Annotated in this window: 53 protein-coding genes and 1 tRNA gene; 27 read left to right on the forward strand and 27 right to left on the reverse strand. The window is 34.7% G+C overall.

Features of this window, described 5'->3' with window-relative positions; all coding sequences use genetic code 11:
• Positions 1 to 111: 111 nt before the first annotated feature.
• Together WKI77_RS00650 and WKI77_RS00655 are read right to left on the reverse strand one after the other, a co-directional pair.
• On the reverse strand, positions 112 to 1,605 hold the full coding sequence (locus tag WKI77_RS00650) for an NADH-quinone oxidoreductase subunit M (protein ID WP_337859907.1): 1,494 nt from the start codon (positions 1,603 to 1,605) through the stop codon (positions 112 to 114).
• A gap of 249 nt (positions 1,606 to 1,854) precedes the next feature.
• Positions 1,855 to 1,939, reverse strand: a tRNA-Leu gene (locus WKI77_RS00655).
• 89 nt (positions 1,940 to 2,028) lie between these two features.
• On the opposite strand from WKI77_RS00655, the gene WKI77_RS00660 reads away from it, so the two are divergent.
• The 6 genes from WKI77_RS00660 (at position 2,029) to WKI77_RS00685 (ending at position 5,477) form a co-directional block, all read left to right on the forward strand.
• A complete protein-coding gene (locus WKI77_RS00660; protein WP_337859908.1) occupies positions 2,029 to 2,280 on the forward strand; it encodes a hypothetical protein in 252 nt (83 codons plus the stop codon).
• Positions 2,281 to 2,329: 49 nt separating this feature from the next.
• On the forward strand, positions 2,330 to 2,719 hold the full coding sequence (locus tag WKI77_RS00665; RefSeq protein ID WP_337859909.1) for an Lrp/AsnC family transcriptional regulator: 390 nt from the start codon (positions 2,330 to 2,332) through the stop codon (positions 2,717 to 2,719).
• A gap of 54 nt (positions 2,720 to 2,773) precedes the next feature.
• Positions 2,774 to 3,046, forward strand: coding sequence for a DNA-binding protein Alba (gene albA / locus WKI77_RS00670; protein ID WP_337859910.1), 273 nt, complete (start codon positions 2,774 to 2,776; stop codon positions 3,044 to 3,046).
• An 82-nt stretch (positions 3,047 to 3,128) separates the two neighbouring features.
• Positions 3,129 to 4,121: a polyprenyl synthetase family protein gene (locus WKI77_RS00675; protein ID WP_337859911.1), complete on the forward strand. Its 993-nt coding sequence runs from the start codon at positions 3,129 to 3,131 to the stop codon at positions 4,119 to 4,121.
• A complete protein-coding gene (locus WKI77_RS00680; RefSeq protein ID WP_337859912.1) occupies positions 4,122 to 5,282 on the forward strand; it encodes an ArsA family ATPase in 1,161 nt (386 codons plus the stop codon).
• A 9-nt stretch (positions 5,283 to 5,291) separates the two neighbouring features.
• Entirely contained in the window at positions 5,292 to 5,477 is a 186-nt protein-coding gene (locus tag WKI77_RS00685; protein WP_337859913.1) for a hypothetical protein, read from the forward strand.
• On the opposite strand, the gene twy1 is transcribed toward WKI77_RS00685, so the two are convergent.
• Positions 5,478 to 6,455 carry a 4-demethylwyosine synthase TYW1 gene (gene twy1 / locus WKI77_RS00690; RefSeq protein WP_337859914.1) on the reverse strand — a complete coding sequence of 326 codons (978 nt, stop codon included), beginning with the start codon at positions 6,453 to 6,455 and terminating at the stop codon, positions 5,478 to 5,480.
• Positions 6,456 to 6,721: 266 nt separating this feature from the next.
• Here twy1 and WKI77_RS00695 point away from each other — a divergent pair, with 266 nt between their 5' ends.
• Complete coding sequence (locus tag WKI77_RS00695) at positions 6,722 to 7,036, forward strand: rhodanese-like domain-containing protein (RefSeq protein WP_337859915.1); 315 nt, start codon at positions 6,722 to 6,724, stop codon at positions 7,034 to 7,036.
• 137 nt (positions 7,037 to 7,173) lie between these two features.
• Here WKI77_RS00695 and WKI77_RS00700 read toward each other — a convergent pair whose 3' ends face one another.
• From WKI77_RS00700 to WKI77_RS00725, 6 genes are read right to left on the reverse strand one after another with little or no spacing between them, the layout of a single operon-like run.
• Entirely contained in the window at positions 7,174 to 8,019 is an 846-nt protein-coding gene (locus WKI77_RS00700) for a hypothetical protein (RefSeq protein WP_337859916.1), read from the reverse strand.
• Between the two features lies 1 nt (position 8,020).
• Complete coding sequence (locus WKI77_RS00705; RefSeq protein ID WP_337859917.1) at positions 8,021 to 9,376, reverse strand: DUF58 domain-containing protein; 1,356 nt, start codon at positions 9,374 to 9,376, stop codon at positions 8,021 to 8,023.
• Positions 9,373 to 10,326 (reverse strand): MoxR family ATPase, encoded by a 954-nt coding sequence (locus WKI77_RS00710; RefSeq protein ID WP_337859918.1) that lies wholly within the window; start codon positions 10,324 to 10,326, stop codon positions 9,373 to 9,375. Before WKI77_RS00710 ends, WKI77_RS00705 begins: the two co-directional genes overlap by 4 nt.
• Positions 10,296 to 10,778, reverse strand: coding sequence for a hypothetical protein (locus WKI77_RS00715; protein WP_337859919.1), 483 nt, complete (start codon positions 10,776 to 10,778; stop codon positions 10,296 to 10,298). Before WKI77_RS00715 ends, WKI77_RS00710 begins: the two co-directional genes overlap by 31 nt.
• The gene (locus WKI77_RS00720) at positions 10,768 to 11,334 is read right to left on the reverse strand and encodes a hypothetical protein (protein ID WP_337859920.1); all 567 of its coding nucleotides are present in this window, start codon (positions 11,332 to 11,334) and stop codon (positions 10,768 to 10,770) included. Before WKI77_RS00720 ends, WKI77_RS00715 begins: the two co-directional genes overlap by 11 nt.
• A 7-nt stretch (positions 11,335 to 11,341) precedes the next feature.
• Entirely contained in the window at positions 11,342 to 13,006 is a 1,665-nt protein-coding gene (locus tag WKI77_RS00725; protein ID WP_337859921.1) for a carboxypeptidase-like regulatory domain-containing protein, read from the reverse strand.
• A gap of 127 nt (positions 13,007 to 13,133) precedes the next feature.
• On the opposite strand from WKI77_RS00725, the gene WKI77_RS00730 reads away from it, so the two are divergent.
• Entirely contained in the window at positions 13,134 to 14,024 is an 891-nt protein-coding gene (locus tag WKI77_RS00730; RefSeq protein ID WP_337859922.1) for a carbohydrate kinase family protein, read from the forward strand.
• On the opposite strand, the gene cgi121 is transcribed toward WKI77_RS00730, so the two are convergent.
• The 3 genes from cgi121 to WKI77_RS00745 all read right to left on the reverse strand — a co-directional run bounded on the left by cgi121 (position 14,014) and on the right by WKI77_RS00745 (position 17,232).
• Entirely contained in the window at positions 14,014 to 14,433 is a 420-nt protein-coding gene (gene cgi121 / locus WKI77_RS00735; protein WP_337859923.1) for a KEOPS complex subunit Cgi121, read from the reverse strand. The genes WKI77_RS00730 and cgi121 overlap by 11 nt on opposite strands.
• A complete protein-coding gene (gene lonB, locus WKI77_RS00740) occupies positions 14,426 to 16,399 on the reverse strand; it encodes an ATP-dependent protease LonB (RefSeq protein WP_337859924.1) in 1,974 nt (657 codons plus the stop codon). The genes cgi121 and lonB overlap by 8 nt, the downstream gene beginning before the upstream one ends.
• Positions 16,400 to 16,572: 173 nt before the next feature.
• On the reverse strand, positions 16,573 to 17,232 hold the full coding sequence (locus WKI77_RS00745; RefSeq protein ID WP_337859925.1) for a TIGR00266 family protein: 660 nt from the start codon (positions 17,230 to 17,232) through the stop codon (positions 16,573 to 16,575).
• Positions 17,233 to 17,397: 165 nt separating this feature from the next.
• On the opposite strand from WKI77_RS00745, the gene WKI77_RS00750 reads away from it, so the two are divergent.
• From WKI77_RS00750 to WKI77_RS00775, 6 genes are read left to right on the forward strand one after another with little or no spacing between them, the layout of a single operon-like run.
• Complete coding sequence (locus WKI77_RS00750) at positions 17,398 to 18,603, forward strand: enolase (protein WP_337859926.1); 1,206 nt, start codon at positions 17,398 to 17,400, stop codon at positions 18,601 to 18,603.
• 2 nt (positions 18,604 to 18,605) lie between these two features.
• Complete coding sequence (dph5, locus tag WKI77_RS00755) at positions 18,606 to 19,370, forward strand: diphthine synthase (protein ID WP_337859927.1); 765 nt, start codon at positions 18,606 to 18,608, stop codon at positions 19,368 to 19,370.
• A 53-nt stretch (positions 19,371 to 19,423) separates the two neighbouring features.
• Positions 19,424 to 20,755 (forward strand): serine--tRNA ligase, encoded by a 1,332-nt coding sequence (serS, locus tag WKI77_RS00760; protein ID WP_337859928.1) that lies wholly within the window; start codon positions 19,424 to 19,426, stop codon positions 20,753 to 20,755.
• Entirely contained in the window at positions 20,755 to 21,945 is a 1,191-nt protein-coding gene (locus tag WKI77_RS00765) for a mechanosensitive ion channel domain-containing protein (RefSeq protein ID WP_337859929.1), read from the forward strand. The genes serS and WKI77_RS00765 overlap by 1 nt, the downstream gene beginning before the upstream one ends.
• Positions 21,946 to 21,997: 52 nt before the next feature.
• Positions 21,998 to 23,164 carry an AAA family ATPase gene (locus WKI77_RS00770; protein WP_337859930.1) on the forward strand — a complete coding sequence of 389 codons (1,167 nt, stop codon included), beginning with the start codon at positions 21,998 to 22,000 and terminating at the stop codon, positions 23,162 to 23,164.
• A gap of 2 nt (positions 23,165 to 23,166) precedes the next feature.
• Complete coding sequence (locus WKI77_RS00775) at positions 23,167 to 24,423, forward strand: hypothetical protein (protein ID WP_337859931.1); 1,257 nt, start codon at positions 23,167 to 23,169, stop codon at positions 24,421 to 24,423.
• Here the strand turns inward: WKI77_RS00775 and WKI77_RS00780 are convergent.
• On the reverse strand, positions 24,415 to 24,879 hold the full coding sequence (locus WKI77_RS00780; RefSeq protein WP_337859932.1) for a DUF1641 domain-containing protein: 465 nt from the start codon (positions 24,877 to 24,879) through the stop codon (positions 24,415 to 24,417). The genes WKI77_RS00775 and WKI77_RS00780 overlap by 9 nt on opposite strands.
• The gene (locus WKI77_RS00785) at positions 24,880 to 26,010 is read right to left on the reverse strand and encodes an FAD/NAD(P)-binding oxidoreductase (RefSeq protein WP_337859933.1); all 1,131 of its coding nucleotides are present in this window, start codon (positions 26,008 to 26,010) and stop codon (positions 24,880 to 24,882) included.
• 215 nt (positions 26,011 to 26,225) lie between these two features.
• Here WKI77_RS00785 and cobA point away from each other — a divergent pair, with 215 nt between their 5' ends.
• Genes cobA through WKI77_RS00805 form a run of 4 tightly spaced genes read left to right on the forward strand, consistent with a single transcriptional unit; the run spans position 26,226 to position 30,099 of the window.
• A complete protein-coding gene (cobA, locus tag WKI77_RS00790) occupies positions 26,226 to 27,515 on the forward strand; it encodes a uroporphyrinogen-III C-methyltransferase (protein ID WP_337859934.1) in 1,290 nt (429 codons plus the stop codon).
• On the forward strand, positions 27,502 to 28,701 hold the full coding sequence (gene cbiE, locus WKI77_RS00795) for a precorrin-6y C5,15-methyltransferase (decarboxylating) subunit CbiE (RefSeq protein WP_337859935.1): 1,200 nt from the start codon (positions 27,502 to 27,504) through the stop codon (positions 28,699 to 28,701). Before cobA ends, cbiE begins: the two co-directional genes overlap by 14 nt.
• Entirely contained in the window at positions 28,688 to 29,347 is a 660-nt protein-coding gene (locus WKI77_RS00800; RefSeq protein WP_337859936.1) for a precorrin-2 C(20)-methyltransferase, read from the forward strand. Before cbiE ends, WKI77_RS00800 begins: the two co-directional genes overlap by 14 nt.
• Positions 29,348 to 29,376: 29 nt before the next feature.
• A complete protein-coding gene (locus WKI77_RS00805) occupies positions 29,377 to 30,099 on the forward strand; it encodes a cobalt-precorrin-4/precorrin-4 C(11)-methyltransferase (protein WP_337859937.1) in 723 nt (240 codons plus the stop codon).
• Here WKI77_RS00805 and WKI77_RS00810 read toward each other — a convergent pair.
• Positions 30,079 to 31,152, reverse strand: coding sequence for a hypothetical protein (locus WKI77_RS00810; protein ID WP_337859938.1), 1,074 nt, complete (start codon positions 31,150 to 31,152; stop codon positions 30,079 to 30,081). The genes WKI77_RS00805 and WKI77_RS00810 overlap by 21 nt on opposite strands.
• A 110-nt stretch (positions 31,153 to 31,262) precedes the next feature.
• Here WKI77_RS00810 and WKI77_RS00815 point away from each other — a divergent pair, with 110 nt between their 5' ends.
• From WKI77_RS00815 to purQ, 4 genes are all read left to right on the forward strand, one after another.
• A complete protein-coding gene (locus WKI77_RS00815; RefSeq protein ID WP_337859939.1) occupies positions 31,263 to 32,252 on the forward strand; it encodes an FAD-dependent oxidoreductase in 990 nt (329 codons plus the stop codon).
• Between the two features lie 142 nt (positions 32,253 to 32,394).
• Positions 32,395 to 33,540: a fructose-1,6-bisphosphate aldolase/phosphatase gene (gene fbp, locus WKI77_RS00820; RefSeq protein ID WP_337859940.1), complete on the forward strand. Its 1,146-nt coding sequence runs from the start codon at positions 32,395 to 32,397 to the stop codon at positions 33,538 to 33,540.
• A 79-nt stretch (positions 33,541 to 33,619) separates the two neighbouring features.
• Positions 33,620 to 33,769, forward strand: coding sequence for a 50S ribosomal protein L40e (locus WKI77_RS00825; RefSeq protein WP_337859941.1), 150 nt, complete (start codon positions 33,620 to 33,622; stop codon positions 33,767 to 33,769).
• Complete coding sequence (gene purQ / locus WKI77_RS00830) at positions 33,759 to 34,541, forward strand: phosphoribosylformylglycinamidine synthase subunit PurQ (RefSeq protein WP_337859942.1); 783 nt, start codon at positions 33,759 to 33,761, stop codon at positions 34,539 to 34,541. Before WKI77_RS00825 ends, purQ begins: the two co-directional genes overlap by 11 nt.
• On the opposite strand, the gene WKI77_RS00835 is transcribed toward purQ, so the two are convergent.
• From WKI77_RS00835 to WKI77_RS00875, 9 genes are all read right to left on the reverse strand, one after another.
• Positions 34,530 to 35,093: an AAA family ATPase gene (locus WKI77_RS00835; protein WP_337859943.1), complete on the reverse strand. Its 564-nt coding sequence runs from the start codon at positions 35,091 to 35,093 to the stop codon at positions 34,530 to 34,532. The genes purQ and WKI77_RS00835 overlap by 12 nt on opposite strands.
• Before the next feature lie 2 nt (positions 35,094 to 35,095).
• Positions 35,096 to 35,386 (reverse strand): hypothetical protein, encoded by a 291-nt coding sequence (locus WKI77_RS00840; RefSeq protein ID WP_337859944.1) that lies wholly within the window; start codon positions 35,384 to 35,386, stop codon positions 35,096 to 35,098.
• A 42-nt stretch (positions 35,387 to 35,428) separates the two neighbouring features.
• Entirely contained in the window at positions 35,429 to 36,697 is a 1,269-nt protein-coding gene (locus WKI77_RS00845; protein WP_337859945.1) for an ORC1-type DNA replication protein, read from the reverse strand.
• Positions 36,698 to 36,780: 83 nt separating this feature from the next.
• Complete coding sequence (locus WKI77_RS00850; protein ID WP_337859946.1) at positions 36,781 to 38,064, reverse strand: folylpolyglutamate synthase/dihydrofolate synthase family protein; 1,284 nt, start codon at positions 38,062 to 38,064, stop codon at positions 36,781 to 36,783.
• Positions 38,065 to 38,088: 24 nt separating this feature from the next.
• Entirely contained in the window at positions 38,089 to 38,703 is a 615-nt protein-coding gene (locus WKI77_RS00855; RefSeq protein ID WP_337859947.1) for a TenA family protein, read from the reverse strand.
• A gap of 120 nt (positions 38,704 to 38,823) precedes the next feature.
• A complete protein-coding gene (locus WKI77_RS00860) occupies positions 38,824 to 40,275 on the reverse strand; it encodes a family 1 glycosylhydrolase (RefSeq protein WP_337859948.1) in 1,452 nt (483 codons plus the stop codon).
• 9 nt (positions 40,276 to 40,284) lie between these two features.
• Positions 40,285 to 41,202: an ABC transporter ATP-binding protein gene (locus WKI77_RS00865; protein ID WP_337859949.1), complete on the reverse strand. Its 918-nt coding sequence runs from the start codon at positions 41,200 to 41,202 to the stop codon at positions 40,285 to 40,287.
• 2 nt (positions 41,203 to 41,204) lie between these two features.
• Positions 41,205 to 42,038, reverse strand: a complete 834-nt coding sequence (locus WKI77_RS00870) for an ABC transporter permease (RefSeq protein WP_337859950.1) — start codon at positions 42,036 to 42,038, stop codon at positions 41,205 to 41,207.
• Positions 42,039 to 42,117: 79 nt separating this feature from the next.
• Positions 42,118 to 43,029: a pirin family protein gene (locus WKI77_RS00875; protein WP_337859951.1), complete on the reverse strand. Its 912-nt coding sequence runs from the start codon at positions 43,027 to 43,029 to the stop codon at positions 42,118 to 42,120.
• Between the two features lie 89 nt (positions 43,030 to 43,118).
• Here WKI77_RS00875 and lipB point away from each other — a divergent pair, with 89 nt between their 5' ends.
• Positions 43,119 to 43,766, forward strand: a complete 648-nt coding sequence (gene lipB / locus WKI77_RS00880; RefSeq protein WP_337859952.1) for a lipoyl(octanoyl) transferase LipB — start codon at positions 43,119 to 43,121, stop codon at positions 43,764 to 43,766.
• A gap of 72 nt (positions 43,767 to 43,838) precedes the next feature.
• Entirely contained in the window at positions 43,839 to 44,303 is a 465-nt protein-coding gene (locus WKI77_RS00885; RefSeq protein WP_337859953.1) for a hypothetical protein, read from the forward strand.
• On the opposite strand, the gene WKI77_RS00890 is transcribed toward WKI77_RS00885, so the two are convergent.
• Positions 44,300 to 44,725, reverse strand: a complete 426-nt coding sequence (locus tag WKI77_RS00890; protein ID WP_337859954.1) for a hypothetical protein — start codon at positions 44,723 to 44,725, stop codon at positions 44,300 to 44,302. The genes WKI77_RS00885 and WKI77_RS00890 overlap by 4 nt on opposite strands.
• Positions 44,726 to 44,800: 75 nt before the next feature.
• Between WKI77_RS00890 and WKI77_RS00895 the strand changes: the two genes are divergently transcribed.
• A complete protein-coding gene (locus tag WKI77_RS00895) occupies positions 44,801 to 47,161 on the forward strand; it encodes a M1 family metallopeptidase (protein WP_337859955.1) in 2,361 nt (786 codons plus the stop codon).
• Position 47,162: 1 nt separating this feature from the next.
• Here the strand turns inward: WKI77_RS00895 and WKI77_RS00900 are convergent, their stop codons facing one another.
• Positions 47,163 to 48,407: an alkaline phosphatase family protein gene (locus tag WKI77_RS00900; RefSeq protein WP_337859956.1), complete on the reverse strand. Its 1,245-nt coding sequence runs from the start codon at positions 48,405 to 48,407 to the stop codon at positions 47,163 to 47,165.
• 309 nt (positions 48,408 to 48,716) lie between these two features.
• Positions 48,717 to 50,090 (reverse strand): APC family permease, encoded by a 1,374-nt coding sequence (locus tag WKI77_RS00905; RefSeq protein ID WP_337859957.1) that lies wholly within the window; start codon positions 50,088 to 50,090, stop codon positions 48,717 to 48,719.
• 254 nt (positions 50,091 to 50,344) lie between these two features.
• On the opposite strand from WKI77_RS00905, the gene WKI77_RS00910 reads away from it, so the two are divergent.
• Both WKI77_RS00910 and fdhF read left to right on the forward strand, forming a co-directional pair.
• Positions 50,345 to 52,699: a plasma-membrane proton-efflux P-type ATPase gene (locus WKI77_RS00910; protein WP_337859958.1), complete on the forward strand. Its 2,355-nt coding sequence runs from the start codon at positions 50,345 to 50,347 to the stop codon at positions 52,697 to 52,699.
• Positions 52,700 to 52,781: 82 nt separating this feature from the next.
• Positions 52,782 to 54,734: a formate dehydrogenase subunit alpha gene (fdhF, locus tag WKI77_RS00915; protein WP_337859959.1), complete on the forward strand. Its 1,953-nt coding sequence runs from the start codon at positions 52,782 to 52,784 to the stop codon at positions 54,732 to 54,734.
• Positions 54,735 to 55,047 lie beyond the last annotated feature (313 nt).

Below are 55,047 nucleotides of genomic sequence, written 5' to 3' on the forward strand. Positions count from 1 at the left end.
TTATATATTCCAGGCATTAATATAATTTTTTCAATATTTAACAATGCTATTTCACTGTAATAAGCATAGCAGTGCAAAAAATTGCTATCCATATTATACCTTTAATAATGATTATAATGCTGCCAGGTGTGCTGCATATATTGTAAGTATCTTAAATGCTAGTGTGGGATATATTCCAAAAAATATATTTACTGCAAATATTAAGCCTAAAATAGCGATTTCCGCTCTATTTGCATCTTTAAGCCTACCAAGGCGCTCCTTAAAAGGTCCGAACAGTGTTCTCTGTGCTGCCCAGATAAAATAAGAAGATGTTACTAAAAGGCCAATTACCATTATAATTGTAAGCATTCCTATAGACTGATATGCAGATATTGTCACGGAAAATTCACCTATAAATCCTGGTAATGAAGGCAATCCCAGAGATGCAAGCATTGATATGAGCAAAAACGTTGCAAGCAATGGCATTTCTCTATATATGCCGGATAATGCATAGATTTTTACAGTCCCAGTTCTTTTTTTAATAAACAGCAGGGCGGCAAGCATAAAAGAATTGACAAGTGCATGGGATAGCAACTGGTACATACCTCCTGCTATATCCATAGTTTTTGCATAACCATGTGATAGCAAAGCAGTTCCAAATGATATTGTTACAAAGGCCATTTCAGTAATGCTTGCATATGCAGCCATTTTTTTTAAATCTTCCTGCATCAATGCAACAAAAGAGAAATATACAACACTGATTAAGCCCAGCAGAATTATAAAGTAAATAAGGTATTTTGGGAAAAGGCTACCGACAGGCTCAAGAATCCCGAAAAAACCATATCCACCCATGGCAAGAAGCCCTCCTGATAACATTACGGTTCCTGGATATGGAGCATCGAAATGTGCATCTGGAAGCCATGTATGCACTGGAAATGATGGGAGTTTAATGAGAAACGAAAGCAAGAATCCAAATATTATAAAGTAAAAACTGTAAACAGGAATTGTTTTTATAAATTTTAAATTGAGAAGGTCAGAGAATTGAAATGTAATTAAGCCCGTATCAAGGTAAAAATATGTTGACAGTGTAAAAATTGAAAGAAGCATAAATAGAGAACCTATATGCGTATAAATAAAAAATTTTAAAGAACTTTTTCTGTGGTTTCCAGTTCCATATTTTGATATTATAAAAAAAACAGGAATTAATACAATTTCCCAGAATATATAGAAGAACAGTAGATTGCGTGATACAAAAACACCGACCAACCCCAATCCGGAAGCCATTAATAGGCCAAAAAATTCAGGTGGTCTGCTTTTGGAGGATATGAGCAGCGAGAATAATGTTACAATAAGTGACATTATAACAAGTATATCTGTAAATCCTGTAAGCCCAATAGAAAATATAATACAGATATTCACGAGATGGATACTCAATGATGAAATAAGAAAACTGGAATATGAAATAACATTTCCCCTGTATGAATTAAATATTATCAATGAATAAATTGAAAATGCAATCAGGATAATACTTATGAATCCTGTAGAAATATATTTTGCATATTTACCTGAAAGAAATGTTAATATTGTTACTAATAAAAACGTTATCAGGAAATACAATAGAAACATTAGCAACAATATGTGATAATAGATTAAAAAAATATTGTTGTAATTCGCCATACATAAGATTATAAAATTGTAAATGGGCCAAACTCGCAAATAAAATCATATATATCAAGTTTATATATGGCATATATTCTTTCATTTCTTCACATCATTGACAATTCATCATTACTGGCAAATTCTGGTTATAGCAATAAACATTGTAAAAATAAATAAAAATTATAACAAAGGGGAGAAAATGCATTTTTATTCTTATGCAAGGGACGGGATTCGAACCCGCGAACTCCTTCGAGATAGAATCTTAAGTCCTACACCTTTGGCCAAGCTTAGTTACCCTTGCGTTGTGGTTAATTTGTTTGAGCTTAATAAGTTTTTTTAAGTTTCATTGAAAAATAGCATAATATTTATAATATATTCTACTTGCATATTATGGATGCAGATAATAATGCAGTGATGAGTTTCACGCTGGAGGAGGAACCCAAATGGATACGTGTTACACTGGAAGATGGAAGTGTGCTTGAAATTAAAACAGAAATAATGTCTATTATGAAGGTTGGTAATGACCCCAATACCGGTCTTCCACAGTATGCTATCAATGCTGCGCCCATGATAAGAATGATGCGTATACCAAAGGAATCCGTAAAGAAGAAAACAGAAACAGATAAGGGCCTGTATAGATAATAAAATATTCGTATAAATAAATTTAAATTACTTCTTTTCATGCTGTAGCATGGATGAATTAGACTATAAGATAATTGATCTTTTAAGAGAAAATTCCAGAAAATCAAATATGGAAATTGCAAGGAAATTTAATATTTCAGAGGGAACAGTAAGAAAGCGAATTTTCAATATGGTGAACAGCGGAATAATTAAAAAGTTTACAGTGGAAACTTCGATTTATATAGAAGGCATAGTTCTAATTAAGCTTGATTCCAGGCATGCAACTGAAACTCTTAAAGTGCTAAAAGCCATTTATGCCGATATATACGAATTTTCCGGCAGTATAGATGTTGCAGTAAGAATAATACGCAGTACAATAGATGATTTAAATAGGGAAGTAGACAAAATAAGGGATTTAAGCGGAGTGATAAATACAGATACAATGATAAGGCTTAAATGATAATTTAACGATATTATTATATATTTTGAATAAATATACAATCAGGTAATTTACATGTCTGAAGAAAACGTAATATTTGTGGGGAAAAAACCAACGATGAACTATGTACTGGCCATTGTGATGCAATTCAATAATTCCGGCATTGATAGAATCGCAATCAAAGCCCGCGGAAAAGCTATTAGCAAGGCAGTGGATATAGCTGAAATAACAAAAAGGAAATTTGTTCAGACTGCTAAATATGAAAAGATAGAGCTAAATACAGAAGTACTTGATGGAGAAAATGGGCCATCAAACGTTTCGTCCATAGAAATAGTTCTTGTGAAATAATATATATTTTAAGTTTTTAAAAATATTTTCTACAAAACCTTAAATCTTAATCTTTGATACATAATTTGTATTCGGTGTTCCAATGAAAAATTTCTATGATTGGCAATATGGCCTGCGGGATGAAATTAATGAGGTTAATTCGAGGCTTTTAAGTGCCATAAAAACAGATCAATTATACCTTTTTGATATGGCTAAATATACTATAGATGCAGGTGGAAAGCGTTTCAGGCCCCTTCTTACTATATTATCCTATGAAATTTCATGCAGTGAGCCATATGAAAAAATACTTGATCTGGCTGCTGGCTATGAGCTTATTCATACAGCAAGCCTGATTCATGATGATATAATTGATAAATCAGAATATCGCAGAGGTCGAAAAACTTTAGCATCTCGAGACGGCGTGGACAATGCAATAGTAGTTGGTGATTATCTATTCGCAAAGGCATATGAACTTGGCTCCAGATACGGCTCAGATGTTTCAAAGATCATGGCAGATGGTTCTTCGCATCTGGCTGAAGGGCAAATCATAGAAGCGTTAAATATAGGGAATCTGTCTCTGGATATTGAAACATATACCAATATTATAAAAAATAAGACGGCATATTTCTTTTCTGCATGTTCTGAAGGGGCCACAATAGCAGCAGGAGCTTCAGATAACGTCAGAATTAAGCTCCGTGATTTTGCTTTTAATATGGGAATGGCATTTCAGATCACCGATGATATCCTTGATATTGTGGGAAATGAAAAAGATATGGGAAAACCCACAATGGTTGACCTTAATCATGATGTTATTACTTTACCCATAATTCATGCGCTGTCGCATGTTCCAGTAGAGGACAAAAAGATATTAATAGACATACTTACTGGGAAATACAGGGAAGATGATTATAAAACACAATTCCGTGAGATGCTTTTTAGATCGGGTTCTCTTGAATATGCTTTTAAAGTGGCAAAGAATTATGTTCTAAAATCTGTAGAGAATCTTAATGGAATAGGCAGATCAGAAGATCTGGGCTTATTGATGGATCTGGCACTTATAGTTGTAGATAGAATTAATGAATCTGGAGTGATATAAATGGCACGAATATTGTTATATACTGGAAAAGGAGGGGTTGGCAAAACAAGTGTAGCGGCATCTACAGCATCTATGCTGGCAAAGCAAAACAAAAAAACAATAGTTATGTCTACAGACCCTGCACACAGCCTTGGCGATTCACTGCAGGCTGATATAAAACCTGAACCAACAAAGATTTCGGATAATCTGTATGCACAGGAAGTGAATATAAACGATGCGATTCAATCACACTGGAGTGACCTTCGTGAATATCTCACTGCACTGTTCCAGTATCAGGGTTTAGACCCCATATCGGCAGATGAAATTGCCATACTCCCGGGATTTGAAGAAGCAACATATTTGTTATATATAAACGATTATATCAAGAATAATGCTTATGACGTTATAGTTGTTGACAGTGCACCAACAGGGGAGGCTCTAAGAATGCTTTCATTTCCAGAGGTAATGCGCTGGTATATGGAAAAAGTATTTCCTATAAGCCGTACAGCAGCCAAAATTGCAAGGCCTTTGATGAGGCCATTTACAGGAATGCCGATGCCAAATGATAAAGTATTTAAAAATGCGGAAGGGCTCTATGATGACCTTGGAGAAATACATAACATAATGCAAAATCCAGATATAACATCCATAAGGCTGGTAACCAATGCAGACCAGATGTCTTTCAATGAGACAAAAAGGGCATTTACATATCTCATGCTTTACGGTTACCCTGTTGATTCCATAATAGCCAATAAAATATATCCTGAAAAAACAGGAGACTTTTTCGAGAAATGGAGAGGAACACAATCTATCATTCTTGGCGAACTTGATTCTTCATTTCCAGAGATAAAAATATTTAAAAGTTATTTACAGAACAATGAGCTCATAGGCCAGGATAGGGTATTGAAATTCGGGCAGGACCTTTATGGTGACCAGGATCCATATTCTGTTTTTTATAAGGGAAAACCGGTTGAATTTATAAGGGAAAACGGAAAAACTGCAGTAAAAATAAAAATGCCATTTGCTGATAAAAAGAATCTTAATCTTTTTAACAAGTCAGGAGAACTTGTTGTGGAAGTAAATAATTGGAAGAGGATATTATATCTCCCACAGACAATGGCAAACCTTCAACCATCAGGTGCAGAATTGAGAAACGGTTATCTATATATAACATTAAGTTAATTACTGTATATGGATAAAAAAACAGTTATACAGATAAATATAGAAGTCCCACATATGGTGGATTCCGTTCTGGAAGAAAGCAAAAAGCTTTTCGATGGGGGAATGGAGTTATTTAGATATGGCTTAAGACTTGTAAACAACAAAGAAAATGCTAAAAAACCTGCCAAAACATTAAACAAAATTGAAATAAAATAATTACTTTCTTTCTGCCTCAAGTCTATCAAGAGTTTTATGAATTTCCTTATCCACATCAATTTTTGCGTTTTCAGGATTTTTTGCTATCATTGCAACACGGCTTTCAAATCTATCTGCATATTCAAAATATCCTAATCTTTTTGCAAGTTCTGATGAAAATTCCATAATTTCAGCATGCGTAGGCATATTATCAAATGTAAGGCGGCCGGCAGATTGGCCTACATGTACATATCCTTTTGATTCTATGAAATCGGGATCGGCTCTTCTATCCATATTTTCATATTCATTATAATAGGGGAAATTAACGTTTTTGACCATGGTGTGCCTGATTACCTTTCTTGTGTCCAGTGATGGGAGCAGGTCCAGAGTTTTATTAAAATTTTCCCAGGCATTTCCGATAGCTGGATGGAGTACATCATTGAAAATTTCTTTTGTAGGGCCGGCAACGGTTACGTACAGCTGTGTGGGCAGTGGATCCAGTGTTTCAAGTACTTTTGGCATTGTCCCATTGGTTACAACAAAGGTTGTTATTCCACGCCTTGTAGCAGCTTCTATGAGTTCACCAAGCCTGGTATATAATGTCGGCTCACCTGTAAGTGATATGGCCATATGCCTTGGATGCGAAGCTTCTTCAAAAAGCTCTTTTTTAACTTTTGGATTTCCTTTAAATCCTGATAAAAGCTTTAGATGAGCCTTTATACTCTCTTCAAGAATGAATTCGGGATCATCTTCCTCATTAATATGCATTGAATCAAATCCCTGAAATCTCCAGCAGAAATCACAGTTTTCAGAACACTGGTTTAGTGAAGGTGTCATCTGAATGCATTGATGTGAATTAATTCCGTAAAAAGTATTTTTATAGCATGGTGCTTTACCCAGTAATTCATTCTTTGTCCAGTGGCAAATTTTAACTGCTGAATGTTTGCCAACAAGGCCATAATGCTGTTTTTTGTAAACTGCTTCATAATTATTGATCATTAAAAACAAATTTAAAAAGAATATATAAACTCTTTGAAGCCATAATCACAAAACAAAATAAAACTAGAAAACGCAAAAGAAGAACAAAACAATTTAAATGCTGGAAAAAAATCGAAAGCAGGAACTGGAGCAATTAATCATTTAGAATAAAACTTCATCCATTGAAGTTAGTATTATCCCTTAAAAACAAAGCTTGATAATTTATTTATTCATTGTAGCTAGATTAGCGTTTTAATTATTAAATAATAAATTTACATTAAGAATTAATGGTCGTTAATATTATTGCCGATGAATTGCAGGATATGGTTAAAAATAATGAATGTGTAATTATAGATGTCAGAGAAAAATTTGAGTATGAATCCGGGCACATAGAGGGTTCTATACTTATTTCTATGTATGATGTTTTTAATAATATAGAAAGTGTAAGGAAATATTCTGATAAAAAACTGGTGCTGGTATGCAGTTCTGGCCATAGAAGTTATTATACGGGAAAATTCCTTGAAGAGAATGGAATTAAAAATATATATAATTTGTATAATGGTTTATATGGCTGGGAGATTGAAGACAAGCCATTGATATAAATTCCGAATGGCACTATCTTTCAGCAATGCTGATGGGACTACATCAGCTTTTAACTGGATAGTGACCTCATATACTATATTTGATTATTTTATAATCATTAATAAACTTTTCTAAATATTTTAAGAGTCAGTAACATTCATGATTCATTATTTAATTCAACGATAATGTCTTTTCCTTTCTTGTTGCTGTATGAAACCAGTATATAAACTGCAAGTATAACTATAGCAATATACAGAAATTCAAATTGAATAGAAACAAAATGCAAAGATTCAAAAAATATGTATCCTATAATTAATCCAAGAACTATGGAAAAGGACCCGAAGGTATTGTCGTTCTTTTTGCCATCTTTCAGAAACAGCCAGAGTATGCTTCCCATAATTGATGCCATAAATCCAATTGATACTGGAGTTTCTAATGGGATAGTAAGTTTGTAAAGCGGCAAATACCCTCCTAAACCCGTAGTAAATAATGAAAGTAGCGAAGCATACTCAGTCTCACTCACAGCAGTAAAGCTTGAAAGATATGAAAATATGTTAATTGTAATTCCTTCTGTTTGCATATATGCAATTGTTGCCATTTGCATAAGCATGATTCCTGAAACTACTATATAATTAGAAATTAGATGCCAAAAATTTTGTGTAAATATTCCATCAATAAGTAACAGGATGACCATTATAATTAATCCAGTTAAAATCAATTTATATGTAACAGGCATATTTGGAAGGTAATAAAAATATTTTTTCACGATGGTTGTATTTTTAGATAATGTTTTGAGGTAAAGTAACAGGATTGCCAGTATAGTAAAGAATATTGCAGGAACACCATATGTTTTTCTAAATTTTGATAGCAATATCTCTATTGAAAAAATAATTACCAGATAAAAAAGTGTATCACCTATAATTATTTTCTTCAAAGCATATAGCATTATGATGTCAGGAATGAAAATTATAATTGCTACTAAAGGCGTTATAAATTTATTCATGTTATGCACCTGCATTCATACTTCTGCGGTAATTGTATTCTAACATAATTCTGGATAATATATCCTTTTTTCCCACATACACGCATCTGATTCCCGCATACCTTATTTCTCTGGCAATTCCTGATATTCTTTCCAGCTCCATCAGGCGTGCGTTTTTCATTAAAATGTTTTCAAATTCACCTTTAGGGTTATAATCGTAATATGATTCATTGTTTATTAAAAAAATACTCATATAATTGCGGTAATTTGATTTGGGCAAAACTCTGTCCAGAATTTTAATGAAGTTGAATTGTAACTTGTCATTGTGGTAATCTGATTTAGGCAGAACAGGTTGAGAAGCAGTAATAACAAATAGCAAAACGTTTTTCTTTTGCTTCATCTTTAAATTTTCAATTGCCCCAGAAATGCTAAATTCACCGGCAGGAAGGATGCTGGCAGTTGCCCTTTCCAGATCACTAATGCTTTTTCCGTTTTTGTCCGGTGGCAAGTATATATTTATTTCACTGGAATATAAGAAAAATCCGATGTTATCGCGATTCTTTATTATCAAATGTGATAAGTTGATTATATCTACTATTGTCTTATCATAAATTCTATCAGTAAATCCATGGTTCATTGCTATGCTGTAATCTATAATGAATATGATAGTAATTTCACGTTCCTCTTCCATTTCTTTAACCAGTATGGTATTATTCTGTTCATCAAATTTATTCCATACTATAAATCTTGGGTCGTCTTCAAATGTATATTGGCGAATATCGTATATATTATATCCCTGCCCGATCCGGTGTGAATAATGATTTCCGAATGTATAAATAAAATTGCTTGCCATTTCACTTCTACTGGCCCTGATATCCTTCATTAATGGATATATACGCATGGGCATATCTATTACAAAAGTTTTATCAATTGAAGCTATGTGAAATGTATCATCAATGCTTATCCTTATATTCCCCAGTTTATATTCGCCTATATATCTGGGTGTTACAAAATATTCAATATCGTATACTCCGTTTTTGGGGATAGTTGCAGTTCCAGATGTTTTCCCGGAAATTTCCAGCACATCTATTGCCTCATCAAAAAAATGAATTGAAACTGGATGCGGGTTATTATTCACAAAGTGAAGTGTAAACTTAACTTCCCTGTTCTTTTTAAAATCCTGTGTATCGGTTTTTCTCGTTACAGAAATATTTTTTATTGCTTTAGCAGCATAAATATTAAAATATATAACCTCAAAAGCAATTGTAAAAAATGTCAGTATGGCAAAAATAATGTAATATTTATAGCCTAATAGAAGCGCTTCAAGCGTTCCGTAAGTTAACACGGCCAAAACGGCATAACCTGCCTTCCTGATCATTTTGGGCCCTCTATAGAGTCAATTATTGAATCGATAGTTCCAAATATTATCTTTTTATAATCTGATTCGCCTTCCATAAGGGCCTCCGGGCGAAGTATAAGGCGATGGTTCAGTATTTCTTTTGCCATGAATATGATGTCTTCAGGTATGACATAATCCCTTCCGCTCAACAAAGCATTTGCCCTTGCAGCATTGAGGTATTTTACAGCCGTACGTGTACTGGCTCCAACATATACCATATTTGAATTTCTTGTTTTTCTTATGATATTTATAATATATTCTATTATTTCATTTGAAACATAAACACTATTTACTATATCACGGAAATGCAAAATAGTTTCACCATCAAGTTTGTTGTAATTTTTAAAGGTATTTTTATAAACAGATGTTAAAATTTTTACCTCATCATTCCTGTTCGGATAGTCCAAGTAATACCTGAAAAGAAAACGGTCCATCAGGGCCTCAGCCATGGGAAATGTGCCTTCCTGCTCTATAGGGTTCTGTGTGGCTATTACCAGAAAAGGTTGTGGCAATTTTGTTGTAAGGCCATATACTGAAACCTGTTTTTCTTCCATGCTTTCCAGTAAAGCCGATTGAACCTTTGGAGGTGTTCTGTTGATTTCATCGGCCAGCACTACATTGGCAAATATCGGGCCTTCCCTGAATTCCATTTTTCTTGTTTCTGGATTAAAAATCATATTGCCAGTAACATCAGATGGCAACATGTCAGGAGTGAATTGAATTCTCTTGAACTTTACACCAAGATGCATGGAAAATTCCGATGCAAGCATGGTTTTTGCAAGTCCGGGAACACTTTCTATAAGTATGTGGTTACCTGTAAACAAAGAAATGAGCATAAAACGAACTATGCGCTTTGAACCAATGACCTTCTCACCGATGGAGTCTTCCATTTCAATTATTATTTCTCTAATGTTTTTTGATTCTTCCATTCTTCATACACCTCGTTATTTATCAGATCCATTTTTATTTTTTTCAGTGTTTCATAATCATCTAGGATGTTCTGCAGGTAATAGTCTCTCATTTTGATTTTATGTTTTTGCCTTATTTTTGAAGCGGTTTTGCTCTTTAAATCGTATTTATGATATTTTTTTACCATTATCTCGTAATTCTTCATTAATTGCCTGGCATATTCCATGTCTTTTTGCATTTCAGAAATATAACCTGAAAAATCACCGGATTTAATCATTGTTACTTCTTTCAAAAACTCAGTATTTTCGACTTTAATATTCACCTTTCTGATAACTTCTTCGTTTCCTTTCGTTTTATATATCCTTGAGTGGAATGTTACTATTATAGTAAGCAGAAACAGAAGAAGAATAGGATAAAAAAATCTATAACTCGTCCGGTAATTTATGAATAGGCCAATTATATTAATTCCCATTTGGTGCACCACTGTAAAACAATTTCATTATATCCATATAATTATAGGCATCCTTCACCGGGTCAATTATCTCCTTTTCGTCAAGTGTTTCCCATTTATAATTTCCAAATCTTGCGATCTCATAGTAATTGAAATAAAACAGTGCAATTTTTTTTATAGCAAAAAATTTGGCAGTCTCATCTTTTGCTTTTTCTGCTGGTTTATCGCCAGGTGATTTCTTCATATCTGGGGTATTATAAACAGAATTTTCTATCAGGGATTTAATTGTATAATTGTCAGTAATTGAGAAATCTCCATCAAGAATGATATTAAATTTGTTGAGTTCACCAAGTATAAATTCCCTATTTGAACCGTATTTGATTGCCCCAAAATATCGGGTATAATCATCTTTAAGGCATGTATATCCGTATATTATTGCCTCTGTTCTTTTACCGTTCCCTATTTCTTTTCTCATTTCCTTTATAACTGGTATATCATCGACTGTCTTGACCTTTATAACAGTTCTTTCCGTATTTTTCACACCCTTGTCTTTCTGTACATTTTTTTTAAACAGCATTATAAAATCACTCCTTAATATAATATCCTGATTTAGCTATATCATAACCTGTTATTTCAACTATCATGAGCCCGGAAGTCTCAACGTTATTATCGTGGTCATAAACAAGAGTTATAATAACAGGACCAGCAGAGACATTAACAAATGGTGTAAAATTATATACATATGAATTTTTCAGGCCGTAATTTTTCCCTGAAATCGTTAATATGCCATCTGTTTTATCCGTAGTATAGTTTTCAAAGTGCATGGATGTTATGATCATATTTGAAGTAATATTACCAGAATATGTTATATTTAAATAACCGGGATCTTGATCTTCTTCGCCAGTTAGATTGATAGTAGAATTATTTATAGTAAAATTAAGCTTGTAATATGGATCTGATTTATTTATATTCACTGTTTGGCTGCATAAATAACTTGATTTTATATACAAATCCACGTTATAAGTACCTGCAGAAACCATGTATGTATTGTTGCCTGTATCATTCTTTCCGCTAATTATATAATGGTATAATTTGCCAGAATTATTGGTAACGTTTACAGAAATTAAATATGGATTAACTATCTCATTTATGGTGCTATTACTTGAAGGAGTTAAATTAAAATATTTTGTAACGTAATTAGAATTCATATAATTAAAATTATAAAATCCGAAAGGCACAGAATAATTATAATATGTTCCGGTTGAATTTTCTGTCATATTACTGTATGCAACATTAAATATTCCACCCTTACCTGATAATGTTGAATTTTCCACTGCTAGAGAACCGTTCAGTACTACAGCACTCCTTAGTACTATTGTATAATCATTTTCCCTGAGTCTTGTCATATCGAACTTGATATAAGATCTGTTCTCCGATATACTATAATTTTTAAAACTTGAGCTATAATTCAATGTATAGGCTGACATACTGTAATTTCCGGCATACTTTAAAAATATTGTTCCATTCCCGTTGCTATTTGTTATTCCTGTATAATTATATACTGCTCCATTTTGTTCTATCAGGATAACAAATTTTGTATTTGCATTTTTGCTTCCAAGTTCTACTGTAATATTTTTATTAAGGATTCCAGTAACATCATTTGAATTTAAGCCCTGTAAAGTTTTATTGTTAGTAAGATTGCTATTCGTCAAATAAGGAACAATGTTTGATATATTTTTACTTTCAATTGATTGTTTTCCGGAAAATAAGCCGGTTCCATTGCCAATATAATTTACTGGGGTTATAGAAGGGTTCAGAGTTTTATTACTATCTAAATTAATTTGCACGGATTTGTTATAAAATGCCAGCGATGAGGCCGTTACGCTGTAATTTCCCCGTGGCAGGGTAATATTATAGCTTCCATTTTTGCCTATATTTATTGTCCTTGACATTGTAGAATTGCTTACAGTAATCGTCCCATTTACCGTTAAATTATTATAAGAATCTGATACATTTCCACTCAAGGTAAAATTTTGATTTACAATGGCTGGCGGTACAGTATTATTACCACTGGTATTATTACCACTGGTATTATTTCCCTTGGTATTATTGCCAGAACCATGTGTACCTTTTCCAAGTAAAACCCGGTCTACAGGACCATGGCCAGGATAAACTATATTCGCACCGGAGAAAACCAGAGCAATTAAAATTCCGCTTATTGCAATAGCAATTAATACCTTTTTATTCAATAAAAAGTAATAAATAAATTATATATAAATACTTGCGTTTCTTATTTCAGGTTCTTATTTTTATATCATATGCTTTATATCAAAATTGCCGGTCAATTATTATATATCGAATAATAATTACTGTAACATGAAATTTCTCGCTTTTTTTGGCCATTTAAATATTGATGTCAGCATATCAGTTCAGTCCCTTCCCGCTCCCGGGCAGGCAACCGGAGTCAAACAGTTAAAAGAGAAATTCGCCGGAACTGCGGGAAATTTCACCTATGTAGCCCATTCACTGGGACTGGATTTTGATTTATATTCCATTGTAGGCAATTTATCGCATAAAAGATATATACAAAATTTGGAAGAAACAGGAATAAACACAGAACATGTTGAAATTGCTGAAAATGAAAGTGGGCCAGTGTGTTATATTCCTTCAGATGGAAAAGAACAGGTTGCATATATGTTTCAGGGGCCTGTAAATAACTGGAAGGCTTCAAAGAATTTTGAATTTGGGAATTATAATTATGTAAATATTGGAACTGGCCCGGTAAATGAGTATATAAAAATTGTTTCAATAGAAAAACGAGAAAGAATAGTCTTTGACCCGGCACAGGAGATATGGTATAATTATAATAGCGAAACTGCAGAATATATGGTTAACCACTGCAATATGATTATAATGAACAGAAAAGAATATGCCCATCTTCTGGAATTACTGAATATTAGCAGTAATGTTCTGGCCAGTAAAGTGAGCAATATAGTTATAACAGAAGGTAAAAAAGGTGCAACAGTTATTCAGCATGAAGTAGAAACAAATGTGCCTGGAATTTTATCAAATAATGTTATTGATACAGTAGGAGCAGGTGATTCCTTTAGGGCTGGCTTATATACCGGCTTATGGAAAGGCTATAATCTTGTGGATGCTGTTAGAATAGGTAATATAACTGCATCAAAGGCAATAGAAAATAATATAAACGAATTTAATCTTAAATTTGATGATATATTAAAAATATTGAATTCAATCAAAGGATAACGTCAACTTTAGCCATATTTGAAAAAACTTCAAAATCCTTTTCCGGGATATCGTATGGCAAAAACCTTTCCGTGATTTCTATATACTTTTCTCTGATTAAAAATTCAAGATCACTTTTATTTGAATAAACAATAATTCCACGTTCTGTTTCTTTTGAAATGCCACATTTATTTATTGCAATATCTATCTGCCTGGTACCTGATAAGTACATTAAAAGTACATTGCCCGGAAAGTGTATATTATCATTGTGCTGTATATATCTTTCAGTTTTTCTTATTGCTTCCCCTACCTGCACTTCAGAAACTATTGCTTTTTTATCAATTAATTGAAAAAAATTATTTCTTGTTTTTAAATAGTTTAAAATTTTATCATCATATTTTTGTAAAATAAAATATTTTAAATCAGGCAACGTTTGTTCCTCTTCTACGTACAGGTTTTTTAATATCTGTAGCAGGATTAACAACATCCTTTATTTTCTGAAGGAACTTGTCCCTTTCTGGACCTACTACCAGAGCATTCTCAAGTACATCTTCTATTCTAGATGCTGGGATTATTTTTATTTTGCCTTTATGTGCCTCGTCCAGAATTATGTCATTAAGATTTGTTGCAGGAACTATTACAGTGGCAAGCCCGGTATCAATTGCCGCTTCAACCTTTGCTGTAACTCCGCCTACAGGAAGAACATCACCCCTTACACTCAATGAACCGGTCATAGCTACTGTCTGGTCTATAGGTATGGATTCAAGGGAAGAGATAACTGCTGTTGCTATGGATACGCTTGCAGAATCGCCCTCAACGCCTTCGTAGGTTCCAATGAACTGTATATGTATATCAACATCGGAAATGTTCTTGCCGCTTATTTTCTTTATAACAGCCGAAACGTTCTGCACTGCTTCTTTGGCTATTTCACCAAGTTTCCCTGTAGCATAAACTCCCCCATTATGGGGATGCTGGGCAGGCGTTACTTCGGCAACTATTGGCATTACAACTCCAGTGAAATCAGACATATCAGAAGAACCCATAACAGCAAGGCCATTTACCTTTCCAATTGAACTGCCGCTACCAGTGAACATTTTATAAAGCTTCTTGACTTCTATTGCCCTGTCTGCTATCTGTTGTTCAACTGGTTTGCTCAGGCTTCTTGCCTGGTTTACATCGTCTGCTATCACGATGGACTGTTTATTTGTAACAGCAATATCTCCTGCGACCCTTATAAGGCCGCCAAGTTCCCTTAATCTTAAAGTTAATCTGCCTTTTCTTCCTGCACGCTTCTGTGCTTCTTTTAATATTTCTGTTATTGCGCCTTCATCAAATGGTGGAATCTTTTTATCCTTCGCTATTTCCTGAGCTATAAATTGAACGACTTTCTTTCTATTTTCATCACTGTCTTCCATTGTATCATACATATATACTTCATAGCCGTAACCCCTTATTCTGGATCTTAGAGCGGGATGCATATTCCTTATAGCATCAAGGTTGCCTGCAGCCACAAGTACGAAATCACAAGGAACAGGTTCGGTCTGAACCATAGCACCGGCACTTCTTTCACTCTGGCCTGATATTGAGAAGTGTTTTTCCTGCATTGCAGTAAGTAGAGCCTGCTGATCTTCTGGCCTTAGAAGGTTTATTTCATCTATGAATAATACTCCCTTATCAGCCTTTTGCATATTTCCGGCTTCAACTCTTTCATGGGCAGGTGTCTCAAGGCCGCCAGATTGGAATGGATCATGCCTTACATCGCCAAGCAGGGCTCCAGAATGTGCTCCAGTCGAATCTATAAATGGTGGCCTGTCGTTTGGATTGTGGCCCACCAGCAGTTTGGGAACCATTGCACGTTCCATACGTGCTGCTGGATTCATGGCCATTATTATATAAAGGAAAACTGCTCCAATTACAGCAAAGAATAATATTTCTATTGCAGTACCCTTCAAGCCGCTTATCCATAAATAAATTGCCAGGATAGCCCCAAGAAGTATTATTGATAAAACGATAAAAAGAAGACTTTTAGACCTGTCCTTCTTTTCTCTTTCAGCTTTTATTTGATACTGCCTGAGTATTTCTTTTCCCTTCCCTGCAGGAAAAGTCTTTATTTTTGGTTTATTTGAATCTTCCGGGTTAGGAAAACATAACACGTCTTCCAGATCTTCTTTGGGCAGAAAATCTACCATAGACTGTGCCAACATTGATTTTCCAGTTCCTGGTTCGCCAATAAGAAGTACGTGCCTTTTTTGTATTGCTGCTTTTTTGATAACTTCTCCAGCATGTTCCTGACCAATTACCTGATTAAAAAGTAGCTTGGGCACTTCAACTTCTTTAGTGCTTTTGACGTTTAATTTAGATACCCATTCTTCAACATCTTCAATATTAGTGTCCACGTTATGATAATCTAATTCTAATAATTAAGCTTTCCTATGTTATTTTAACTACTTTTATTTAATAGAAAATAATGTTTTTTAAAGCTTTTCTGAATGGAAAATTGAGTGGCGTATTTGCATAGTTTTGCTACAATTTTTTCCTGGGAAAATATCTTACAAATCAAGGATGGAAATTACCTCTTCATCAGTTTTGCTGAAAGCTCCAGAAGTGAGATTGAATGAAGCCATACCTTTCCAGGGCCGCGCATGTTTGCAAAGAAAAAGCCTTCGCCTTCCATCCCGCCAAGAATCATTGTCTTTATGCCGCCAATTCTCTTTACATTATATGAAATTGAAGATTCAAATGCAAGGACGTGACTTAATTCTGCCTGTATTTCCTGACCTTCCTTTAACTCATATTCTATAACCTGGCCGTGGCCGTGAAGCATTACAGAACCCGTTCCTGTAAACTCTTCAAGAAATATTCCTTCACCACCAAACACTGCCTGCCAGTATCCTGCGAATTTTGTAGAGTATTTAATTGTTGAATCCATGCAAAGAAAAGCATTAAACTCGGCAAATATGGATGAATTATTTAGCTTTATCTCAAACACCTTTCCTGGAAGAAAGCCAGCTGTTCCAAAATTGCCCGGCCCATCAATTTTTAAGAGAAAAACTGCAGAGCCAGCAAGCATATGGGACAGAGCTCCCCTAAACCCTCCTGCACCGGTGTCAAGCTTTGCATCCGGAGTTTTGTATATCAAATGCCCCGGCTCCACAAAAACCGATTCCCCCTGCTCAAGTGTTGTATGAAGATACTGTACATCTTGCCCCTTTGTTTCATATTTGACCATAAAGCCTCAAATAAATCTTTTACTTAAATGTTTGCATGGACTATATTATAACATTTAAATTATCAATTATTATTGTAAATTTACGTTTTAGCATATAGATATGTAGAATAATTACATAAAAAAATCCAAGCAATAACTATATATTTTTTATGATATTATAGTAATATGGAAGAAATGGAGATTATAGATTCAAAAATAGATAAAATATTCGATTCAAGGGGAAATCCTGCTATTGAAGCAACAATTTTTCTGAATTATGCATCCGGCACATGTTCTGCACCAGCCGGAGCCAGTACAGGGAAAACAGAGGTTATTGCTTATCCAGACAATAATATTCAAAATAGTGTTGATTTCTTTGAAAAGCATGTAAGAAATGCTTTAAATGGATTCAATGCCTTAAATCAGGCAGGATTTGATGAATTACTTCATGATCTTGATGGCACGGATAATTTCTCGGCAATGGGAGGAAATCTAGCAACAGCACTTTCCATAGCAAATGCCAAAGCAGTATCAAAATATCTTGAACTGCCTCTTTATAGATATGTTGGTGGGCTTCACCCTGAAGTTCCAAGGCCAATGGGGAATATAATTGGCGGAGGAAAGCATTCAAAAAATGGAACAACCATTCAGGAATTTCTGGTATCTTCTCAGGGCAAGACATTTTATGATTCTGTTTATTACAATATTCTTGTGCATAGAAGAGTTGGAGAAAAACTTTCATTAAAGCTGAACGGCCAGAGTGTAGGCCTTGGTGATGAAAAGGCATGGACTGCAGACGTATCGGATGAAGAAGCAATAGATATCTTAAAATCAGCAGTAAGTGAGATATCATCTGAAAATAAGGTTAAAATCCTCATGGGTGTGGACTTTGCTGCAGACTCCTTTTATGAAGATGAAAAATATCATTATAAGAATTCAACAAAAACACAGGATGAGCAAATAGATTATGCTGTTTCATTAAATAAAGAATACGGATTTTATTTTATTGAAGATCCATTATACGATAATGATTTTAAAGGATTTTCAGAAATAACCAGAAAAATAGGAAAGGACGCATTAATAGTCGGCGATGACCTTTACACAACAAATTCAAAAAGAATCCAGAAAGGCATTGATATGAAGTCAACCAATGCGGTTCTCATAAAAGTCAATCAGATAGGAACACTATCAGATACTGTTGATTCAGTTAAATTAGCAACAAAAAACGGAATGGAAACCGTTGTTTCACACAGAAGTGGAGAAACTACTGATGATTTCATAGCACACCTTGCAGTTGCTTTTAATTCTAAATTCATAAAGACAGGCACAATAGGAGGAGAAAGGCTAGCAAAACTCAATGAAGTTATAAGGCTGGAAGAGGATTTGATTTAATAATGCTGAATATCATGGGGCTGGGCTTGCGTGGAGTAAAAAGCCTGACACTGGAAGAAGAGAAAGTTATAAAGGGTTCGGATATAATATATTTTGAAACCTATACTTCCATATCGCCGAATGATACTTTTAACTCAATAGCAGCAATTGCAAATGGAGATATCAAAATAGCAGATCGGAGTTTTGTGGAAACAGATAAAGAAATAATAGACCAGGCTAAAGAAAAAAAAGTAACATTTCTTGTAACAGGCGATGCATTATCCGCAACAACACATAACGAGCTGCGCATGGAGGCAATAAAAGCTGGAGTTAGTGTAGAAATCTATGAAAATGCATCAATAATTACTGCTTTTCCTTCCAGAACTGGATTGTTTAACTATAAATTTGGAACTATTGTATCAATGCCCTTTATCCACAAAAATTTTTTTCCGGTAAGTGTTTATGATAAGATTTATACCAATTATTCAAATAATATGCATACACTTTTATTGCTTGACTTAGAGGATGGAAAAACAATGCCCGTTTATGAAGCTTTATCAAATCTGGTAAAAATGGAAGCTCGTAGAGGAAAGCAGCTAATAAAACCTGAGATGCTTATAATAGCTGGAACGGGTATAGCTTCTGCCAACGAAAAAATAATATATGGAACGCTTGAAAGATTGATTGAATTAAAACCTGTGGGATCTCCATCTTCCATTATAATACCGTCAAAAATGAATGATATGGAATGTTCATTTCTCAATGCTTTTTGCAGAAATATTGATTAAATCTACATAAAAAACATATACCACTGTTATATTATTTATAAAAAGGTTAACTTATGATAGATATAAAACTTTTAAGGTCAGACAGCCAAAAATTTTACAGTTCCTGTAAGGCCAGAGGCTTTGATACTAATATTCTGGACGAATTTTTTTCCCTGGACGTTAAATGGAGAGAAAATCTTAAAGCAGTAAACAAGTTAAAGCATGATAAAAATGTAATCACATCTGATATTTCTGCAATAGTGAAAAAAGGCGAGAATATAGATTCAAAGAAGGCTGATGTTCAGGAAATTAATGAAAAAATTAAGAGCATAGAAGATGAACAGGAGAAAATAGAAACCAAAAGAAATGAAATAGTAAGGTTAATTCCAAATCTTATCGCAGATGATGTTCCAGTCTGTAAGGGTGATGAAAACAGTAAAATTGTGAAATATTATGGCCATTCAAAAGTTTTTAAGGATGATGTGGATTACTTCATAGAAAACAGCGGGAATTCCAGGGATTATACAGTTATTGATAAAAAACCAGTTGATCACCAGTCACTTATGGAAAAATATAATCTTGTTGATATTGAGCGTGCAAGTAAAATAGCTGGATCAAGATTCTATTTTCTAAAAAACCGTCTGTTCAAGCTTGAACTGGCACTTATAAATTATGCAGTAGACTTTCTATCTGAGAGGAATTTTACTGTTATGGAACCGCCATTCATGATTAATTATGCTTCAATGTCAGGTGCTACAGATATAGAAACGTTTAAAGAATCTTTATATAAAATAGAGGGTGATGACCTTTATTTAATCGCTACGGCAGAACATCCCCTGGCCTCAATGCTTTCCGGGGAAATACTGGAGGAGTCTGAACTTCCTTTAAGAGTCAGTGGCGTATCTCCCTGTTTCAGAAGGGAGGCAGGAGCCCATGGAAAAGATACAAAGGGAATATTCAGAGTTCACCAGTTCAACAAAATAGAGCAGTTCATATACTGTAAACCTGAAGAATCCTGGGATTTCTTTGAGGAGCTTGTTACCAACTCAGAGGATATATACAGACGCCTTGAATTGCCATATAGGGTTGTTAATATATGTTCCGGAGACCTCGGTAGCCTTGCTGCAAAGAAATATGACATAGAGGTATGGTATCCATCACAGGGAAAGTTCAGGGAAGTTGTTTCTGCATCAAACGACACGGATTATCAGGCAAGGTCTTTGAACATAAGGTACAGAACAAAGGATGGAAATAAATTTGTCCATACATTGAACAGCACGGCAATAGCCACAGAAAGAGTTCTTGTTGCAATTATTGAAAATTTCCAGGAAGATGATTTTATAAGAGTTCCTGATGTATTGATTCCATATACAGGATTCAGTGAAATAGGAATGGAGCGAAAATAATGGGGAAAACAAAATCTAAAATGGCACAGAGAAGAGATCAATTTATAAAAATAATTACAGAAGTAATATTTGGGGTTGTTTTTGCCTTACTTGCTGGATATGCCATTGATTTTATAATAAGAATGTTTCTGCCACAATATAAATCCTACGAACCTTTTGTAATTGAATCGGTACATGCAGTAATAATACTGATAATTGGCCTTCTTATAGTCGGCTCATTCCTGAAATATTTAAGGGAAACAGTAATAAAAACAAACAGGAACTTATACGGAATGACTCTAATTATCAGAATAGTATTCTATGTAATAATTTTGGCTCTGGTAATGAGCGCTTTTCATGTTAGTGTTACTGGAATATTGGCAGGCAGCGCAATAGGTGGTGTGGTCCTTGGCCTTGCTGTCCAGACTGTAGCATCAAATGTTTTATCAAGTGTATTTGCAACATCATCTAACACAATAAAATATGGTGAAGTAATCTCTGTAAATTCATGGGTATGGAGTGTTGAAACTACAGGAAAAATAGTTGATGTAAAAACTCTTTTTTCAAAGATGCTTACAAAGGATAACAATATAATATACATACCAAACTCGGAAATTCTTGGTAACAGTGTGATAACAGAGTTCAGAAATAATGGTTGCTGTTATATTTATCCATTAAATATCACAACAATGGCGGATGTGCCAGCTGATAAGGTACTTAATGAGGTAAAGAAAAATAACAATTTTACAGACATTAAATTTTTCCTTGCCGCAAAGAATGGTGTATCAAACACCTTTGAGGCTTTAATTTCCTTTGATGAAATTACGGAGATAAATGAAAAAACTGCAAGAGCTAATATGGCTATTGATTCAGCGTACTGGAATGTAAAGTCCAGATATAATGTTCTCGGGCCAAACTCCATGTGGGAATCTACTGAAAATATTTATCCAGTGAGTGTCACTTTGAATTCCGATGTGCCATCGGAAAAATTAATTGAAGAAGTATCAAAACAGTTACCTGATACTGTGGTTATACTTTTAACAAGAGGCGCATCGACAAATGTTTTTCTTGCTAAAGTTAAGTGCTCTGATAAGCCGATGGATAAGGTAATAAACGATACGAATCTTATATTTGAAAATGTTTATAACACACTTAAAGAAAATCAGGTAAAGAGCAATGATCAGACAAAGGATGATAATAAAAAACAGTAATATCGAATTATTAGCAAAACTTTATAAAACATTGTTATAATTTGTTATGGCCATGAAAAATATCAGCAAAATCTTTGAAGTAAAAAATTATCTAACCAGTACATTTGTAGGAAGGGAAGATGTTATTAATGGCGTACTGGCGGGCTTAATATCCGGGGAACCAACACTTCTGGTAGGGCCTCCTGGAACTGCAAAAACATCCATTATAGACACGATGAGCAAATTAATCAACGCACGTTATTTTTATTACCTGCTTACAAAGTTCACTGAACCTGAGGAGCTTCTTGGCCCAATCGATATAACTGCTTTAAAGAATGGGGAATATAAAAACATTACAAGGGGAAAACTGCCTGATGCCAATATTGTATTTCTCGATGAAATATTTAAATCAAGCTCGGCAATAAGAAATACTTTACTGGATATAATGCTGAACCGCAGGCTTCCAAACGGTGGGACAATGATTAACCTGGACCTTCTGGGTATTTATTCCGCCAGTAACGAAATATCTAACGATGAGGAGGATATGGCACTTTACGACCGTTATCCAGTAAAAGTGTTTCACAGTTATGTTGAAAGAACAATATTAAAGGATCTTCTGGAAAAAGGGATCAGCATGGAATCATCAAAAACCATGGAAAAGCCAATCCTGGATCTGGATGAAATCAGAAAACTGCAGGCGCTAGCAGTTTCCAGAATGAATGCTATGAGATTGGAAGGCAGCGATGTTATTGACAGATACATGGAAGCTATTTTCCAGCTTGAGGAAAACAATGTAATATTAAGTGACAGAAGAAAGATAAAAGTACTCAAAATTGCAGCAGCATTCAGCATATTGATGGATTCAGGTTCAGTATCTGGAAATGATGTGGCCATGGCTCTCAGGTACAGTGCAGATTCTGAAGATTACATGCCTAAAATTGAAGCGGCTATTATAGATTCGAGACTGGAAAACAAATCAGATATGGTGCAGAAGGCAGAAACTACAATGGAAGAGACAAAATCATTAATTCAGTCAACGGAGGATGCAATAAACAGGAATTCACCATATAATGTTGTTCTTGACCAGCTGAGCCTTCTGGAAATATACATGAAAAAGCTGGAGAAGATGAAATATGAACTGGGCAAAGACAATTCTCCTTATCATAAAGATGTTGTGAATAGAATCAATTCATCGCTTGAATTTGCCGGTTCAAGATATGAAAAACTTAAGGGAAGATAAATATGTCTGTTAGAAGCAATATAAATGGAATAGACCAGTCAAGCACAGTATATAGAATAACAGAAGAGAGAATTGTCAGAAGAGTTAACACCGGGCTTGATAAAAATGAAGCAGAAAGTATAAAAATCGCTGCGTCCGATATTTATTTTCTCTTCTACTCAGAGCTTGCTACGGTAAGAAGCCAGAAAAATGGAAATGAATTTATGGAAAATGTAAGGGAAAGAATGAGTTCTATAATAAATACTGATGATTTCAAAAAGGCAAAAACATATTCACAATTAAATGACAGGCTTTCCATGCTTTACAGCGTAAATTTTATGAAAAACCTGAATAAAAAAGCGAAAAGGGACAGCCAGAAAAATGGGAATTCTTCCGAATCAATGGATAGCAAAGCTATTGAAGAATCCATGAAAGATGCATCAAAAAAGATGGAAATGGCACATGAAATCGAGAAATTGGTAAAGGATAAAACTCCCGGAGGGAACAGGGGAAAAATAGAAAACCTATCTGTTGAAAGCCTGATTGACCTTACTGATGAAGCCATGAAGGTGGATAATGCAGATAAAATTTTAACTATGGCAAATAAACTAATAGATATAATGCCAAGATATACAAAAAGAATGAAAGCATTTTCAAATACTGGAGAACTTGCTGGATATTATAAAACCAGGCATATTTCTAATGTGCTTTCAAGGGAGCTTGCCATGCCCGATGAGATATTTTATTCCAAAATTATAAATGGATTTACAGGAAAGGAAAAGCGGCTTGTCAGCCAGGGTTCATATTATGTGCTTCTTGACAAAAGCGGGAGCATGTATGAAGGAGACAAAACTCTCTGGTCAAGGTCTGTTGCACTTGCATTATTCAGAATATCAAAAAACAGGGGAAGAAAATACTTTTTCAGGTTTTTTGACAATAAGCCTCATGATCTTCTGAATACTCCATTTGAAATAGTTGAGAATATACTTACTGTTGAGGCAAATAAAGGAACATGCATAGAATGTGCATTAAAAACAGCATTGATGGATATTGAAAATGAAAAAATGGCTGATGAAACAAATACAATAATATTAATCACTGATGGTGAGGATAAGGTAAAAATGGATGATTATTTTAAAAAAGAATATAATACCAAACTGATAACAGTTATGATAAATGGGTATAATGAGGGCTTAAAAAAGATAAGTTCAAGTTATATGAATGCCAGGCTGAATGAATCAGGGGCTCTGGAATTGCTTGGCCTGGCAAGATCATTCTAATTTTTTTAATATATTTCCAAGCGCCTTTAATCCATATATTACTGCATTTAGCCCTGATGCAACTTCTGGATCCTTCAATATGCCCATGAGCTTCAGTACCGAAAGTGGCTGTGCCTTTGATCCTTCCTTCATGTTTTCCGCTATTCCCTGTGAATTGAATGATATTGCTTTTATCATATCGGCCATTTCCCGATTTGATAGCATATAAAGCAATGAAAACATTGTATTCCCTGATTTTGCAATAGTTTCCTTTGAGTCGTTTGATGTGAAAGCCCTGGCAAAGAAATCGAGGTTGTCCGGTATTACATTGTCATTAATGTAGTCAAGGGCATTAACTATTCCAGCTCCTTTAAGCTTATCAAGAATTTTCATAAATGCCATTATTACATCACTATTATTTTCCATAGCTTTCTGCAAAAATTCCATGTTAAGATCTTTATTTTCCTTGTTTTCCATTTATATCACCCCTCTTATTATGGATGAAAAATATGTATCACCTGATATATATTTCAGAAAATAATCGGATTTGGAAGCAAAATTAACAAATGGCTTTGAATTATAATCAAACGATAAAGTAAATGCCGTCTCGTCGGCATAAACGCTGGAACATCCCATAAAGCCATCAAATTCGGAAGATGAAATAAATCCATCGGATTCCGATGCTATTCTTCCTGCAACATAACCTGCTTCAGAGTGGCCAAGTGCACCAACCTTCATTGGAAAATCTGCTGCATCCCCAACCACAAATATGTTGCCATAATTTTTATAATTCAGGGTTAGTTTATCAACTTTAACGTAACCAGATTCATCTGCCATTCCTGAATCTGTTAAAAGTTTCTGGCCCTTATGTGGCGGTATTAATATTAATTTATCATATTGAAGGGATTCATTGCCAGATGAAGTAACTGTATTTTTTCCGGTATCCACAGATTCTGTTTTAAATCCGGGGATAAAATTTATTCCATGTTCTTCAAATCCTTTTCTTACCATATCGGATACGTTTTTAAATGGAAGAACATCCTTCATTGGTATTATTAAAGTTATATCGCTTTTGTTTCTGATTCCCTTTTTTCTGAGCAATAGATCAAGGCCAAACACAAATTCAGCTGGTGCCACAGGGCATTGAAATGGAGTACTCGATGGGCCTACTATTATTTTGCCTCCCTTGAAATCATCAAGCATTTTGCCGAGCTTGAGCACATTAGCAATATCGTAAAAATGATATATGCTATCATCATAGCCCGGTATGCTTTCCGGTACAAGCCTGTTTCCTGTTGCTATGACAAGGTAATCGTATGATAAATTATTTCCATTATTTAAAAGAACGGAACGGTTTTCTGGGTCTATTTTTTCGGCTCTTGCCTTTATTCTTTTAATCCCATAATTTATAAGGAAATCTGTGGGCTTTATAGTATCTCTATAATCCACACCTTTGAATGGAATCAGTACTCCTTCTGGCTTGAAGTATGTTTTTTCTGAATCACCAATAATGGTTATTTCAACATCTTTTCTAGTATGCATTCTCAGTTTATTTGCTGTTATAATGCCTGCATTTGCATCTCCAATAATAACAATGCTTGTTCCCATACATCTTCAGTAATAATTATTATTTAAAATATTTCATTATATAGTGGTTTGTGTAAATATAAAATCGAATATGGTTTATTAAATGACTAAAAATAACCATACCGGTATTTTTAATTGTGTGATATTATAATTAACTCATAATTAATATTCCAGGTATTAGAAGCATTGTTGCAATGAATAATTAAAACAATATATGAGAATAAAATATCTCATGAATGGTAAAAGTGTTTATAGTGGGCTGTGGGCCAGGAAACATGGATTTTTTAACTGTTAAAGCAGTAAAAATAATAAAAGAGGCGGACAGCATTATTTATGATCATCTTATCAATCCTGAAATTCTGGATTATGCCAGGCCAGGATGCAGGAAAATCTATGTTGGAAAAAAGCCATATGCCAGAAGGATATCTCAGGAAGAAATTAACAAAATAATAGTTGAAGAAGCATTAAAAAATAATATTGTTGCAAGGCTTAAGGGCGGTGATCCTTTCCTTTTTGGCCGGGGGGGAGAAGAAGTAGAAGAATTAATTAATAATAATATTGAATATGAAGTTATTCCAGGTGTTTCATCCCTTATAGCCGTGCCAGAAGCCGCTGGCATTCCGGTAACCCATAGAAATGTAAACCATGGCATAATTGCAACAACCGGAAATAATGTGGAAAATATGAATATTCCGGAATGCAGGAATTTTAACTGCAGAATGTATACGCTGGTAATATTCATGGGGGCGCATAATCTTTATGCCATAAGAGAAAAACTCATATCGGCTGGATATGACCCGTTGCTCCCTGTAGCTATTATAGAAAATGGAACTTATAATCATCAAAAAACATTTACAGGCACTCTTGAAAGCATAAATTATGATTATGCAGGGTCTCCATCCCTCATAGTAATAGGAGATGTTGCAAAATACCACGAAATGTTCTGCAAATATGAAAATAAACCTTACAGTGGAAAAATTGTTACAGTTTTATATGACCTATATTTTCCAGACACAGCTCAACTGGAAAGCATGGGATTAACAGTATATAAAATCCGATCAGCGGAAGTATTCCCTGGAAATATTTCAACAGCAACACTCTACGGCAAAAATATTGCATTTGAAGGGCGTTTTGCAGGAATATTAATGGATATCTTCAGGTCCAGCGGTTTTGATTTAAGATGGCTTGGCAAAATTGCAACAGATAATACAGGGAGGCAATTGCTTCTAAATTATGGAATATTTGACCTTCTTGATATTTCAAGCATAGATGACAGTTATATCAGGATTGGGACAGGCAATGAAAAAGAACTTCAGGTGGCCAGGATGGTACCGATTAAAATAGGCAATTATATAAATGATTATATTGAAAAATCAGACCTTATAGTTATTGCCAGTATGAGTGGTTCTTTGCCTGATGGAATAAATATTCCGGAAAAAGCAGGAGTAATAAAAATTGAATATCCCTATAACGGATTTTATAATGAAATAAGGGATTATTTTGGTGATAGCCGTGAAAAAAATTAATATTGCAGGCATTTTCCCGGGAAGGCCAGTTAATCCTGAAGTTGAACAGTGCATTAAAGAAAGTCATGTGGTTTTCTGTGGCAGAAGAAATATGGAAATTCTTCCAAAAACAAATGCTAAAATTATCAATATAGGAAATATTATGGATTTTTCACAGGATCTAGAAAATGAATTTAAAGAAGGCAAAACAATAACGGTAATTGCATCAGGTGACCCTATCTTTTACGGCATTGGCAATTATATAAGCAAGAATTACAGTATTGGCGATATACATATTATCCCGGAAGTGGGTTCTCTTCAGGTAGCACTGTCCAGAATTGGAATGAATGAAAACAATATTTATACAGTAAGCTTGCATGGAAGAAGAATAAAGGGCCTTGCCCAGAAAATCAGGAACAGAGAAAAAATAGCTGTATTTACTGACTGCAATAACACACCGTCAAGCATAGCAAGATATATGCTGGATTTTAATTTAAATGATTATTCTATATATGTTTTTGAAAGGCTTGGCTATAAAGATGAGAAAATAAACAAATACGATCTGAAAGAAATAGTAGAAAAAGAGTTTGACCCGTTAAATATTATGGTTTTAATCAAAAACGGAAATAATACAGATACATTTCCAGATGATAATTTATTCTTAAGGAAAAATGATAATATAACTAAAAGAGAAATTAGGGACATTTCCATAATGGAGCTTGAATTGAATAATGGAGATACTTTATGGGATGTGGGTTCAGGGTCAGGTTCTGTTGCCGTTTATAGTTCTTTTTTCAATGCAGATGGAAAAATTTATGCAATAGAGAAAGATAAAATTCTCTGCGGCTATATTGAAGAAAACATGAAAAAATTTTCCACCGATATTAATATAATAAACGGTGAGGCCCCGGCAATTCTGTCTGAATTGCCATGCCCAGATGCAGTTTTCATTGGAGGATCTTCCGGAAAATTAAGGGAAATTCTTGATTATTCTTACAATAAAATGAAAAGCGGCGGCCGGCTTGTTGCAAATATAACCACTTTAGAAAATTTTAATCTGGCCATGGAATTCATAAAGGAGAATAAACTGCGAAGCCATGTTACCCAGGCAAATATTTCCAGGCTTTCTTCAGTATCCAGATACACAAGGTTTTCTCCGCTGGACCAGATTTATATTGTAAAGGTGATAAAGAATGGAAATGCTTAAAGTTGTTGGCCTTGGCCCTGGAGACCCTGAACTGCTGACTATAAAAGGTTACAATGCACTTTTAAATGCTGATATAATATTTTATCCAAAAACTTCATTGAACTCAGCAGAAAATATATTGAATTTATTGAAGATCGATAAAGAAAAAATAAAGGCCCTGGAATTCCCAATTGGAAGTGATAAGATACCTGAAATCTCTAAAAAATATGCTGAAATGATTATGGGCAGTTGCAGAAAGGGATTGAAAACAGCATATGCAGTTGAAGGGGAACCAATGCTTTACAGTACATTTCTGGATATTATGCCATATATTAATATGGAATTTACCATAATTCCAGGAATAAGCTCGATGAATGGAATTTCAGCAGCCATGAAAATAATGCTTGCCACAAAGGATCAGGATCTCCTGGTTTTGCCTGCCATAAACAATTATGAATATATGGAATCTAAAATTATGTCTTCACAAAATATTGTTATATTCAAAGCAATACGGGCAAAGAAAATAATAAAAGAAATTCTGGAAAAAAACAGTATAAATGATTTTTACATAATGAGCAATGTTTCAACTGAAAAGGAGAGAGCTTATAATAATATTAATGACATAAAGGATTACATGACAGTGGTGGTGATAAAACGATACATATAGTTGGTGCAGGCCCTGGTGACCCTGAACTATTGACAGTAAAGGCAAAAAGAATTATTGATTCAACCGATGTAATAATATATGCCGATTCCCTGGTAAGCCCTGAAACATTTAAAGACAGCATGGCCAAAAATATAATAAAAACATCCTCCTTAACTCTGGAAGAAATAAACAGCAATGTTAAAAAGTATTATAGCCAGGGATTTGACATAACCAGGCTTCACAGCGGAGACCCGGCAATTTATGGTGCAATTAACGATGAAATCCAGTTTTATGAAGACAGGGGAATGGAATATGAAATAATTCCAGGAATAAGTTCAGTATTTGCGGCTGCAGCGAGAATAGGCATGGAACTTACATCCCCTGGAACAACACAGTCGGTAATACTTACCAGAGTTCCAAGGAGGACAGAATATTTTGAAAAAGAAGACCTTGAAACGCTGGCATCACATAAAACAGCACTTGCAATATTTCTCAGTGCATCAAATGCAAAGATGGTTAGCAAGAAACTGATCAATGCCGGCTATACACCAGATGAAAAGGCCATAATTGCGTATAAAGTTTCATGGCCAGATGAGAAAATAATAGAAACAAAAATCGGAGACCTGGAACATGCAATGTTTGAAAACAAAATAAACAGGCAGGCACTGATAATGGTGGGTGGTAATATCTCTGGCAGTTCTGACAAAAAATCATATCTCTACAATGGAGAATTCACACATTTATTCAGAAAATCATCCAAAAAGGATAGATAATATATATTCTTCATCTTTTCCTATTGTGTGAATTCTGTGCCTTATAAAATCTTTTGAAATATTATCAGGATTTTCATCTGTTTCCGGCAATGATTTTATGAGTGATTTAATATAATTTGATTCTATTATTCTGTAAAATATTTTTCCAAATTCCATTGTGCTTAGAACTTCTTCATCATCAATTTTCAAAGATATAATTTCTTTGGATTTTTCTGTAAGTTCCCATATTTCTTTATTGAGCTTATCAAGAGAATCCATTAAAATATCATTGTCAAGATGTGCCTTTAAATCTGGCTCATCAACTATATTCAATGTATTGTTATTGATTGTATATGAAATGCCAATGGCAGACCTGTTAAGGTCATATGCAAATTCAAAGAAATTGCCAGAATTTTCTGTTTTAAAGGTACATTTCAAAGTTTGGCCTGTAATATAGGCACTTTCCAGTCTGTAGCTGCTCAGGCTTTCATAAGTAATATTTCCAGAGTTATCAATTCCAACAGGAATCTTAACGCCTGTATACAATGATGAAAAATATGGATTATTCATAAATTCGCTATCCTTTGTGTTAAGCAGAAATGTACATCTTATGCCGTAACTGAATTGAAGAAATTGTTTAATTTCTATTGCACCATTATTAACCAATAATTCTATATTTGAATTCAAGATTGTAAAAGGGTTTAATGAGAAGAATTTTCCTATGATTTCTTTTCCATTTTTAACATCCTTTTCTATTGCTGTATTCATTTCCGAAATACGGGAAAATATATCCTGTGAACTTTTTGTGAAAAATTGGCTGGTAACTGAAGAAACTGTTTCTATAATTTTTTCCTCATATGATTTAAAATCATTATGCGTGGACGCAAAGTTATCCATTATACTGCTCAATTCCTGTTTTATTGATTCTATAGAACTCTTATCTGATTCAAGGCATTTGGTTAATCTTTCAATTTCACTGGCTTTTTTATCCCTGTCTACTTCATATGAAAACGCATCAACCATATATGAAAAAATATATTTAAGTTCCTTCAAACCGTTTTCATCTACTTCCATTATATTTAATTATCTCATTATATTTAAAGCTCATGCATATATGTGGTATGTTCAGTAAATATTTAGTTCACACATAAAATTAATTAAACAACCAATAATAACCTGTTATCATGACAGGCAAAATTATTATTATTGGTGGTGGCATTGCAGGAATTTCGGCTAAGTTAAAAAATCGAGATGCTGCATTAATTGATGAGAATCCGTTTTTGACTATGGCGCCAAGAATAATGGATATAGTAAATGGAAAAAGTGCTGAATTCCCAAAAATTTTTAGAAATCTGGATTATCTTGGAAGCGTCAATAATATTGATTTCCAGGACATGACTGTAACTATGAATCTAAAGAAAATACAATATGAAAAATTAATAATTGCCACAGGATATTCACAAAAATATGATTTCATAAAAGGAAGCAAATATATACATGGATTTTCCGGCATTGAAGATGCTGTTGACCTGAGAAATAAATTAAAGGGTAAAAAGAAAGTGGTAATAATTGGAGGTGGTTATTTAGGCATAGAACTTGCAGGGCAAATAGAAAATGCGGAGGTAATTATACTGGAGGCTGGAAAAGATATTCTTTCAGGGCTTCCACGCAAATTTGCAAAATTAGCCAGTGAATTGCTTTCTAAAAAAGGTGTTAGAATAGAAGTTGAAAGCCCTGTAATAGAGGTAAAGAAAAATCAGGTAATAACAGAAGCAAAAGAATATGATTCTGATATTACAGTGTTTGCCGGAGGATTTACAGGCAGCCTTCCGCCAATGAACCATGAAATAACAACAAAAAACAATAAAATTGTTGTTAATTCATATTTGCAGTCTGTGGATTACCCTGATGTTTATGCTGCCGGCGATTCCATGTCTGTTCAGGATAAATTTTTCCCAATGTCTTCAATTATTGCAAGATCCTCTGGAATTACAGCCATGGAAAATGCTATGGGCAATAAAATCGTTTTTGAATCAAATAATTTTGCCAATATTATAAGAATAGGAAATAATTATTTTGGCACTGTTGGAAATATCTTTGTCCATGGCCCTCTGGCACATATTATCAAAGAGGCTGCAATAGCCCTTTCAATAAATCATGCTAAAGAAATATAATATTTAACTCTTTGCTTTATTTTGCGGTTATGCGCAGAAAATATTCAGGTAAAGTGATAAAAAATGCACAAAGATTGAATTTACATTAAATTAACCGCAATGATAACATAAAATTTAATAGCAATTATCGATATAGTTATTTATGAAAACAACAATTTCACATATTAAAGCAGATATAGGAAGTTTGCCGGGCCATACAGTTGTATATCAACCGGTTGTAGATGCAGTAGAAAACTACGTAAAAAATAATTCTGAAGGACTTGTTTCAGATTTTCACATATCACATATAGGTGATGATATACAGATAACAATGGTGCATACGAGAGGCACAGACAATCCAGAGATTCATGGATTGGCATGGAATGCATTCAAGGCAGGAACAGATGTTGCAAAAAAAGTAGGTTTGTACGGAGCCGGCCAGGATTTATTAAAGGATGCATTTTCCGGAAATATAAAGGGAATGGGGCCAGGTGTAGCCGAACTTGAAATAACACCAAGAAAATCAGAGCCTTTCATAATTTATATGATGGATAAAACTGAGCCGGGAGCTTTTAATTACCCAATGTATAAAATATTTGGAGATCCTTTCAACACTCCGGGACTTGTAATAGATCCAAATATGCACATGGGATTCAAATTTGAAGTATGGGATATATACAATGGAAAGAAAATTTATCTTTCTCTCCCTGAAGATACATATGATCTTCTTGCGCTTATAGGATCAAAGGGAAAATATGTAATTAAAAGGGTGTTTACAAAGGATATACATACAAAACTTCCGGATGAAAATGTTGCAGTAATTACCACAGACAAACTTTCATTCATAGCGGGAGAATATGTAGGCAAGGATGATCCAGCAGGAATAGTAAGAATACAGTCTGGATTGCCGGCTTCTGGAGAAGCTCTTGAGCCGTTTGCAAACTCATACCTGGTATCAGGCTGGATGAGAGGTTCATTCAATGGCCCAATGATGCCTGTTGGAATGGACAATGCGCAGATGACCAGATTTGATGGTCCGCCCAGAGTCATGGCTCTTGGATTTGTCATGAAGGACGGAAAGCTTGTAGGCCCCGTAGATATGTTTAGGGATGTGGCATTTGACTTTGCCAGGAACGAAGCACTGACTATGGCTAACTACATAAGAAGAATGGGCGTTTTTGAACCTCACAGGCTTCCAGATGAAGAAATGGAATACACTGCACTTCCAAAAATTCTTGAAAAGCTCGCACCAAAATTCCAGACCATAGAAGATAAGGGCGTAAAATCTGAAATGAAGGTATCAAGATAATATTTTTATTACTTTTTTAAAATTTTAAATTTTACAACAAAGTTAAAATATTCTGTATAGATAAGGATTAAGTGATTTTATGTCGTTCCCAGAAGCAATAGAAAGAAGATTAACACGCAAAATTTGTATGAGATGTTATGCTAGAAATTCAATTAACGCAACAAAATGCAGAAAATGTGGTTACACTGGCCTGAGAGTTAAATCAAAGGAGAGAAAGAGTGCAAAGTAATGATCTAAAAGCTGGAATTTTGAGAATGGAAGGCACAAATAATGAAGAAGAAGCTTTCCTTTCCTTAAAAAGATCCGGTTTTTCATCAGAATACATACACGTGTCTGAGATCGGTCAGAAGAAATTAGAGGATTATGATTTATTGTTTATTCCAGGTGGTTTTTCAGCAGGAGATTATGTAAGGGCAGGTGCAATATTTGCATCGCGCCTTACTCCGCACATTAAAAGCCTGAACAAATTTGTTGATTCCGGCAAATTATTAATCGGGGTCTGCAATGGATTTCAGGTTCTCAGCGAACTTGGAATGCTTCCAGATCTGGACAGAAAAAAAGACCGCACAATGGTGCTTGCAGTGAATACATCAAATAAGTTTGAGTGCAGGTATACTTATGTAAAATACATTTCCAAAAATATTATATTTAAAAAGTATTTTTCCGGCAAAATATTTCAAGTGCCGGTAGCACATATGGAAGGAAAAGTTTTATTTGATAGTGAAAAAACACTTGGCAATGTAATGGAAAACGACCAGATTTTATTCCAGTATACGGACCAGAAGGGAAATAAGGCATCGTATCCATGGAATCCCAATGGTTCAGTTATGGATATAGCAGCATTATCGAACAGGGATGGGAATGTAATAGGGCTTATGCCACATCCTGAAAGAGTTTACTATAACTTTCAGATGATGGACGATGGCAAAGAATATGAAAATGGAACGGGCAAAATATTCTTTGACGCACTTTATGAATATACCAAAAAATTAACAGCTTGATTTAAAATTTATTTCGGGATGCCTTGCAATTATATGATTTAACAAAATATTAACGTTTTTATGGTATTCTTCAAGTGTAGAATCGTTGACAATCATAAAATCGGCTAATGATATTACCTTTCCAATGCCCCATGAGAGTTCCCTGTTATCGCGCTGGTGCATTCCAGAATAATCATGTGAATCATCTTCCCTGTCTCTCGTGATTATTCTCCCAAGCCGGTCTGTTTCATTTGCAAACACTGCAATAACAACAACATTCTGAAAATTATTTTTGAAATAGTCTAATTCCTCTTCATTACGGAGGCCATCAACTATTGTAATATCAGGATTTGATATTGATTCTGCTGTTCTTTTTGCCCAGATATCCATGCCATATTTCTTTCTTTCTTCAGTTGCATATAAGCCAATATTTTTATCATCCATGGAAATATTATGCTTTAATGCATTTTTCTTTACTTCGTTTCCCATGTGTGCATCTATAAAACCCATGGCTTTTGCAACCTGAACAAATTCGTCCTTTCCAGATCCCGGCATGCCTGTAATAATTAACATGTTCATCCGAAAATAAAGCCCATGCCATCCTGTGAACTGTTTTCTTCATCCTTTATTTTATTATAAATTTCATCCTGCTTTCCCTTGCTTAAAGGTTCCAGTGTTCCTTCTCCGATTGCTTCAACATTTTTGAATATATCCTCTGACCCTTCGATCAAAACTATGTAAAATGAATTATAGCCATAATTGGCACCATCCTTATATGTAATTGTTTGCCTGCCCACAACATCGTCGGCAAGGAGTTTGTCAATTGTTCCCCTATTTTCCTTTGCCAGTTTATATAACTTTAACATAATAATCAGTATTGCAAAAGCCTTATTAAATATTTTTAATGCTTATTTGTTGTCGAAATCCCCGTTTTTGTATGTCTTAACATAGGCATCAAAGTTTGTCCTTAATTTTGACTGGCGCACTATTTTTGAACCATGGAAATTGGAAAAGGATGAGTCTTCAAGGATATATCCCTTTATGCTCTGTATTGAACCCATAACTCTTATAAATTTCATTCTCCCATATCTGCCCAGTGACCTGGTATTTGTAGTCAACAAACCGGTATCCTCCAGGTCTGAAAGCAGATCTGATATTCTTCTCATTGTAAGTGCCTGAAATCCCAGTTCGATGCAGATATTCCTGTAATTTTCGTATATTTCACCTGTGACCGATAAATCTTCATCGGTTTCCTGTGTCAGGCATGCGCTTAAAAGAACCATTTTTGAATGTATTGGCAATGTCTTTATGGATTCCTTTAAAACATTCATTTCGAACCGGTCACGTGCCATATACACATCATCTATTGACACATATGTTTTTCCATCTTTAAGTGCGGAATCTATTGCAATTCGCAAAAGGTCTATTGATTTCCTTGCATCGCCGTGCTCCTGTGCACCAAGTGCAGCGCATAAATTTATGGCCGCTTCGTTTATGAATCCTTCCTCTATAACTCCTGAAACCCTGAAATTGAGAATATCTCTGAGTTCCATGGCATTGTATGGGGGAAATATTATGCTTTCCTGGTTCAACCTGCTCTGTACTCTTGTGTCAAGTCCGGTTACAAATGATGCATCGTTTGTAATTCCTATCATTGATGCACTGCTTTCGGTCAAAATTTTTAAAATAACGTAGAGAGCGTCGCTGCCATTTTTCTGGATTAATTTATCAATTTCATCTAATATTATAACTGTATACCTGTTTGACCCGTTGAGCCTTTTAACAAGTTCGAAATATATTTTATCCTGAGGAAGCCCAAGAATCGGCACAGGCGGGTCATCAGACTTTATGGCATTGGCCAGGTATACCAGAATAGAGTACTGTGAATCATAAATTTCACAGTTTATATAAATAGTATTAATATTTCCGTTGAGCGTTTCCCTCAGCATATTTGTAACATACAGTACAGATGAAGTTTTTCCGGAACCGGATTTGCCATAAAGCAGGAGATTTGATGATATTCCACCGGTAACAATAGAACTCATAACTCTTGCAATTCCATCTATTTGCTTTTCCCTGTGTGGAAAGTTGTCCGGTATGTATGAACTGCTGAGTTTTTTGAGATCGCCCGTCACGTAATTGTTTATTTTGTTGTATTTGATAAAAGGATTTTCCATAGATACCAGTAATTACAACATATATATTCTATATACAAATAGGTTTTTTAACTGAGTTTGTTACCGGGTATTTTACCAATAGTTTAATTAATATTAAACGGTCGGACAGACGAATTAAGATACTTTTTTAACATGCCAACAAGATACATCGAACCGGTTACCAGGACACACTTATTATTCTCAATTGCATAATTATATGCCTGCACAGGGTCCTTAATTATCTTTATGTTTGGAAACATATTGCCCATGCCTTTAGCAAGTGCTTCAGGATCAAGTGAACGTTCCGGATCATCAGGTGTAGTTAATATAACAGTATCTGAGAGTTTCCTCATTATCGACATATATGAAAAATAATCCTTATCATTAAGCATGCCGATAAGAAGAACTGGCTTCTGGCTCACAAAGGTTTTGAAGGTTTCAACAAGTGCACTTGCTGCAGGAGGATTATGCGATGAATCCATTATAATTAATGGATCTTTGCTTATTATCTCAAACCTTGATGGCCACCTTGCTTTTGCTATGCCAGCTTCTATGGCTAATTTTCCAGGGTTATCTGGAATGGATTCTATAGCTGTTACTGCAGCACTTATATTTTTAATCTGGAACAAACCAAGATTTGTTGTTTTGATCTTATATTCTTCCAGCGGTGTCTTAAGAGTAAAGAACATGCCGTCCAGGCTGTATTTTAAATCACTTACATTGCAGTAATTTGAAACCATCTTAAGTTCCGAATTCCTGATTTCCGCAAGTTTTTTGATTTCTGAAACCACTTCTGGCTTTTCATCAAGCAAAACAACGGGTTTTCCCTCTTTAATTATTCCTCCTTTTTCATATGCTATGGATGTGAGGGAACAGCCAAGCCTCTGGTAATGCTCATATCCGATCTGCGCAATGATGCTGATTTCCGGCATTACTATATTTGTGGAATCCAGGCGGCCTCCTAGCCCTACTTCTACTGCTGCAAAATCAGCATTCATATCTGCAAAATATTTGAATGCCATTACAGTTGTTGTTTCAAAAAATGTGGGATTTCTATATTTAACTGCAAGGTTTTCTATATAACTGCGGTTTTTTTCCATAAAATCAATAATATAAGTATCAGGAATCTGCTGCTGATCAACTATTATTCTTTCATTAAAATCAATTAAATGAGGTGATGTATACATCCCTGTTTTATATTTCTGCCCAAGTATATTGTAAATATATGATGCTATGGATCCTTTCCCGTTTGTACCTGCAATATGTATTGTTTTGAATTTGTTCTGTGGGTTGCCAAGGTGTTCAGCCAGAGCTCTTGTGGCATTGAGATCCATTTTGATTCCTTCGCGTGTCAGGCTATAAAGATAATTTAATGTATCATCTATCATGGTATGGAAATTGCAAGCCACTATTTATTTTATATTGATATAACATTCATTCCAGTAATTAAGTTCATAAAGAAGGCCAAATCTTATAATTTCTTCCTGATTTTTATTTAAATCAATGTTTCCAAGTATTTCAATATATTTATCGGTAATATTCCTGTAATTTGCTGACCTGTAAAAATCAAACCAGAACTTGAATTTTTCAGCAGGAGCCGGTGTTGCCTCTGCAATATAGCCATATGACCACTGGCAGGAAAACATAGAAAGCATCCCATTTATCGATGAATCATTTGACCAGCGTATTAAATGATTTATATATGAATATGTTGTATAATTTGCATCGCAGTCACATATGCTTTCTGGAGTTACTCCAAACTGCTTTAACATTTGGGTATGGAATTCAGGCTCTTCACCGCCAATTAGCTCATACAATTCCCTGATTTTCATATCTGCAGCCCTCTTGCCGATAACAGTTCCCGCATCCTTGTAATATTTTAGATATATATGATCCTGTGTTAGATAGTATCTGAATCTACTATCTTCTAATGTCCCATTTTTCATGGCCTCCACAAAATCTGAATGGATTATTTTGTTTATTAATTCCATTGCTTCCTGTGAATTCAGATAGCTTCTTAAATACATAAAATAGTATTATGTTTTGTTATTTATTTTTAACTATGTTTATTCTAAATTTATAAAAATATATCGGAATAAAGACTTTTTGCTGGATCACTGGTTTTATTTTGCAAAGTTTATTCAATATTAATAATCCCTGTAATCTTTATCTTCCACACCGTTATTATGGCAAACAGTGCTGTAAAATTCTGATGCCTCAGTTTTTTCAAATTTTTCATCCTTAAGAGTGTAAAGCCCGAATTTATCTTTATAACCTCTGGCCCACTCATAGTTATCCATTAATGACCAGTGGAAGTAACCTTTAACCGGAATATGCCCATCTTTAATTGTTCTGTGAAGCTCAATAAGATGCTTTTCAATAAAATCTTTTCTAAGTATTCCCTTTGAATCAGCAATGCCGTTTTCAAGTATAATAAGGGGCTTTCTGTATTGATTGAATATTTCAGTAGAAACAAATCTTATCCCCTCCGGATATATGTCCCAGTAATTGTCTGAACACTTCTTGCATGGCAAAAATGCAAATCTGTACCTGATATCAATATTGTCATTGTTGATATACCTCACGGTTATTCTGCTGTAATAATCTATGCCTATAAAATCTGTGCCTGCAAATTCTTCTGGCCTGGATTCATTAAATATTCCTGATAAAGAATTGTCAAAATTGCCGTAAAGTGATGAATTAAGCTGGAGGCCATAAAATATATATTTGACATAATTCACAATAAAATTGTTTTCCTCTGTATCCAGTTCCGGCTCAAAATACGGCATTGCCATGCTGATCCCAACATATGCGTGCTTATCATTCCTTTTAATAATTTTATATGCTATGTTATGTGCATACGCCAGGTTTCTCATGACTTCAACTGTTAATTGATAATCTGAGAGCCCTGGTGGGAACCCTTCAAGATTTCCATAAAGATATCCGTTTATGGCAATTATGTTTGGTTCATTAATTGTATGCCAGACGTCAACATAATTATTGAATTTATACCATATATAATAGATATATTTGCCGAATTCTCCAACTGTTGATCTATCGACCCAGCCTTTTTTATTGCATTTTGAAATATCTTCATTGCATTTTACTGCATCGTGTAGCCACAATGGAAGTGGCCAGTGATAAGCGGTAAGCACGATTTTTAATTTCTTTAATTTGATATATTCCATTATTTTTTTATAATGCTCAACGGCACCTAAATCGGCAATTGAATCCATTTGGGCAATAAAATTTTCTGAAAAATCCATCTGATAAATATCTCCATTTTCATTTTTCTTAATAATGGCATTTACTTTTTCCGTAGATTTTTTGAATATTCTTGCCCAGTCAATGCCAATCCTTATTGAATTATTACCCATTTCAATGCAATACTCTATAAATTCCCTGTAATTATTCCAGAAATCAGGGCCATTGTCGGGAAAATCACCGCTTACGTAGGTCTTCTTTATTATATCATCGTTATGCGACCACTGATACCAGTCGCTTTCAGGAGAAATAGAATCCCTGGATTTTCCCATTTCTACCTGGAATGGACTTGTTGCAGTTCCAAACATAAAATCTTCAGGAAATTTTCTCAGCATGATATCACCCTATTTTGTTTTCTCCCCAAGTATGGATAAGTATGCAGATTCCAGATCTGAACCATATGAGGTGTATGAGATAACTGGAGCCAATTTAATAGCATTTTCCAGTATTTTAGCACGGTCTTCTTCTTTTCCAGAGAATTTTAATACCACATTTTTCCCTTCGGCTTTTAAAATGCCAGTTCCTGTAGATTCGAGGTTTTTTACGATTGTGTCATTAACTGGCTTCAAAAATTCTATTGACACTGCATTTGTATTGAACTCCTGGGATATTTCATTCATCTTTCCCTGCTTTAGTATTTTCCCATGATTTATGAAAACAACATCGTCACATGTTTCCTGAACCTCAGAAAGTATATGTGATGAGAAGAATACAAGCTTTGTTTTCTTCAATTCAAGTATGAAATCTCTGAATATTTTCCTTTCAAATGGATCAAGCCCGCTTGTTGGTTCGTCAAGTATAACTATATCTGGATCAGATATCAGGACCGATGCAAATACTGCTCTCTGCCTCTGCCCTTTTGAAAGTTGCCCCATTCTGGAATCCAGTGGAGGCAATTTAAGTGCATCATAGAATTCGTCTATTTTTGAATTTATTGTTTTATTGTCTATTCCCCTTAATTCACCTACAAATTGCATTGATTCTTTAACAGTAAGATATGGATATGGTGTAGGGGTTTCTATCATTGACCCTACATTTTGCATTGCCTTTTTAGGGTAACGGTTAACGTTTATGCCATTCAATTCTGCAGTTCCGTTGGAAGGTCGCAATAAATTTGTCATAACTTTTAATGTGGTAGTTTTTCCTGCTCCATTGGGCCCAAGATATCCTATGGCTCCGTGACCGCTGTAATTGAATGACACATCGTCCAGAGCCATAAATTTACTGTATTTTTTTGTAACTTTGCTGAATTTTATTTCCATGTTTATCCCTCTATTTGCCTCCTGGAATAAAGTATTATTGCAATCAATCCGCAGATTACCAGATAAGCTATAAGAACACCAAGTCCCTGCATTACAGTTGGGCTGAATGTATAGAAAGAACCGGCTCCTCTGGCAAATCCTGATGGCGATACAACTTTTGCTGCTGGATATGGATTATCAAATATTAAATACATTATTTCTCCTGCAAAATCAAGTGAAAATAATGGGTCAATTCCACCAATTGTTCCAACAAATGTATCAATTATTGGGAATCCAATGAATAGCAGCAGCACTGATACTATAATGCCACTGGACTGCCCCTTGAATATTCCAGAGAATAAAGCAGCAAATGAAATTGCAGCTGCAAGGAATAAAACAAGTATTCCAAGCCCTTCAAATATTACTGGCGTAACCTTTCCATAAAGATAAAATGAACTTCCCATTCCCACAACAAAATATACTAAAACTATTATGAATGATAATATGAGTGCGGCTGTGTATCTGCCAAGGAATAATACTGACCTTCTGACAGGCTGCACAAGTGAATAATATGCAGCATTAGTTCCGGTGTCAGTGGAAATAATGTCTCCGCCGAAGAATGCACCTATTATCACTACCAGGTCAGCTGAGAAACCGGATAAATAATTATAAAAATAGAAAAGAGGAGTACCTGCCTTCAGCATACTGTATTCATCGTGGAGTATTAATGCCGTAATTCCAATTGATATTATTATTGTAAAGATGAGTAATCCGATAAATCTTCTTGTACGAATATATGATTTGAGCTGATATTTTAATGCAACCATATATTGATTTACGTCACTGTCATTTTCCATGCCATCTAATGACAATTGCATATTTAATTGTTATCTAAAAAAGAAATAGATAGAAAAATAGATATTTTTAGATTTAATTTTATTTAATTAATGGCACCTTTTCCCGAACGAAATTATTGCTGTTCAGATCTTTTATGGCTTCCCTGATCTGTTCATCAGTATTCATTACTATTGGACCAAACCATTTAACAGGTTCGTTTAAAGGCTTTCCTGATAAAAGTATAAAACGGTATTTTGTTTTTCCAGTATTGATTTTAATGTAACTATTATCTCTGGACATTATTGCTGCTGTGTCTGGTTCAAGAGATTGGTTTCCAGCCATGCCTTCACCAGTTATCGAAAATATTATTGATGTATAACCATTTTTAATTTTATAAGCAAACTCTGATTCTTCATCCATTAAAATATCTAGATATAAAGGGTCTATTCCGTATTCTGAATTATAAATTCCTTCAACTTTATTGTATTCCCCCGCTATAATTTTTACAGTAGCCCCATCAATTGAGATTTTTGGAACTTTATTACCCTTTATGCTTCTGTATGCCGGTGTTGTCATTTTGTATTTTGCTGGCAGGTTAAGCCACAGCTGGAAGCCAGAAACCAGTGTTGGCATACCGTATGCTTTCATCAGTTCTTCAGGATTTTTCTCATCCAGAGGCTCTGGCATTTCCTGGTGAAATATACCGCTTCCGGCTGTCATCCACTGCAACTCGTCAGGATAAATTGTCCCCTTATGGCCAGTGCTGTCGCTGTGGACTACCTTCCCGGAAAGCAGGTATGTCACTGTTTCTATTCCACGATGCGGATGCCAGGGGAAACCTGCAATATAATCTTCTATTTTGTCAGATCCGAAATGGTCAAGCAGCAGAAATGGATCTGTTATATTTACAGTGTTGGGGCCACCAAAAATGCGTTTTAGTTTTACGCCTGCTCCGTCCCTTGTTTCAACACCCTTTACCATATAATCTATTTTTTTTAAATTATGTCCCATTTATTTCACTGGTTAATCAATACACTCTAATTTAAATCTTTTAGCTATATTTTTATATATGCCAAATCATTACAATATGCGAACAAAAAATGATGCACGAAAACTTTTACAGGGCAACAATTTACGATGCTGGAACTGTAGAATATATGAAGGCTCTGGCCTTCCAGAAGAAAATGCATGATCTTGTTAATGAAGGCTTAAAAGATGATACATTTATTTTTCTTCAGCATCCTGATGTTTATACTGCAGGCGCACACTATAAAGGTGATCTCGCAAATGCAGTGAAGATAAACCGTGGTGGATACATGACATATCACGGGCCAGGCCAGCTTGTTGCATATTATATAATAAATATGAAAAGAAGGGAAATGAATGCCCTTGACCTCATCAAAATGATTCAGAATTCTGTAATAGAGCTGCTGGCCAACTATGGAATAAGCAGTGCGCCAATGCTGGATGAAAAAACAGGCGTATGGGCAGGCAATAAAAAAATCTGCTCAATAGGGATTGGAATAGATCATTTTACAACCATGCATGGAATGGGATTAAATATTTCAACAGACCTTAAAAAGTTCAACTTAATTAATCCCTGCAATTTTTCTCCGGAAATAATGACTTCCATGGAACAGGTTTGTAACAGGCACTATGATTTCAATGAAGTAAAAGAAAAATTTATTTCCATAACAGTGAAGAATTTTGGCATTGTTAATTATGACAGATACGATTCAATTGCTTAAATTCAAAAACTTTTAGCATTTATATCTAATTGTTTTGCATAAATTATTTATGAAATGTAAGTATGATAAAATATGGTAGAATTTCCTAAATTTCATTGCTGCGTAAATCAAAACGATGAGGAATATGACTCTGAAATCCAGATGTATTTTGTAAAGGAATACGATCTGGCAGAACTTCTGGCACGGCTTGCTGATCTTGATAAAGTCCATGCAGGTGAGTATAAAAAGATGGTTAATTATATACAGTCACTTGAAAACTATATAATAACAGGAGAAAAACCCGAAGATTTTCATTTTCTTGAGGATATGGAAGGAGAGAAGGGCTGGGCAAACGACTATAAAATTATACTGTCAGATAGCAGGGCCGCACATGTTGCCTTCAGGGGATGCAAAAAGGTAATAGAAGTTTTGTATTATTACAGGCTTGTGTCCAGAAAATCAGGTTTTACAGAACGTTTCACTTCAGAAAATTTCAGGTCTTTCCTTCTCATGAGGGATATACTTTATAAGAGGGCATCTGAATTAATGAAAAATTAATTTGCAGTTAATTTTATTGCATAAAGATAGTAAAATTCAGACATTATTATTATAATAAATGAAACTGCCATTATAATAGAATATATATTTAATTCATTAAAAAGGAATAAAAATCCTGAAATTCCAGCCATTATAACGAATGCAAAAGATGTAACACTGGATAAAACCAGTTTAGTATTTCTTATTTTAACGCTGAGAAGAAGCATTATAAAAGACACTATAAGTATAAGAAAACCAAGCATCATGTGGAACATCACAGCAATATAGCTGGATGGAAAATGGTTTGCAGCATTATTTGTTACGCTGTTCAATGGCGGAAAAGAAACATAGAGGTTTACATACATTCCCAGAATGAACTGTATTAATAATAAAATCATGATTGCAGCTATTCCAAGCCTAGCATAACTGTATTTTTGATCCATTATTCAGTATACTCTCAAATTATTTAAAATATCTAATGCTGAAAAAATTTATTAAATGTAAGCATATAAACTGTTATGGAAGTTGTCAATTATAATATAAAACTGGATGTGGATTTTGCAGGGAAGAAGTATACAGGCACAGAAAAGGTTGAGATAAAAGACGCAGATAAAAAAATATCATTTGACCTGAACAAAATAGACATACATGAAATTAAGATTAATGGAACCGCTGCAAAATATGAAACCACAGAAGAAAATGTATCGTTTAACACTGATGGCGGAAATATTTCTGTGAAAGTAAAATTTTCATCGGACAATGACAGGGGCTTAAAAGGGTTTTACGTTGCAGGAACTGAAAAAGAATATATTCTTTCTACACAGTTCGAAGAGTCTGATGCCAGAAGGGCATTTCCATGCATTGACAACCCAAACTACAAGGCAACGTTCGATATTGCCATGGTAATCGATAAGGATCTGCAGGCCATATCAAATATGCCTGTTAAATCAGAAAAAATGGAAAATAACAAAAAAGTTGTTGAGTTCGAAAGGACACCAAGAATGGCAACATATCTTGTTTACCTTGGTGTTGGCCACTTCGATGAGACAGTAGATGAATATAAAGGCAAGAAACTTTATTTAACTGCAATGAAGGGGCATTTAACATCATCAAGATATCCGCTTGAAACTGCAAAAAAATCTTTAAATTACCTGGAAACTTACACTGGGATAGATTACATGCTTCCAAAACTGAATTTAATATCTGTTCCAGAATTCGCTGCGGGAGCTATGGAAAACTGGGGAGCAATAACATTCAGGGAAATATTATTGAATATTGATAAATCTACAACAAGCAGAAGCTATAAAAGAACTTCTGAAGTTATAACACATGAACTTGTGCACATGTGGTTCGGTGACCTGGTAACAATGAAGTGGTGGAATGATTTATGGCTCAATGAAAGCTTTGCAACATTCTTTGCTTTTAAAACGGTGGATAATACAGACCCGGAATGGAAGTTTTTTGGGGACTTTTTGCTTGACCAGACAGATGGCGCATACACAATGGATGCACTTAAAAACTCACATCCAATTAATGCCGATGTTTCAGACCCAAGAAGCATATCACAGTTATCATATGAAATAAGGTATGGAAAAGGGTCGAATGTACTGAGGATGATTGAAGCCTATGTTGGCAAGGATGTATTCATGAAGGCAATGAGGAATTACCTTAAAGAATTCTCATTTAAGAATGCTTCCGGTTCAGATTTATGGAATGCAATAGAAAAAGAATCTGGCCAGGGAATATCGTCAATAATGGAACAGTGGATTTCCCAGAAAGGGTATCCTTACCTGATTGCAGAAAGGGATGGAGATTCACTGAAAATTTCACAGAAACAGTTTTATTTCTTGAATGGGGAAAGCTCTTCGTGGAAAATACCATTATTTGTTAATAGATTTTCAAAGGAAGAAAAACTGTTAATGGAAGGAAATGAGATAAAAATTGACGGCGACATATTATCATTGAACTATGACCATGATGGATTTTACAGGGTATTATACGACGATACCATGTTTGAAACAGTATCCAGGAATTTATCACAGATCACTGCAACTGAAAAATGGGGAATTGCAAACGATTTATATGCATTCCTTCTTTCCGGTAAAATCAGTTTGACACAGTATGTAAGGAGGCTGGAAAAACTGTATGTAATTAATGAAAACATAGTAATAGATGAAATATCAAAACAGCTTTACAATCTTTATACAATAACAAACAACACATATTTCAGAGACCTTGCCAATTTCTACATAAAGGACAAAATGGAATATATAGAGACAACAAAAAAGGATGATTTCAATTACAAAATCACACTTTCCGGGCTTTACACAAAACTTGCATACATAAATAATGATTTCTGCAAATCACTGCTGAAAAAATACAGCAATTACGAAAGCGTGGATCCGGATTTCAGGCTTGCATACCTTGTTGCACAGGCAAAAGTCAACAATGATTTTGCTTATTTTGCAAATATAATAGAGAAAACAACAAACGACGAGGACAAAACAAAAGCGATAACAGCTTCTGGAAGCCTTGAAGGCGACAAAAACCATAATGCAATTATGGAATTTGTAAAATCAGGAAAGGCAAAGAAACAGGATATGGATTCTTTCTTTGTCGCCATGTCTTCCAGCGAAGGATCAAGGCAGTATGTGCTAAACAATTTAAAAAACATTGTTGATACACTTTACAGCTTCCAGATCAGCCCATTGAGAATCAACAGAAGCGTACAGGCAATGATTGGCAACGCTGGAGTTAAAGACCCTGAAAAGATGAAAAAAGATGTTGAAGCAATAAGAAAGGATGAAATATTTGGTGGGATCAATAAGGGTCTTGAATTCCTGGAAATCTACGAAAATTTGATAAAAAATACAAAATAAATTAATAATTTTTTATATCCTTTAAATTTAATGTGGAAAATGGTATGACCATTTCTTCTTTGCTTAATCCACCATGCATTCCACGGTCTTTTATTATATCATCTTCATAATATCTGTACCATACAGTATTTCCTGAATATGGCAGAACTATAACATCACCGATTCTTGACATATATTTATCATCCGGTTTCCCCATTATGCCTGAAGAAATTAATTCATGTCTGGTTATTACATCTGCTTTGCCTTCAAGCTGGTTTTCCAGCAGAAGTTTTAATTTAACTGGAACTTCTGTATGCATGGACATGTCCCTCGGGCTCCATGATTCCGGTATTTTCTTACCGTTATTTGATGATAGCAGATCTTCCACGCCGGAAACATAAATTTTACTGTTAACAGGTGTGAATCCATGGTCTGATGAAACTATCACTGAAATATCCTGGCCTGCAAGTTCCTTTAAAAGCATATCAAACATTTCAGCTATATAATGCAGTGATTCGAGATGTTCTGGGCTTCCCGGGCCATAACGGTGCTCCATTTTATCCGGCTCTTCGATGTAAAAGAATGTGTATGAATCCTCTTTCATTTTCCCAAGAAGCTTTTTTAAAATCATGAATCCTTCAAAGAGAAAATCGTATCTTTTCCTTTCCTTTGCACCGGAATACATAATTTTGCTGTAACTGCTTTTAAGCAATTCACTGTATGATAAAACATATGATTTTATCCCATTTTCTTTTAAAGTTTCATAAAATGTTTTGCCATGGAAAAGCAGTGAAGGATCAGGATCAAGCACTTTAAATTCAGACCTATCCTGTTTATATGCAGGAATGAACGGCAAACTCTTTAAAACCATATTATATTTTTCAATATACAATCTCCATTCAAAAAGGCCATGTTCCCATGGTGGAACTCCGGTATTTATTGTATTGCTTGCAGCTGCAGTCGTTGATGGAAAAATTGTAGTAATTGGAGAAACTATTCCTGATCTGTTGAATTCCTGAAAGGCTTTATAATTGCCCAGATAATTGACCCAGCTGTCATAACCGGTGCCATCCATATATATGAATACCACCTTTCTGTTTCCAGTTATATTGTTATACAGTTTCTTTTCAAGGCCCTTGCCATTATGGTTTATATCAAATAATGATAATATTGTATTATTTATATTTGCAAAATTGTAGCCATTATAATCTGGATATACAAAATGTGCATCGGACCTGTAACGGTACTGCATTTCATCATTTATCATATTATAATATTGCTGAATCGTATTAATTATTTATTGGAAAAATTTATTCAATCTGCGAGATACCTCAAAAAGCACTATTTATTTTATTGCTTGATTGCATTTATGCTTCTTCAGGGTTATAATTTCATAAGATCCGGTGTATTTATATGAACTCAAATTTTTGACAGTTAGTACAGTTCCTTTTCATATATTTTAATCCGCATTTTTGTTAGTATTATAATTCACAATAAACCCGGCATCAATAGGATGTAATTAATTATTTGAAATCATTTATAAATTTGGAATTATGACCAGAAAAAAACAAAAGTATTATTCCGGTTTTGTATGCACAAGGTATTTACTGGATATGGCAGAATATATTAATCCGGCAATAACCCATGCAATAAAACTTACAGAAGCTATTATAACAATTTTATCTATGCTGATAAAACTCCCGTAAAATACAAAGCCAAGTATTGCTATAGATATTGCAGGCAGAATAACATCCATGGCAATATTTAATTTTGCCTTCATTTTCCTGACAATTCCTGCCAGAGATGCATTTGCGAACATATGAACAAGAAGTGCAGCCAGCGTGGCAGCTATGCCTGTGTAAAGAAAGGCGTTGAAGCCACCCAGGGTTACAACTGCAATGGCGCCAATTATGAATGCTATAATTACCATCAGGCCTGCAGCTATATGTGGTGTTCTCCTCTGTTCATGAACATTTGATAATATGCCGGGAAGAACATTATCCCTGCTCATTGAAAATACAACTCTTGAAAGTGAATTTGTAAATACAACTGAATCCGTGAATAAGCTATTGACAAATAAAACTGTTATTACAATTGCTCCAATAATGCCAAGGTAGCTTTTTGTCAGTATAATTCCAGGCACAAGTTCTTTAGAGAAGCTCAACATCCTTGAAGGGCCCCAGCCAACGGTAAATGCATATGAAGCAAGGATAAAGAACAATCCCAGGACTATTACTGAGACAAGGACTCCTCTTCCTATTACCTTATTTGCATCCTTTGCTTCCTCTCCAAGAGGTGTTGCTGTACCAAAACCAGAAAATGCTGTATACATGAACAGTACGCCGAGCATTACGCCAGTGAAACCGTGTATGGCATAAACAGGAGTAAATACAGAAATTGTATTTATAGATGGTTTCGCTGTTATAATTATTATGCTTATTGCAGCTATAATTATTACTTCAATTGTGGCCATGACCATGGCATACCGTACTGAATTCTTGACTCCGGAAAATGATACAAAATATCCAAAGGCCAGAATCAAAACGAGAAGCAAAACCCAGGAATAGAATGGTATTATAATTCCAAATACAGTATCAAGAAGTGCCGGAAGGAATATTGCAACACTCAAACCAATAAAGGCAAGTGACATGATCTGGTACATTATATACATCCAGCCAGTAAAAACCCCTGCAAAATTTCCAAGTCCTTCCCTGCTGTATGCGTAATAACCGCCTGCGCCTGCAACATGCCTTGAAATTCTGTTGATTATTATGGCATTGATTAAAACAATAACAAATGCCACTACAGCAGATAAGGGCAGTGACCCCAGGGCAAAGGCAGCCGATCCAGTTAACGTTGCAACGGCAGCACCTGCAGGAGCCGAACCTGCAACACCCTGAAATATAACATTATAAAGTGATAAAGAATCTTTTTTAAGGCCAGTTTTCATTGAACATATATGTAAAATAAATATTTATATTTATACTGCAGAGTGTATCAAATCCATTCATTATCAACGGTTTAGAAAGAATTATTTCTCTCAAAAAATAAAATGTTTAAATCACAAAGATGCGAATATTAATGTTTTTTAATTTATTATTTAACAATCAATCTACACAAATGATGTGATATTGGTGTTATTTAGATATTATTATAGTTTTTAGGGCAATATTTAAGATTTGATTCGTAATAATAGTTACAACTATGGATAACTTTGATAAAGACGGCATAGATGAAATTTTTAAAAAGCTTAATTGCAGTGCGGATGGATTAACATCTGATGAAGCGTCAAGAAGAATTTCACAGTACGGCCCCAACGAAGTTATAGCAAAAAAACAGAGCAAAATTATTAAATTTTTAAAGAAATTCTGGGCACCAATACCATGGATGCTTGAAATTACAATTCTAATAACATTTTTCCTTGGCAAGTACAGTGATATGTATATAATTCTATTTTTATTGATTTTTAACAGCATAATATCTTTTACCCAGGAATCAAAGGCAGACAATGCCGTAGAATTATTGAAGAAAAAACTGTCGGTGCAGGCAAGGGTTTTAAGGGACAAACAGTGGCAGCTTGTTGAAGCAAGAATGCTTGTTCCGGGCGATATAGTCCATATAAGGCTTGGAGATGTGGTTCCAGCTGATATAAAAATAATTGATAACCAGGTGGAGATAGACCAGTCTGCCCTTACGGGTGAATCACTATCAGTTAATAAAAAAATTAATGACCTAGTTTACTCAAGCTCAATAGTAAAAAGGGGTGAAACAACTGGAATTGTAGTAGCCACGGGGAAAAATACATACTTTGGAAAAACAACAGAACTTGTTGAAATGGCAAATACAAAATCGCATATAGAAGAATTAATCATGGGCATAGTAAAAGAATTGATAGCCATAGATACGCTTCTGGTTCTTGCCCTGGTTGTATTTTCCTTTTTTACCCACGTAAATTTAAGTGATGTCATACCATTTGCCCTGGTTGTTTTAATAGCATCAATACCTGTAGCATTGCCTGCAACTTTTACAATAGCTATGGCCCTTGGGGCACTGCATATGTCAAAGCGCGGAGAAATAGTAACAAGATTGTCCGCAATAGAAGACGCTGCTTCAATGGATACTTTATGCATGGATAAAACCGGGACAATAACAGAGGATAAATTAACATTGAATGTTCCAAAAGTTTACAGTAGCGATGAAGAAAAATTATTGTTATACGCTTCATATGCATCAGAAAGGGAAAGCCAGGACCCAATAGACAATGCAATACTTGATTTCGCAAAATCAAAAAACATAGAACCGGACTATTCAAAAAGAATTAAATTCACCCCATTTGACCCTTCAATCAAAAGGACTGAAGCAGTAATCAATGACGGCGAAAAAGAAATTCACATAGTAAAAGGTGCACCGCAGGTAATTAAAAGCCTTTCAAAAAATGTGCCAGAATCCTATGATGATGATATAAATAAATTTTCTTTGCAGGGATTCAGGCTGATATCTATTGCGTATGGTGAAAACGATTTAACAGTAGCAGGGTTAATACCACTTTATGACCCGCCAAGAAAGGACTCAAAAGAACTTATAAGTGAATTGAAAGCATTGAGCATTTCACCGGTAATGATTACTGGAGACAACAGGTTAATAGCCGAGGAAGTGGCCGGTGAAATAGGCCTGGATAAGGAACTGTGCGATGTAAAAAATATAAAAAGTTCAAATGCAGGAATAAAGAATTGTTCAATTTTTGCAGAGGTGTTTCCTGAAGATAAATATTATATTGTAAAGGCTCTGCAGAAATCAAAAAAGATAGTTGGTATGACCGGTGATGGCGTAAACGATTCACCTGCACTGAAACAGGCTGAATTTGGCGTTGCTGTTTCCACTGCAACAGATGTTGCAAAAGCTTCAGCAAGCGTAGTTTTAACACATCCAGGATTAACTGATATAGTTGACGGCGTAAAATCAGGCAGGAGAATTTACCAGAGAATGCTTACTTATACGCTGAACAAAATAATTAAAACAATACAGGTCGCATTCTTTTTAACACTTTCATTTTTTATAGTAAGATTTTTTGTTACAACGCCATTTGATGTAATACTCCTTTTGTTTGCAAATGATTTTGTTACAATGTCAATAGCAACAGATAATGTTTCATATTCCATGAGGCCAGAAAAATGGAAGGTTAAATCACTTATTTCTTCTTCCGCAATACTTGCTTCTTTACTGGTAATAGAAGGCTTTGTTTTTCTGTACATTGGATTATACTATAACCTGACGGTTAACGAAATCCATACATTCATATTCGATATGCTTGTATTTTCAGGGCAGTTTACTGTTTATATGGTCAGGGAAAGGAAGAGATTTTACCAGTCAAGGCCAGGCACAATTTTAATGCTTTCAAGTGTGATAGATATCATTGTAATATCATCGTTTTCATATTACGGAATACTTGTGTCTGCAATCCCGTTAACATTTGTAATAGCAAGCGTAGCAATAACATTTGTCTGGATGGTCTTTATGGATACGATAAAGAATGTGGTTTTCAAACATTATAAGCTGTAATTTAAGTAATTTAAATTTCTTAATACAGTGAATAAATTTCATGATTTGGAAATTGTTATATACCCAACCGGGTTATAATAGTATGAAATCCATTTGCCCTTTTTGCGGCGTAGGATGTGGTATGGAAGTTTTATCTGTGAATAATACAATAGTCGGTGTTAAGCCAGATCCTGAACATATAGTAAGCAGAGGCCACCTGTGCGGCAAGGGCATGGTATCTTATGAGCCGCTTACAGCATGGGACAGGTTATATGAGCCATTAATCAAAACAAAAAATGAACTGGAAAGGACTTCCTGGGATAATGCTTTGAAAACAACATATGAAAAAATAAGGGAAATACAGAAAAAATATGGCAATGATTCTGTTGCTTTTTATGGTGGTTGCCAGAACACACTTGAAGAAATTTTTAATTTCCAGAAGCTTGCAAGATTGTTGGGCACAAACAATGTGGATTCCTGCGCAAGAATATGCCATGACCCCTCTGCATCGGCATTGAAGCAGGTTATGGGCATCGGTGCAGGCGCTACCTCTGTAACGAAAATTCCTGAAGCAAATGTAATAATAGTAGCAGGTGAATCTGTAACTGACAGCCATCCGGTTCTAACCCAGTATTTCCTTGAAGCTAAGAAGAAAGGTGCCAAAATAGTACAGATTGACCCGAGAAATACAAGATTTTCTGAACTTGTGAACTTAAAACTGAGGATTAAACCCAGATCTGATATATTTTTATTCAATGCTGTTGGAAATTACCTTATAACTAACAATTTAATAAATAATGAATTTATTAATGAAAGAACAGAGAACTTTGAAGCTTACAAATCTGCAGTTGCAAAATTCACTTTAGATCTGGCTGAGAAAAACACAGGCATTCCAAAAAATGACATAATAAACCTGGCAAAACTTGTAGCAATGGACAAAGTTATATTTTCATGGGGCCTGGGACTCACACAATCCACTGGAACAAAGGGAATAAAATCTTACCTTTCACTTCCATTGCTCACCGGAAGTATAGGCAAAAAAGGCAGCGGTGTTATAGTTTACAGGGGCCAGACTGATGTACAGGGTTCCGGTGATTTAATAAAGCCAGATATTTTCCCAAATGGGGAAATGAATGAAGCAAACAGTGAAGCATTATCAAAGCTCTGGGGATTTAAGCCGCCGGTGTGTAAGGGAACGTCCATACCCAATGCATTTTACAATAATGATAAAATAAAGGCTCTTTTCCTTATGGGCTATAATCCAGTAAATAGTCTCCCGGAGAAAAGCAGAATTGAATCATTTTTGAATAATCTTGAATTGCTGGTGGTCCAGGACATATTTATGACTGAAACCGCAAAATATGCAGATATTATTTTGCCTTCAGCTGCATGGGCTGAAAAAGAGGGTTCTGTAAGCAGTATGGACAGGCTTGTAAAGTGGAGGTATAAAATTGTGGATCCACCGGGGCATGCAAGGCCGGATTATGAAATTATTGCAGACATTGCAGAATATGCAGGGCAGCATTTCAGCAAAAAGCCTGAGGACATATTTGAACAGTTAAAGCAATCTGTGCCACTGTATAAAAACCTGAATATAGAAGATGTAAAGGATTATTCCAAAAATTCCAGATATCCAGATGGTGAAGAACTTTTATATCAGGAACATTTTAACCTGCCTTCTGGAAAGGCTAAATTTATTCCTGTTGATTCTCCAGAATATAACGATGGGTTAATACTTATTACCGGCAGGCTTGTCACGAGGTACAATACAGATGAAGTTATAAACCGTGTTCCAGGCATGCAGGAATACGAACCAAGATTGTGGATCAATAAAGCAGATGCAGAAAAACTTAAAGTGGAAGATGATGAAACTGTTAATTTAAAATCAAGGTCCGGGCAGTTAAAGATAAAAACAAGAATAACTGATGATGTTTTGCCGGGAACTGTTTTTGCATACATGCACAATGCAGATATTAATTATATTGTTACAGCAGACCTGGATGATGAAACTGGAACACCGAAGTATAAATATACGCAGGTTACCATCGAAAAATGAATTAATTTTATCTTCATCTATTTTTATTAAAAATATAAAAGAAAATAATATTTAGATATTTTTGGAACAGTTTAAAAATAAATTTCTTTTAACCATCAATAAATAAGATTCCTGATAGATTAAAACTGGTTTATTCCTCTTTATAAAACCATAATAACTTTAAAAATTATTTAATTAAATTATTGAAAACGTATACGATAAAAAGATATTTATACAATTTTATAGTTTATTTTGTATATAGTAAATGAAAAGGATATATTTATATTCTTATAATATATATGTTATCTACCATGAAAGCTGAAGAGGTTATGAA

Source organism: Ferroplasma sp., from assembly GCF_037442045.1.
In the GTDB taxonomy this organism is placed as follows: Archaea; Thermoplasmatota; Thermoplasmata; order Thermoplasmatales; family Thermoplasmataceae; genus Ferroplasma.

What these genes read in the sequence shown, in the direction of transcription:
- WKI77_RS00650 (WP_337859907.1), bottom strand. Translation starts at nt 1,605, where the DNA reads ATGTTTCTATTGTATTTCCTGATAACGTTTTTATTAGTAACAATATTA.
- WKI77_RS00660 (WP_337859908.1), top strand. Translation starts at nt 2,029, where the DNA reads ATGGATGCAGATAATAATGCAGTGATGAGTTTCACGCTGGAGGAGGAA.
- WKI77_RS00665 (WP_337859909.1), top strand. Translation starts at nt 2,330, where the DNA reads ATGGATGAATTAGACTATAAGATAATTGATCTTTTAAGAGAAAATTCC.
- albA (WP_337859910.1), top strand. Translation starts at nt 2,774, where the DNA reads ATGTCTGAAGAAAACGTAATATTTGTGGGGAAAAAACCAACGATGAAC.
- WKI77_RS00675 (WP_337859911.1), top strand. Translation starts at nt 3,129, where the DNA reads ATGAAAAATTTCTATGATTGGCAATATGGCCTGCGGGATGAAATTAAT.
- WKI77_RS00680 (WP_337859912.1), top strand. Translation starts at nt 4,122, where the DNA reads ATGGCACGAATATTGTTATATACTGGAAAAGGAGGGGTTGGCAAAACA.
- WKI77_RS00685 (WP_337859913.1), top strand. Translation starts at nt 5,292, where the DNA reads ATGGATAAAAAAACAGTTATACAGATAAATATAGAAGTCCCACATATG.
- twy1 (WP_337859914.1), bottom strand. Translation starts at nt 6,455, where the DNA reads ATGATCAATAATTATGAAGCAGTTTACAAAAAACAGCATTATGGCCTT.
- WKI77_RS00695 (WP_337859915.1), top strand. Translation starts at nt 6,722, where the DNA reads ATGGTCGTTAATATTATTGCCGATGAATTGCAGGATATGGTTAAAAAT.
- WKI77_RS00700 (WP_337859916.1), bottom strand. Translation starts at nt 8,019, where the DNA reads ATGAATAAATTTATAACGCCTTTAGTAGCAATTATAATTTTCATTCCT.
- WKI77_RS00705 (WP_337859917.1), bottom strand. Translation starts at nt 9,376, where the DNA reads ATGATCAGGAAGGCAGGTTATGCCGTTTTGGCCGTGTTAACTTACGGA.
- WKI77_RS00710 (WP_337859918.1), bottom strand. Translation starts at nt 10,326, where the DNA reads ATGGAAGAATCAAAAAACATTAGAGAAATAATAATTGAAATGGAAGAC.
- WKI77_RS00715 (WP_337859919.1), bottom strand. Translation starts at nt 10,778, where the DNA reads ATGGGAATTAATATAATTGGCCTATTCATAAATTACCGGACGAGTTAT.
- WKI77_RS00720 (WP_337859920.1), bottom strand. Translation starts at nt 11,334, where the DNA reads ATGCTGTTTAAAAAAAATGTACAGAAAGACAAGGGTGTGAAAAATACG.
- WKI77_RS00730 (WP_337859922.1), top strand. Translation starts at nt 13,134, where the DNA reads ATGAAATTTCTCGCTTTTTTTGGCCATTTAAATATTGATGTCAGCATA.
- WKI77_RS00745 (WP_337859925.1), bottom strand. Translation starts at nt 17,232, where the DNA reads ATGGTCAAATATGAAACAAAGGGGCAAGATGTACAGTATCTTCATACA.
- WKI77_RS00750 (WP_337859926.1), top strand. Translation starts at nt 17,398, where the DNA reads ATGGAAGAAATGGAGATTATAGATTCAAAAATAGATAAAATATTCGAT.
- dph5 (WP_337859927.1), top strand. Translation starts at nt 18,606, where the DNA reads ATGCTGAATATCATGGGGCTGGGCTTGCGTGGAGTAAAAAGCCTGACA.
- serS (WP_337859928.1), top strand. Translation starts at nt 19,424, where the DNA reads ATGATAGATATAAAACTTTTAAGGTCAGACAGCCAAAAATTTTACAGT.
- WKI77_RS00765 (WP_337859929.1), top strand. Translation starts at nt 20,755, where the DNA reads ATGGGGAAAACAAAATCTAAAATGGCACAGAGAAGAGATCAATTTATA.
- WKI77_RS00770 (WP_337859930.1), top strand. Translation starts at nt 21,998, where the DNA reads ATGAAAAATATCAGCAAAATCTTTGAAGTAAAAAATTATCTAACCAGT.
- WKI77_RS00775 (WP_337859931.1), top strand. Translation starts at nt 23,167, where the DNA reads ATGTCTGTTAGAAGCAATATAAATGGAATAGACCAGTCAAGCACAGTA.
- WKI77_RS00780 (WP_337859932.1), bottom strand. Translation starts at nt 24,879, where the DNA reads ATGGAAAACAAGGAAAATAAAGATCTTAACATGGAATTTTTGCAGAAA.
- WKI77_RS00785 (WP_337859933.1), bottom strand. Translation starts at nt 26,010, where the DNA reads ATGGGAACAAGCATTGTTATTATTGGAGATGCAAATGCAGGCATTATA.
- cobA (WP_337859934.1), top strand. Translation starts at nt 26,226, where the DNA reads ATGGTAAAAGTGTTTATAGTGGGCTGTGGGCCAGGAAACATGGATTTT.
- WKI77_RS00800 (WP_337859936.1), top strand. Translation starts at nt 28,688, where the DNA reads ATGGAAATGCTTAAAGTTGTTGGCCTTGGCCCTGGAGACCCTGAACTG.
- WKI77_RS00810 (WP_337859938.1), bottom strand. Translation starts at nt 31,152, where the DNA reads ATGGAAGTAGATGAAAACGGTTTGAAGGAACTTAAATATATTTTTTCA.
- WKI77_RS00815 (WP_337859939.1), top strand. Translation starts at nt 31,263, where the DNA reads ATGACAGGCAAAATTATTATTATTGGTGGTGGCATTGCAGGAATTTCG.
- fbp (WP_337859940.1), top strand. Translation starts at nt 32,395, where the DNA reads ATGAAAACAACAATTTCACATATTAAAGCAGATATAGGAAGTTTGCCG.
- WKI77_RS00825 (WP_337859941.1), top strand. Translation starts at nt 33,620, where the DNA reads ATGTCGTTCCCAGAAGCAATAGAAAGAAGATTAACACGCAAAATTTGT.
- WKI77_RS00835 (WP_337859943.1), bottom strand. Translation starts at nt 35,093, where the DNA reads ATGTTAATTATTACAGGCATGCCGGGATCTGGAAAGGACGAATTTGTT.
- WKI77_RS00840 (WP_337859944.1), bottom strand. Translation starts at nt 35,386, where the DNA reads ATGTTAAAGTTATATAAACTGGCAAAGGAAAATAGGGGAACAATTGAC.
- WKI77_RS00845 (WP_337859945.1), bottom strand. Translation starts at nt 36,697, where the DNA reads ATGGAAAATCCTTTTATCAAATACAACAAAATAAACAATTACGTGACG.
- WKI77_RS00850 (WP_337859946.1), bottom strand. Translation starts at nt 38,064, where the DNA reads ATGATAGATGATACATTAAATTATCTTTATAGCCTGACACGCGAAGGA.
- WKI77_RS00855 (WP_337859947.1), bottom strand. Translation starts at nt 38,703, where the DNA reads ATGTATTTAAGAAGCTATCTGAATTCACAGGAAGCAATGGAATTAATA.
- WKI77_RS00860 (WP_337859948.1), bottom strand. Translation starts at nt 40,275, where the DNA reads ATGCTGAGAAAATTTCCTGAAGATTTTATGTTTGGAACTGCAACAAGT.
- WKI77_RS00865 (WP_337859949.1), bottom strand. Translation starts at nt 41,202, where the DNA reads ATGGAAATAAAATTCAGCAAAGTTACAAAAAAATACAGTAAATTTATG.
- WKI77_RS00870 (WP_337859950.1), bottom strand. Translation starts at nt 42,038, where the DNA reads ATGGAAAATGACAGTGACGTAAATCAATATATGGTTGCATTAAAATAT.
- WKI77_RS00875 (WP_337859951.1), bottom strand. Translation starts at nt 43,029, where the DNA reads ATGGGACATAATTTAAAAAAAATAGATTATATGGTAAAGGGTGTTGAA.
- lipB (WP_337859952.1), top strand. Translation starts at nt 43,119, where the DNA reads ATGATGCACGAAAACTTTTACAGGGCAACAATTTACGATGCTGGAACT.
- WKI77_RS00885 (WP_337859953.1), top strand. Translation starts at nt 43,839, where the DNA reads ATGGTAGAATTTCCTAAATTTCATTGCTGCGTAAATCAAAACGATGAG.
- WKI77_RS00890 (WP_337859954.1), bottom strand. Translation starts at nt 44,725, where the DNA reads ATGGATCAAAAATACAGTTATGCTAGGCTTGGAATAGCTGCAATCATG.
- WKI77_RS00895 (WP_337859955.1), top strand. Translation starts at nt 44,801, where the DNA reads ATGGAAGTTGTCAATTATAATATAAAACTGGATGTGGATTTTGCAGGG.
- WKI77_RS00900 (WP_337859956.1), bottom strand. Translation starts at nt 48,407, where the DNA reads ATGATAAATGATGAAATGCAGTACCGTTACAGGTCCGATGCACATTTT.
- WKI77_RS00905 (WP_337859957.1), bottom strand. Translation starts at nt 50,090, where the DNA reads ATGAAAACTGGCCTTAAAAAAGATTCTTTATCACTTTATAATGTTATA.
- WKI77_RS00910 (WP_337859958.1), top strand. Translation starts at nt 50,345, where the DNA reads ATGGATAACTTTGATAAAGACGGCATAGATGAAATTTTTAAAAAGCTT.
- fdhF (WP_337859959.1), top strand. Translation starts at nt 52,782, where the DNA reads ATGAAATCCATTTGCCCTTTTTGCGGCGTAGGATGTGGTATGGAAGTT.